A 56,861-nucleotide genomic window follows, 5' to 3' on the forward strand; every position below is an offset into this window, starting at 1 on the left:
TCCACAACAGCGGCAGGCGGGCGACGCGTTCGGCGTAGGGCGACAGGGGCTGGTCGCCCGCGTCCCACGCCAGTGCCAGGTCGAGCTGGCCGAGTTCGAGCCGCTCGCGCAGTTCGCCGCTGCGCGCCACGCAGGCCTCGATGCGCACCTTGGGATGTGCGCGCGCGAAGCGGCCAAGCACGGCGGGCAGCAGCGTCTCGCCGAAGTCTTCCTGCAGGCCCAGGCGCACCCAGCCCTGCAGGTCGGTGCCGCGCATGGCGGCGCCGGCTTCTTCATTCAGTTCGAGCATGCGGTGGGCATAGGTCAGCAGCGTCTCGCCTGCATCGGTGAGCTCCAACCCGCGGCCGGCCTTGCGGAACAGCACGGTGCCGGCCTGCGACTCCAGCTTCTTCAGCTGCGCGCTCACCGCCGAGGTCGAACGGCCCAGCCTGTCGGCCGCGCGCGCATAGCTGCCGAGCGCGATGCCGGTGGAGAAGGTGCGCAGCACGTCGAGATCGAACATCACCTGGCTCATGTCGGGTCCTTTTCTTATAGTCCTGATTTTTGGGACGATGGGCTCATTATTTTCTGATTTTCAAAACCTTTGCAGCGGCCGACACTGCCCTGCAACATGACCCCTTCACCCCACTCCTCTTCGTTTTCCCCACGCCACCGCTGGAAAGTGCTGGCTGCAGGCGTGGCCGCCAACGCGGCCTTTTCCGTGGCCTTCAGCGGCATTCCCATGACCGCCGTGCTGATGCGCACCGGCTACCAGCTCGACAACGCCACGCTCGGGCTGGTGCTGGGCCTCATGGGGCTGGGCATTGCCGTGAGCGAGCTGCCGTGGGGCCTGTTGACGGACCGCTGGGGCGACCGGCCCGTGCTGCTGACGGGCCTGGGCAGCACGGCCGTCGCGCTGGTGGCGATGGCGCTGTGGGCCGCGCCGGGCGCAGGGCACATTCCCGGCCTCGGCTGGCTCGGCGCCGGGCTGCTGCTGGTCGGCCTGCTGGGCGGCAGCGTCAACGGTGCCAGCGGCCGTGCGGTGATGACATGGTTCGACGCTGGCGAGCGCGGCCTCGCGATGAGCATCCGCCAGACGGCCGTGCCGATGGGCGGCGGCATCGGCGCGCTGGTGCTGCCCTTCGTCGCTCTGCACTTCGGCTTTGCCGCGCTCTACGGCCTGCTGGCCTTGCTGTGTGCGTTGAGCGCAGCCATGAGCTGGGCCTGGGTGCACGAGCCGCCTGTCGCGCCCCGTACCAAGGCCATGGCCGAAGCGCGTGCCGTGTCCAAGAGCGGCCCGCTGCGCGACGCTCGCGTGTGGCGCATCGTGCTGGGCATCGGCATTCTCTGCGCGCCGCAGTTCGCGGTGCTGTCCTTCGGCACTGTGTTCCTGCACGACTTCGGACATGCGGGCCTGGCGACGATCACCGCTACGATGGTCTTCACGCAGGTCGGTGCGATGGTGATGCGCGTGTGGAGCGGCCGCTGGACCGACCGCCGCCGCAACCGGCCGGCCTACCTGCGCGCCTGCGGCGCCCTCAGCGTGCTGCTGTTCGCTGCACTCGCGGTGCTGGTGATGGCCGCCGGTACACATGTCGCCGATTCATTGGCGCTGCGGATCGCGCTGGTCGTGCTGCTGGGTGTGAGCGGTGTCTGCGTGTCGGCATGGCACGGCGTGGCCTACACCGAGCTCGCCACGCTGGCCGGCGCATCCCGTGCCGGCACGGCGCTGGGCATGGCGAACACCAGCGTGTTCCTGGTGTGCTTCATCACGCCCTTCTCTATTCCCCACCTGCTGGCGCTGCAGGGCTGGCCGCTGGTGTGGCTCGCGGCCAGCGCCTGTGCGCTGGTGGCAATGCCACTGCTGGTGCCGCGGCCCGATACCGCAGCCACTGCCGATCAGAAGGTCGCGAAGACCGCGTTGAGCCGGTCGACGTAAGCGCGCTTTGCGGCCGCGTCGATGAAGCTCCCCTCGAAGCTGTTCGCCGCGAGTTGCCAGGCCTGCTGCGCGTTGAGCCCGGTGGCCGCGAAGGTCTGCGTGAAGTTCTGGTTCATGTAGCCGCCGAAGTAGGCTGGGTCGTCCGAGTTGACAGTGGCGACCAGGCCCGCATCGAGCAGCGCGCCCAGGTTGTGCTGCGACAGGTCGGGGAACACGCAGAGCTTGAGGTTCGACAGCGGGCACACGGTGAGCGGGATGCGGTCTTGTGCGAGCCGCTTCATCAGCGCCGGGTCTTTGGTGCTTTGCACGCCGTGGTCGACGCGCTCGACCTTGAGCACGTCGAGCGCACTCCACACGTACTCGGGCGGGCCTTCTTCGCCCGCGTGCGCGACGAGGTGAAAACCCAATTCGCGGCAGCGCGCGAACACGCGCGCGAACTTTTCCGGTGGGTGGCCGACTTCGCTCGAATCGAGCCCCACGCCGATGAACTTGTCCCGAAACGGCAGCGCCTGCTCCAGGGTCTCGAAAGCCTCTTCCTCGCTCAGGTGACGCAGGAAGCACAGGATGAGAGCCGCGCTCACGCCGAGCAACGGCTGCGCATCGACGCATGCGCGGTGCAGGCCGTTGACCACCGTTTCCATCGCCACGCCGCGCGCGGTGTGCGTCTGCGGGTCGAAGAACATCTCGGTGTGCACCACGTTGTCGGCCGCGGCGCGCTCCAGGTAGGCCCAGGCCATGTCGTAGAAATCTTGTTCCTTGAGCAGCACGCTGGCGCCGGCGTAGTAGATGTCCAGGAAGCTCTGCAGGTTGGTGAAGGCGTAGGCACGGCGCAGTTCCTCGACGCTGGCGTACGGAATGGACACGCCGTTGCGCTGCGCGAGCGCGAAGATGAGTTCGGGTTCGAGCGAGCCCTCGATGTGCATGTGCAGCTCGGCCTTGGGCATGGCGCGCAGCAGCGCAGGCAGGCGCTCGGCGGCGATGCGGTCGAAGCTCTTGTCGTAGGTGGGGCGGAAATCGGTCATGGTGGGTGCGAACTGCTGCTGCGTTGTGATCCCGCACAGCATAAGGGCAGCCACCTGCCGGCGCGATGTCTGAAACCGTATAGGTGTCAGTCGATGCTGCGCGCCGAGCTGGTGAGCGAGCGCGCGCACAGCAGCAGCGTGGGCGCCAGCTTGCGCACCGCCTCCTCCAGCGTCCAGCGGCTGGTGGGCGCGACGACGTGCACCGAGGCCACCGGCCTACCCTGCGCGCCCAGCACGGGCGCGGCGATGGTCATGTCGCCGAGAAAGAGCTCCTCGGCATTGGTGGCGAAGCCCTGCTGCCGCGTCTGGCGCAGCTCTTCCAGGATCTCGTCCACGCCGGTGCGGGTGTGCATGGTGTGGGCCACGCGGTCGGAGGCTTCGATGAGCGCGCGTGCCTCGTCCTCGGGCAGCGCGCTGAGGAAGGCGCGCCCCGAAGCCGTGCAGTACATCGGAATGCGGCTGCCGATGGGCATGTGCACCGGCACGAACTGCGCGCTGACGAAGCGCGCCACGTAGACCATGTCCAGCCCGTCGGGCTCGGTGAGGCAGGAGGTTTCGGTCGTCACCTTGGTGAGTTCCGACAGGAAGGGGTTGGCCACGTCGATCAGCGAGTGCGCCGCGAGGTAGTTGAAGCCGATCTCCATGACCCTGGGCGTGAGCTGGTAGCGCCGCGTCTTCGGGTGCTTGCGCACGTAGCCCAGCTTCTCGAGCGTGAAGACCATGCGCTGCGCCGAACTCTTGGTGATGTCGGTGGCCTCGGCCACGTCGGCCAGCGTCATGGTGCGGCGCCGGGCGCTGAAGGCGCGCAGCACGGCCAGGCCCTTCTCCAGCGACTGATTGAAAAGCAGGCTCTGGCCGTCTTCGGGGGCTGTGTCGGGTGTGGCGTCCATGGCGGTGGAGTATATCCACATTCCTTTGAAATATCGAATATCGATATCTTAAACTCGACTAGTGGTTTCTATTTATTGTTTATAGATTCAAAAGAATCGATTATTGGCACGCATGTTGCATCGCGCTGCCCAGCATCACCTTTCTTTCCCGCCTCTCTTCTTCTTTCTTCAACTTCCCTTGCTTCGAGGAGTGCTCCCATGAATCGCATCGTTCGCCGCCTTCATCGCCTGGCCCTGGGTCTTTGCATCGCCGGCGCCGCCTCGCTGGCGGCCGCGCAGGGCGCCGCGCCCACCTACAACGTGGGCGCCACGGCCACCGGCGTGCCCTTCACCTTCCTGGACGTGAAGACCAACAGCATCCAGGGAATGATGGTCGACACCGTCACCGCCGTGGGCAAGGCCGGCGGCTTCGGCGTCAACGTGCAGCAGACAGTGTTCTCGGCGTTGATCCCCTCGCTCACCGCACGCAAGATCGACATCGTCTCGGCCGCCATGCTGAAGACGCCGGCACGCCAGGAGGTGGTCGACTTCAGCGACCCGGTCTACTCGTACGGCGAAGGCCTGATCGTCAAGGCCGACGACGCCCGCGCATACGTCTCGCTCGACGAGCTCAAGGGCGAGGTGGTGGGCGCGCAGGTCGGCACGGTGTTCCTCGACATGCTGAACAAGAAGGGCATCTTCAAGGAAGTGCGCAGCTACGACTCGGTGGCCGACATGACGCGCGACCTCTCGCTCGGGCGCATCAAGGCGGGCCTCGGCGACCAGCCCATCATGGCCTACCAGATCCGCCAGAACACCTTCCCCGGCGTGAAGCTGGTCGACAGCTACAAGGCCGTGAACGTGGGCGATGTCTGCCTGGTCGTGCGCAAGGGCGACACCGAGACGCTGGCACGCATCAACAAGGCGATCGCCGCCATCAAGGCCGACGGCACCCTGGCGAAGATCGTCCAGAAGTGGGGGATCTGATGCACACCCCCAGGCTTCGCGCACTTCGTGTCGCTGCGCCAACCCCCTTGCAGGGGGCAACACCTGCGGCCCGGCAAAGCCGGTTCCGCGGTGTTCCCCGAATGGGCCTGACTACGTCGGCCGGTCGATTCGACGTGCCGCGCACCGCGCACCAGGACTGATGCAGATGGCTGCTCCCACCTTCCTCCAGCACGCGCAGGACTTTCTGCCGATCCTCCTGCAGGGTGCCGTGGTCACCGTGCAGGTGACGGTGCTCTCCTTCCTGCTGAGCAGCGTGCTCGGCCTCGGGCTCGCGCTGATGAAGCTCTCGCCGGTGCGCGCGCTCTCGTGGGCCGCCACGGTGATCGTCAACGTGATCCGCGGGCTGCCGATCATCGTGCAGCTCTTCTACATCTACTTCGTGCTGCCGGAGTTCGGTGTGCAGCTCACGGCCTTCCAGGCCGGCGTGATCGGGCTGGGCATCGCCTACTCGGCCTACCAGGCCGAGAACTTCCGCGCCGGCATCGAGGCGGTCGATCCGGGCCAGCGCGAGGCGGCGCAGGCCATGGGCATGCGCTCGGCGCTGATCATGCGGCGGGTGATATTGCCGCAGGCCTTCCGCATCGCGCTGCCGCCCTACGGCAACACGCTGGTGATGATGCTGAAGGACTCCTCGCTGGTCTCGACCATCACGGTGGCCGAGATGACGCGCGCGGGCCAGCTCATCGCCTCGTCGACCTTCCAGAACATGACGGTCTATACGCTGGTCGCCCTCCTCTACCTGCTGATGAGCCTGCCGCTGGTCTGGGGCCTGCGTCGGCTCGAGAAGCGCTTCGCCGCCGGGAGGAAGCAGCCATGATCCACGTCGAGGGACTCGAGAAGCGCTTCGGCGCGCACCGCGTGCTGCAGGGCGTGAGCCTGCACGTGGACAAGGGCGAAGTGGTGTGCCTGATCGGCCCGTCGGGCTCGGGCAAGTCGACCGTGCTTCGCTGCATCAATGCGCTGGAGTCGTACGAGGGCGGCGAGATCCGCGCCTTCGGCGAGCGCGTGGACCGCAACGCACCGGACATCCACCGGCTGCGCAGCCGCATGGGCATGGTGTTCCAGCGCTTCAACCTGTTTCCGCACCGCACCGTGCTGGAGAACGTGATGGAAGGCCCCGTCTACGTGCTGCGCCAGAACGCTGCGCGGGCGCGCGAGGAAGCGATGGCGCTGCTGGCCAAGGTCGGGCTGGCCGAGAAGGCGCAGGCCTGGCCGGCACAGCTCTCGGGCGGGCAGCAGCAGCGCGTGGCGATCGCCCGCGCGCTCGCGATGAAGCCCGAGGCCATGCTGTTCGACGAGCCTACGTCGGCGCTCGACCCCGAACTGGTCGGCGACGTGCTCGGCGTGATGCGTGCGCTGGCCGACGAGGGCATGACGATGATCGTGGTCACGCACGAGATGGGCTTCGCCCGCGAGGTGGCCGACCGCGTGTGCTTCCTGCACAGCGGCAGCATCGTCGAGGAAGGTCCGTCCGCGCAGGTGCTGGGCGCGCCGCGCCATGCGCGTACGCAGGACTTCCTGCGGCGCGTGCTGCATCCTTCCGGTGCGGCCGGCTCCGGGGAGGTGCGCGCATGAGCGCAGCCAGTGCCATGCCGCCATCGCTCTGGGCCGCCACCGCGCCGCCCGCCGCGCCGACGCCGCCGCTCGCCGAATCGCGCAAGGCCGACGTGCTGATCGTGGGCGGCGGCTTCACCGGCCTGTCTGCCGCGCTGCACCTGGCCGAGGCCGGCGTGCAGGTGTGCGTGCTCGAGGCACATGAGCCCGGCTGGGGTGCCTCGGGGCGCAACGGCGGGCAGGTGAACCCGACGCTCAAGCACGACCCCGACGAGCTCGTGCGGCTGTACGGCGCCGAGCGCGCCGAGCCGCTGATCGATGCGGTTTCGGGCTCGGCCGACCTGGTGTTCGACCTGATCGCGCGCCACGGCATCGACTGCCAGCCGGTGCGCAACGGCTGGCTGCAGGTTTCCTATTCGGAGAAGGACGTGGCCGGCCTGCATGCGCGCGCCGAACAATGGGCCAGGCGCGGCGTGAACACGCTGCCGCTCGACCGCGCGGCCGTCGCGGCGCGGCTGGGCACCGATACCTTCGCCGGCGGCTGGCTCGACGGCCGCGCCGGCGGCATCCAGCCGCTGGCCTACACGCGCGGGCTGGTGCGCGCCGCGCAGGGCCTGGGCGTTGCCGTGCACGGCGGCACCGAGGTCACGGCGCTGGAGCGGCGCGGCTCGCACTGGCATGCGAGCACGTCGACGGGCGCCAGCGTCACCGCGGAGCAAGTCGTCATAGCGACCAACGGCTACACGGGCGCGCTATGGCCCGGGCTGAAGCGCACGGTGCTGGCGGCCAACAGCTTCATCGTGGCCACCGAGCCGCTGAAGGGCGCGGCGGCCGACGCGATCCTGCCGCGCGGCGAAACCGCCTCGACCTCGCAGCGCCTGCTGCTCTACTTCCGCAAGGACGCGCAGGGCCGCCTGCTGATGGGCGGGCGCGGCCATTTCGCCGACCCGGGCGGTCCCGCCGATTTCGCGCACCTGGAGCGCTCGCTGGAGCTACTGTTCCCGCAGCTCGGGCCGCTGCGCTACGAGTACCGCTGGGCCGGCCGAATCGCCGTCACGCGCGACTTCATGCCGCACGTGCACACGCCGGCGCCGGGCATGACGATCGCGCTGGGCTACAACGGCCGGGGCATCGCGCTGGCCACGAGCATGGGCAAGCACTTGGCTGCGCGGCTCGTGGATGCGGGCGCGGATTTTCCGTACCCGGTGACGCCGATCCAGCCGATCCCGCTGCATGGCCTGCAGCGCTTCTACGTGGCCGGGGGCGTGGCCTGGTACAGCCTGCTCGACCGGCTGGCCTGACGAGTCGCCCAGGTGCCCGGGATGTCTTGCCATGTCGCACGCCTGTGCGTCAAATGCCGGGCATCCTACTCACCTCTTCAGGAGACACATGCCGATCGACACCCTCGCCACCTGGCACCGGCTCGTCAAGGAACGCGATGTGGCGGGGCTCGATGCCCTGCTCGACGACGAGGCCGTCTTCCATTCGCCGGTGGTGCACACGCCCCAGGTGGGCAAACGCATCACGCAGAAGTACCTGGCGGCGGCATTCCAGGTGTTCTTCAACGAGAGCTTCCGCTATGTGCGCGAGCTCAGGTCAGAGCACGATGCGGTGCTCGAATTCGCGCTCGAGCTGGACGGCATCCAGATCAATGGCGTCGACATGATGAAGTGGAACGACGCAGGCAGGATCACCGAGTTCAAGGTGATGCTGCGCCCGCTGAAGGCCGTGAACCTGATCCACCAGAAGATGGCGGCACAGCTCCAGCCCCCGCAATCCTGACAGCGCCAATGCGCCCGGCACGCCACGGCGTTCGAACCGGCGCGTCCCCTTCGCGAGACACCGCGGAACCGGCTCCGCCGGGCCGCAGGTGTCGCCCCCGGCGAGGGGGTTGGCGCAGCGACACGAAGTGCGCGTAGCCTGGGGGAGTATTTATTCAGCGACGACGTGCAGGCTGCCCTGCACGCTGTACGCCCGCACGCACATCCGGGTCAACTGCACGAGAAACCGAAACACGGCCGGCTCGCTCAGGCAATCCGGGGTGATCGCCATGATGTCCTTGCGGAACTCCATCAGCCCGTTGCCGGACATCGCCATCTCGGCGGAGGTGCCGTAGTAGTGCTTCCAGAAGTCCTGCAGCGGGCCGCGCTTCACCTCGTCGATCACCAGCGTATAGCCGCGCTCCCAGACCTCCTCGTCCATGGCCAGGCAATCGACGTTGGGGTCCTGCAGACGGGCGCCTGGGGGCACCAGGAACACGCGCCGCGTCGCTACCCGCTCAACGGCGGCTTGCTGTGGGCGCATTGCCTGACTCCGCAAGCTCGATTGAAGCGGCTGGCGAGGTGCAAGAATCGGTGAAGGTGTGTTCTGCAGCATGGCGTGTGCTTCTCATGATGGGTGTCCTCGAGGAAACCAGGAGGTGTGACAGCTGAAAATTCAAACCGCGAGCAGCCGCAGGCGGCTCGCGTTGGAATGGGCCAGGCTCTTTGGCGGGTCCCAGGTTCCATTGGCGTTCAATGTGGTGGTCAGCGCGTAGACGCCGGCCGGATACGGCAACTCGAGTGGGTTGTTGATCGCGCTGACGTCGATCACATCGCCTTCCTCGTAGTCGCCATAGGCGATGAAGTAGCGGGGGCGCGGCGAGAAGGCCAGGTTCTGGTTGGGGCGTGCCTGCGCCGCATACACCGTGCTGCCTCCCATGGTCACGCCCACGGCAGCCGCGGACCTGCCCGGGACGCTGGCCGACTCGGCGAGATAGAACCGCGACCGATCGGGTCCCGGGATCGGGTTCACGAACCGGTAGGCACGGTCGTAGTCGAGCGTGATCTTGTTGTTCAGGCCAGTCGCGTCGTAGGTTTCCGTGGCGGTGAACTGGGTGCCGGGCTGCAGTTCGCCAGTTTCAGCCCAGGAGAAGCCGGTGTCGACGCTCCACTGGAACTTGACGCGCGAACTCGGGCCCGGGTTCGAGAACTCGGCGAACCAGGCCAGCGACAGCGCATTCGGCGCCCATTGCGTCGGGTCGTTCTGGAACACCATGAAATAAGCCGAATGACTCGCATGGTTGTTGACCGTGACTGAATAGATCATCCCCATGGCAACTCTCTTCCGGAAGTGATGGATCAGGCGGTTGGTGCCGCAACGGCACCGAGCTGGACCTCACTCTAGGGATCGCGGGTGGAGAATGAAATTACAGGCGATTACACGCGCTGTGCGCCACCCTGGATCTCGAAGGGATAGTTGCCGAGGCGCACGTTCCCGCGCCGTCGCTCGACCAGCGGCGGCTCGGCCAGCCGGGGCGCCAATGCATTGAGGATCTGGTGCTTCGCCCTGAAGATCTGGATGTTCACGTACGAAGGCTCCACGCCCAGCATGCGCGAGAGTTCGTCCAGCCCGATCCAGCCCTGGCTCTGCGGCGCAACGCCTTTTTGCGCGTCCTGCTGCCGCACGCGGGCGAGCGTGACGAGGGTGTAGTGATGAATGCGTTCGCCGAGCGACACCGATTTGCCGTCCGCCACCAGGCTCAGGCTCGTGTGCTCCTCGTTCTGGCTGACATTGAAGTGCAGCGAAACCTCCGCCGAGGCCGGCGCCGAGGCTGCGATCGGGTTCTCGGAAGTGGACGCCAGGTCGTCGCCCAGCACGAACTCCCACGTGCTGCCCGAGGTGCGGACCACGGTGCCATCGCTGAGGTACTCGATGCCGCCGATGTGCTCGAGCATCCATTTGCCTTCGTGGAAATACACGTTCACTTCAGGCTGCTGCTCATCCGGCAGCAGGTTTTCGCGGAGGTTCAGCACCACGGCGGCGCCGCGCCCCTCGTTCGGAAAAAGGCAGGTGGCCGGCGGCGCGAGGTCGTCCGCGATCCAGACCGTTTCATCGCCCACGCCCATGCGGACTTCGGCGCCCGCGGGCAAGACGGTCCAGCGGCCGCCCGGCAGGCGCTCGCCGTTCAATGTGGTGCCGTTGCGGCTCTGGTCGACGATCTCCCATGCGCGGCTGTTCCATCGGACAAGCGCATGGACCTGTGACACGTCCGGCGCCTTCAGCACCGTCTGGCATGCCGAGGCGCGGCGGCCGAAGGCATGCACGGGCCGCAGCATGGTGGCGCGCCCGTCGAGCTTGTTCCTGAAAATAGCCATCGGTGCATTCTCTCTCGCGAGGTCAGACGTAGAGCGCCTGTGGATTGAGGTCGCCCTCGCTCATCGGAGTGTCGCGCCATCCCATGGCGACAGGCACCCTGTACAGGCGCGGGTTGCCCAGCTCCGGCCAGATGTGGCACAGGCCGGGCACGATCACCTTCACCGTGCACAGCGGGATGTCGGGGCGCGTGTGGTCGAGGACGATGGTCTCCAGGCCGAGGGCAGCGGCAATGCCGACGCAGCGCTTGATTTCTTCCGCGATATCCGTCTGCGCGGCCGGCGCCGGCACGGCGTCGCTCACCTTCGACGGCATGAGAAAGCCGGCGCGCTGCATTGCAAAGGTCTTGCCGGCCACGATCAGCTGGCTCATTTCCGTGAGCGCGCGTTCGCAGGCCAGCGCGCGGTCGGTGCTGCAGCCGAAGCCGATGGCCCACTCGCCCGTTTGCCCGTGCCGGCCGACGGCAACCGCCACCGGGATGCCGAAGTCATGGGTGATGTCGAGCACCCAGCGCTCCCACTCCGGGCCGCAGGTGCGCTCGATGCGCAGGCGGATTTCGGCGCACAGGCCACCGAGGTCGATGGCCGGCCTGCGGATTTCGCCGTACCACCAGATGGCTGCGGCATCGCGCTCCACCAGTTCGAGAAAGCCCTGCAGGATGGCTTCCTCGCGCGTGTTCCCGGCGGCGCATCCGTTCGATGTCCAGCTGACGTGGCACTGGCTTGGCACCGGCGCATTCGCGAAGCAGAAAGCCAGCGGGAGGTAGCAGCGGGCATCGGAAGTCAGCGACCAGGCGGGCGTCCACCATGCGGGCTGACCCAGAGCTGCGGACGAGTTCGCCACCGCGTGCGGTGGCTTCTCCGTGTCGAACCGCGCGCGTTGCCGATCGCTGAACAGCGCCAGCGCCTGCGGCTGGACGCAGCGCGCGTCGAGGTCGGCGGCGAGCGCAACGACCGAGGCCTCGTCGCCCTGGTAGAAGGCGGCGTGGCGTTCGACCGCCTCGCACAAAGCGCTGGCACGGGACTGCGCCATCGACATGCCTTTGCCGAGGCAGACCTGGGTCAGCGGGCCGGGCAGCGCGTCGCCGCCGGCCGGTGCAGTCCTGAAGATCTCGCTGCGATAGACCGTCAGCGCATCGTCGGATTCGGCGTTGAGCGGCCGCACCTGCGCGATCGCGCCGCACAGCGGACTGACGTGGCGCGCGAGCCGCTCCACCGTGGCCGAGGCAGGCACCGTGCGCCAGCCGCCATCGCGCCGGGCGATGGGCAGGCCAGGCGCCAGCGCGATGCGTTCGCGTTGCCGCTGCGCCATGAGACCCGGCGTTCCGCACTGCGGGCACTGGGGACGGCCGAAGACGAAATGCGGCTGCGGCGAATCCAGCGTGCGCACCTGCGCATCGGCGTGCGCAACGAGTTGCCTGGCGATGGGGAGCAGTCGATCGAGGCGGTCGCCGACAAGCCCGTCGCCGGCGCGCACGGGCGGGCCGATGACCATGCCGCCGTGGCGGTCGTGCCACCAGGCGCGCGCCGGCCGGTTCCCGAGCCACCGATGCGCGAAGCAATGCCAGCAGGGGCCGGCCGGCTTCCCGCGCGGGAAGCCGGCCGGCCATGGCCTGTTCGCCGGTCGGCTTGACCAGCAGCCATGGACGCCCCGAAGCGCGCTGCTGCGCATCGATCACGCCGAGCCGCGGGTCCAGGCAGTCGTCGCAGAACACGAGGGTGAGGCCAGCGCTGCCCGCCTCGGCGATCGCCAGCCCCCAGCGCCGTGCCGCGCCGTCGTTCACGGCCTGCGACAGCAGGACGAAATCGACGTGATCGGAGACGGCCGCACGCGCGGGTTCCACCGAGAAATCGGGCACGAGGTACGGCTCGCCGCCGTCCGTCGCGGCGGGTCGCACGAGCCCCTGGCGCGCCAATGCTTCGAGCGCATGCAGCATTTCCGCGAGCGGCGCGGCCGCGCCTTCGCTGCGGCAATAAGCCGCGAGGCTGACACGCTCGCGCAGCACGCGCTCGAGGGCCATGACGCCCGGCGAGCCGAGCACGAGCAGTTCGCTTTCGCTCAACAGCAGCAGGTTGTCCTTCAGCACGACCGGCGGCAGGTGCTTCTCGTGCCACCGGAAAACGTCGCCGAAGAAATCCGGTGCCGCGGCGCTACGCATCGTCTTGCGGGCCCAGCGCAAGGCGCACGACGGCATAGGGCCAGGCGCCTGTCGCGGCCTGGAACGCCGCTTCGAACAGCCGATGCTGTTCGGAGAATTGCGCATAGATGTGGTCTTCGGACAGCACCCGCATCGACGGATGCAGACGCGCGATCTGCACGGCGTCTTCGAAGCCCGACACCACCGGCAGCCGCATGCCGCCCACCGCCATGGGCTGGCGCGCGAGCACCGGGTGCACATGGTCGAGCACGACGGTGCACGGCGTCGCGCCGTGCTCGAAGCGCCCGGCCAAGCGGCACAGCAGGGCCTCCAGCGGCGCCTGCGGCAGGTAGGGGCAGACGCCCTCCAGCATCGCGAGCACGGGCCGCTCGCCGGGCAGGCTGGCGGCGTCGAGCCACGCGTCGTCGAGGATCGAGCAGGCGAGGTCGGTCTCGCCTTCGCCGCGCGCCATGTGCTGCGCCCGCAGGCCGATGGCGTCCGGCAGGTCGATGTTCAGCCAGCGGGAACCTGCCGCCACGGCCGCCCCGAGCCGGCTGCGCCGCGTGCAAAGCCCCGCGCCCAGCGTGATGCACAGGCCCCCCGGATGGATTGCGAGGAATTCGGCCGCGAAACGGTCGAACAGTGCGGCGCGCAGGACCACGCTCCTGACGAATGCCGCGTCCATCGCATAGGCCGAGAGGTCGAAGGGCAACGAGGCCGCGATGCGCTGCGCCTCGGGGTCGGAGAACGCCTGCGCATCGCCGCGCAGGCGGCTGGCCTCGGCGCGCGCGGCCAGTGTCAGCAGGAGCGTGGCCGTGGCGCCTTGCAGCGCGCCAGCGGCCAGCCCCCGATCGACCGCGGACTCAGCAGGTGAAGGGATAGGGGTCGCCCGTGTTGTTGTACGAGGTGAGCGCGATCGCCCGCATGCCCTCTTCCACCGGCGCGTTCGGGTAGTTGAGGAGGAGGCCGTTCTTGATCGGCGAGCCGTCGGCATTCTCCAGGTTCCATTCGCCGCGCGCCGTGTCCCACGTGAAGGCGGAATTGGTCGTGAACAGGATCTTGAAATTGAACGGATTGTTGTAGCCCAGCCATTGGCTCAGCACCGGCGCCTTGTCGGTGTCGGGGTCGCGCGTCAGGTCGAAAAGGAACTCCGGCGATTGCCATGCGAGCGCGATCGCGCGCAGCACCAGGCCACCGAACGCCAGCAGAGAACCTTCGCCGCCGCCGGGGATGCCAAGGCCCGTGGGCAGCGCGGCTTTCATCAGGCCGGCGGTGGACGCTTCGGGCGCCTCGAAGGCGACGGCGCCGCCCATGAAGTTCGGGAACACCTGGTAGTAGGCGGCCAGCGCCTCCGCGGCATGCGAGGAAGGCGCCTGCGGCAGCACGATGATGAAGGAATCGTCGGGGCCGACCCAGCCAGAAGTCAGCATCGGCTTCCATTCGGCGCGCATGTCCGGATCCGGATTCTGGAAGAGCCTGATGTCGACTTGCGGCCACATCGTCGGCAGGCCGAAGTCGCGGCGCAGCATGGGCTGAATGTCCTGCTGGTCGAGCAGTTCGCGGCGGTAGGCATCGTCCTGCCACGATCGGGCAACGCCTCGAAGATAGGCAAGGCGGAATTCGAGCAGCGGTTCGGCGCTTTGGCGTTGAGGGGTCATGGTCACTTCATCCTTGGTTCAAGAAACAAATGCATGCAGGGGCATGCGTGCAGACAACTCCGATCGCAGGCCGGCCAGCTCCTCCAGGCGTGCGGCCACGTCGCGGCCTTCAGGCGCCAGTGCCTGCAACGCCGCCAGGGCCTCGTACTCGGTCCTGTGCTTGGCCCCCTCGCGCGCCACTTCGGCGGCCTGCGCGAAGCAGGCGGCCACCGCCGCGCGCTCACCGCCGGCGGCCTGCAGGTAGCGGGCCTTCTGCAGATGGAGCTCGGACCTGTAGAGCCCTTCCTTGAGCTCGTCCGCCATGCGCAGGCACTCGTCGATGCGCTCGAGCGCTTCGCTCCAGCGCTGGTTGGCGGCCAGCGTGTCCGCGGCGAAGGCACGGTAGTAGGTCTGGCAATAGCGGCAGCCCATGCCCCACAGCGCCTGCACCCAGGCGTCGGCTTGCGCGATGCTGTCGACGTCGCCGGTGGCCCAGCAGCGGATGATTTCCGCATACCCCTGGAACGCCGGCAGGCCATAGCGCGCGGTGATGCCGAGCAGTTCGCCCGTGCTAACCAGCGCCCGCGCCTTGTCGTTGCGGGCCTGGTGGCCCAGGCTCTGGTACAGCAGGGCCATGCTCAGCGACGGAATGTGCGACATCTCCCGCGCCCACCGGACGGCATTCGCGGCGTCGGTGCGGGCGGCCGCGTCGTGGCCCGCGAACCAGCGCACCAGCGCGCGCCCCGTGGTGGCCCATACGCGGGTGTCGAAGCCGAAGTCGGCAGCATGGTGCGCGTGCGCTTCGGGGCTGTAGCGCTCGATGGCGTCGGTCAGCGACTGCTCGCCGAGTTCGAACTGGCCGTCGGAATAGTGCGCGAGCCCAAGATAAGTCTGTGCCGCCACGAACACGCCCTGGTCCTGCTGCTGCACGGCATGGTCGAGCAACCGCTGGCTCAGCCGCTGCACCTCGGCGCGGTTGCTCGCGACGTGGTGGAAGGTGATCAGCGTCCACAGGTGCTGCACCTGCTTCTCGCGGGGCACGCTGTCGTCGAGCAGTTCCTGCGACAGGGCGATGCGGTCCACCACCTGCGCATGCGCCCAGCCGTACTTGTTCATCATCGCCTGCGTGACGTAGCTGTTCACGTCGAGGCGCGCCTCGCGCTGCGCGGCGCCATCCAGGCGCGCCATCCAGCCGTCGATGTGCTGGGCGTAGGAAATGGTTTCGTCGTTCAGCGAGCGATGCTGGGTAATGCGCAGCTGCTGCACCGCCAGCGCCATGGCCTGCGCGTGCTCGCCGGCATCCGCCCAGTGCTGGGCCACGCTGCCCGGCTCGTCCGCCACGCGCTGCGGCTGGCTGTCCAGCAGCGTCTGCGCCACGTTGCGGTGCTGCTGCTGGCGCTGCGCGACGAGCATGCACTCGTAGGCGGTGTCGCGGATCAGCGCGTGGCGGAAGATAAAGGCGCCCGGCGGCCCGGCCGGCGCCACGAGCCCCGCGTCGAGCAGCACGGCCATGTCCTTGTCCATGGCTTCGGGGAGCTTGCCCGAACAGGCGCACAGCAGCTCGGCATCGAACTGGCGCCCGATGGTGGCGGCCAGCTGCAGCAGGCCCTTGACGGGGCCCAGCCGGTCGAAGCGACTGACCAGCGAGTCGCGCAGCGTGACCGGAATGGCCGCTGGCTGCGCGGTGTCCTTGAAGACCCAGACGCCGTCCTTCTCCACCAGGTAGGCGTCGAGCAGCATGCGCGCCATTTCCTGGATGAACAGCGGCACGCCGTCGGTGCGCGCGACCACGTTGTCGATCACCTGCGGCGCGGCGATTCTCGGCGCCAGCGCCTGCCGGGCCAGTTCGGCCGCCTGCGCGTCTTCCAGACGGCGCACCTCGATGCACGCCGCCTGCAGTTCCGGCGGCTTCTCCCATTCCGGCCGCGCGGTCAACACCAGCAGCACGCGCCGCTGCGGCAGCTGCGCGACCAGCTGCTCGAGAAACTCGATGCTCGTGGGGTCGGCCCAATGTACGTCCTCGAGCAGGAGCAGCAGCGGCGCCGCCTCGGCCATGTGCAACAGCCACTGCGCGATCGACTGCAGCAACAGCGCCTTCTGCATCGGGGGAGACATCTGGCTGGGCGCGCTGTCGCCCAGCGGCAGGGAAAGCCATGCGCAGAAGATCGGCAGCACCGCCTCGCCGTCGCAGCCGGCCGCATGCAGGGCCTCGCGCAACCGCTCCCGCCGGGCGTCCGGCGTGGCGGCGTCGGGCGCGGCGTCGAGCCGCTGGCGCAGCAGCGCCAGGAACGGCGTCAGCGCGTTGTTCTGGCTTTCGGGCTGGCACTGCGCACTGACGGTCTGCCACCCTTCCTGCGCCACCTGCTCGCGCAGCATGTCGGCGAGACACGACTTGCCGATGCCGGGCTCGCCGCGAATCCACACCGCGCCGCCTTGGCCTTGCCGGGCCTGGGCCCACGCCGCGCGCAGCTGTTGCAGTTCCGGCTCGCGGCCAATGCACGCCTCGTGCAGTGCCTGTTCCGCCGACTCGTGCAGCATGGACGCCTGCCGCTTGCTGCTGAGGCAATAGGTCTGGATGCCGCCGGACTGCCCCGGCAGGGCCACGCTGCCGGCCTTGTCGAAGCGCGCATGGCGCCCCAGCAGCCGGTAGCTGCTTTCGCTTGCCAGCAGCGTCCCGGTTTCGGCAACGCCCTCGAGCCGCACCGCGACATTGACGGCATGGCCCGACGGGATTTCTCCGGCGGCCACCACCGCCATGCCGGTGTGCATGCCCATGCGGATACCCAGATGAACGCCGTGCGCCTGCTCGATGGCGGCCGAGCGCTGGCGGCTCAACGCAATCAGCTCCAGCGCCGTCATGCCGGCCTGCCGCGCGTCGGTGTCGCTGGCATGCGGATAGCCGAACAGCACGATCATCCGGTCGCCCAGCGTGCCCGCCAGCAATCCGCCGCGCCGCGTGGCGGTCTCCGCGAACAGGGAGAGCTCGTTGCGCTGCAGCAGCTCCAGTTTTTCGATGTCCGAGGGCAAGGCATCGTCGGCGCCCTCGGCGTCGGCGTCCGGCCAGACCGAGACGCTGCAGCACAGCACCGTGAGCTGGCGCTTCTCGGAAAAGCCGCGCGTCGTCACCACGGTATGGGCCAGCGCCTCGTCCTGCGCCTGCTTGGCCGAGCGCAGCACGCCCACGAGGTCGTCCAGCCGCAGGCGCCCGAGTTCGGCCAGCAGCGTGGCCGCGGAATCGCAGCGGTCGGCGGCCTTCTTCCTCAATGCCTGCCGCAGCACGGACGCCACCGGATGGCTGGCGATTTCCGAGGGCAGCGGCACTTCCTGCGGGCTCAGTTGCTGATGAAGAATCTCCGCCGCCGATGCGCCGCGGATGGCGGGCACGCCGGTCAGGCATTCGATGAACATCAGGCCCCAGGCATACAGATCGGACTTGACGCCGGGTGGCTCGCCGCGCAGCTGCTCGGGTGCGCTGTAGGCCGGCGTGCCCAGGGACTCTTCCGTCATCGTGAGCGTCAGGAATTCGGCGCCCCTGTTCGTGGGTATGACGGTGCTGATGCCGAAGTCCAGCACCTTCGCATGCGGGACGGCGCCGGTGAACGTGACCATCACGTTGTCCGGCTTCAGGTCGCGATGCACGATGCCCGCGGCATGCGCGCAGTCCAGCGCATCCAGCACTTCCGCCATGAGGTGGGCGGTTTCGGGGGCCGTCAAAGCGCCCTTGCGCCGGATCAGGCTGGTGAGCGTTTCTCCCGGCACGTACTCGAAGACGCCATAGACGCAGGCGCCCTGCTCGCCCTTGTCGAGCAGCTGAACGATGTGCGGATGGTGCAGCGCGGCGCAGAGCTTGGTCTCGCGGTGGAAACGCGCAACGCGCTGGCTGCCGACCTGCAGCTTGACGACCTTGATGGCGACCACGGTGCCCGTGCGCTGCTGCAGCGCACGATAGACGGTGCCGTAGCCGCCTGCGCCCAGTTCCTCCAGCAGGTCGTAGCCCGGAATCTCCAGCGATTCCGGCAATTGCGGTTGCAACGCTGTGTACGTGGGGTTGGTGGCGGCATCCTGCATTTCAGCCTCGTCGTGATGGAACGTTGATGGTCCTCCGGGACTTGCCTCGGCCGCGTCCCGCGCTGCGACGGTACGCAATAGTGACACTAATTGTTACTGTAGCGGACACAAGGACTTTTCAGGTAGGCAACACTCCAAAAAAAGAAAACCCGCAACAAGTGCGGGTTGTTAGAACTTTTCGGTGTATATGCTGCCGCCCGGCGCAGCCCGGGCTCCTTCGCGAACACCGCGGAACCGGCTTTGCCGGGCCGCTGGTGTTGCCCCCGGTAGGGGGAAGGCGTAGCGACACGAAGTGCGCGCAGCCTGGGGGCGAGCTTATTTCTTCTCGCCGCCCGGCACCTTGCCTTCGACGCCCTTGACGTAGAAGTTCACGCCCGAGAGGAACTTGTCGTCGGCCACCGCGTCCTTGGCGACCAGTTCCTTGCCGTCCTGGCCGAGGATCGGGCCCTTCCAGATCACGAAGCTGCCGTCCTTCAGGCCCTTCTTCACTGCCTCGACCTTGGCCTTGGTTTCGGCCGGCACGTCATCGGCGATCGACACGAGGTCGATGGCACCTTCCTTCACGCCCCACCAGCTCTGGCCGGTGGTCCACTTGCCGTCCAGGGCTTCCTGGGTGGCCTTGATGTAGTACGGGGCCCAGTTGATGGTGGCCGAGGCCAGGTGGGCCTTGGGACCGTAGGCGGTCATGTCGGAGTCCCAGCCGAAGGCGCGCTTGCCTTTCTCTTGCGCGGTCTTGAGCACGGCCGGCGAGTCGGTGTTCTGGAACAGCACGTCGGCGCCGCCGTTGATGAGGGCGGTGGCGGCTTCGGTTTCCTTGGGCGGGCTGAACCACTCGTTGACCCACACGACCTTGGTCGTGATCTTCGGGTTGACCGACTGCGCGCCCAGCGTGAAGCTGTTGATGTTGCGCAGCACTTCGGGGATCGGCACCGAACCGACCACGCCCAGCGTGTTGCTCTTGGTCATGGCGCCGGCGATCACGCCGGCCATGTACGCGCCCTCGTACGTGCGGCTGTCGTAGGTGCGCATGTTGTCGGAGGTCTTGTAGCCGGTGGCGTGCTCGAACTTCACGTCCTTGCTGTCTGCCGCGACCTTGAGCATCGGCTCCATGTAGCCGAAGGTGGTGCCGAAGATCAGCTTGTTGCCCTGGCTCACCATGTCGCGGAACACGCGCTCGGCGTCGGCGCCCTCGGGCACGCTTTCGACGAAGGTGGTCTTGATCTTGTCGCCGAATTCCTTTTCGAGCGCCTTGCGCGCGTTGTCGTGCGCGAAGGTCCAGCCGCCGTCGCCCACGGGTCCGACATAGGCGAATGCGATGTTCAGCGGCGCTGCCGGAGCCGGTGCGGCAGCGGCGGGTGCCGGGGCCGGCGCGGGCGCTGGGGCCGGTGCTGCCGCTTCTTCTTTCTTGCCGCAGCCGATCAGGGCCGCCGAAGCGACCGCCGTGAGGGCGGCCAGCTTGAGCAGGGAGCGCTTGTTCAGATCATTCATTGTCGGAAATCCTCAAAAGGACAGGTTGGCGGAAAAACGAAACACGATTATGAGCCGGGGTAGAACGGTTTCCCGATGGAGGCCGGCATGTTGGCGCGGATGAATGCCGGGTTGCGCGAGATCAGCGCCAGCACCACGATGGGCGCGATGTACTGCAGCATGCTGAGGAACTGCGCCGGCACGTCGACGCCGCTGCTCTGCAGGTGAAAGCCCAGCATCGACACGCCGCCGAACAGGTAGGCGCCCAGCAGCACGCGCACCGGCCGCCAGGTGGCGAAGGTGGTGAGCGCCAGCGCGATCCAGCCGCGCCCTGCCACCATGCCCTCGACCCATAGCGGCGTGTACACGGTCGACAGATACGCGCCCGCCAGCCCGCACAACGCGCCGCCCGCGATCACCGCCATGAAGCGGATGCGCCGCACCGGGTAGCCCAGCGCATGCGCCGACTCGGGCGACTCGCCGACCGAGCGCAGCACCAGGCCGGCACGCGTGCGGTAGAGAAACCAGATCAGCGCGACGGTCAGCACCACCGCGAAGTACACCATCGGGTGGTGGCGGAACAGCGCCGGGCCGACGAGCGGGATGTCGCCCAGCACGGGGATGGCGTAGCTCACGCTCGCGGGCAGCTTGGCCTGCACGAAGTTGATGCCGGCAAAGGCCGAGAAGCCAACGCCGAACAGGCTGAGCGCGAGGCCGGTCGCGTACTGGTTGGTGTTGAGCCAGATCACCAGCACGCCGAAGAAGGCCGAGAGCAGCGCCCCGGCCGCCATGCCGGCGAGGAAGCCGAGCCAGGGGTTGTGCGTGGTGACCACCGTCGCGAAGCCCGCGATGGCGGCGCAGAGCATCAGGCCCTCGGCGCCGAGGTTGACGACGCCGGCCTTCTCGTTGATCAACAGGCCCAGCGCCGCGATGGCGAGGACCGTTCCGGCGCTCAGGGTGGAGCCCAGGAGGAGTGCGTAACTGTCCATTCAATTGCTCCGGCGCGGGTTGCTTGTGTTCGAGGGCTGATGTTCGGGGCGCTGTCGCTCAGGGCGCGTGCACAGGACACCGGGTACTCCCCTGCGCGAATGTCCCCCGCCGGCGTGAGCGCCCCACGACACACGCGGCACTCGAATCGAAGCGAAGGCCTTCATTCAAAGTGCTCCTTCGTTCGGTCGCGCGACAGGCGCAGTGAGCGGTGTGCTCGCCTGCAGCGAACTCGTCGTCAAGCCCGCAGCCTTGACAGCCGCCTTGCGGCGAATGCGATAGGCAATGAGCGTGTCGCAGGCCAGCAGCGTGAACAGCAGCAGGCCCTGGAACACACCGGTGAGCGACTTGGGCAAGCCGAGCCGCGACTGCGCCAGCTCGCCGCCGATGTAGAACATGCTCATGAGGAGGGCCGAGAAGATCATGCCCACCGGATGCAGCCGCCCGACGAAGGCCACGATGATCGCCGCGAAGCCATAGCCCGCCGGCACATAGGGCGTGAGCTGGCCGAGCGGCCCCGCCACTTCGAGCGCACCAGCGAGGCCAGCCGCGCCGCCCGAGGTCAGCAGCGCGATCCACACCGCGCGCCGCGCCGAGAAGCCCGCGTAGCGCGAGGCCGCCGGCGCCAGCCCGCCGACCTGCTGCGCAAAGCCCGCGCGCGTGCGGAACAGGAACACCCACAGCGCCCCCGCGCCCACCAGCGCGATGACCAGCCCGATGCTCACGCGCGAGCCCTTGAACAGGCGCGGGATCTGCGTGACCGCCTCGAAGGTCTTGGTCTGCGGGAAGTTGTAGCCGTTCGGATCTTTCCACGGCCCGTAGACCATGTAGCCCAGCAGCAGCGTCGCCACGTAGACCAGCATCAGGCTCACCAGGATCTCGTTGGCGTTGCACTTGTCGCGCAGGAACGCGACGATGCCCGCCCACACCATGCCGCCGAGGACGCCCGCGACCAGGATGGCGGCCACGATCCACTGCCCCGTGCTCTTGTCGGCCAGCAGCGCCACGCCACCGGCCGCAATGGCGCCGAACACGAACTGCCCTTCGGCGCCGATGTTCCACACGTTCGAGCGGAAGCACACGGCCAGCCCCAGCGCAATGATCAGCAGCGGCGTGGCCTTGACCATCAGCTCGCCGATGGCATAGCCGCTCTTGATGGGTTCGTAGAAGAACACCAGCAGGCCCTTGACCGGGTCCTTGCCGAGCGCCGCGAACAGCGCCACGCCGATCAGCACGGTGATCGCCAGCGCCAATATCGGCGAGGCATAGCTCCAGAAGCGCGAAAGCTCCGGACGGGGTTCGAGCTTAAACATGGGCCGCCTCCTTCTTCCACAGGCCGCTCATCCATTCGCCGATCTGCGGCAGCGTCGCGGCCGCGCGGTCGATGGAGGGCGACAGCCGGCCCTTGGCGATCACGTGCAGCCGGTCGCAGATGTTGAACAGCTCGTCGAGCTCCTCGCTGATCACCAGCACCGCACAGCCGGCATCGCGCAGCGCGAGGATCTCGGCATGGATCAGCGCGGCCGCGCCCACGTCCACGCCCCAGGTCGGCTGCGAGACGATGAAGAGCTTCGGGTTGGCGTCGATCTCGCGCCCGACGATGAATTTCTGCAGGTTGCCGCCCGACAGCGACCGCGCCGCCGCGCGAGGGCCTCCTGCCTTGACCTTGAAGCGCTCGATGATGGCTTTCGCCTGCCGCTCGAGCGCGCCGGTGCGGATCCATCCGCCCCGGCCCACCGCATCGCCGCGCGTGAGCAGCAGGTTGTGCGCGAGCCCCAGCGTGGGCACCGCCCCGCGGCCCAGCCGTTCCTCGGGCACGAAGTGCAGGCCGAGCGCGCGCCGCGCGCGCGGGCGCAGCCGGCCGGCGGGCTGGTCGAACACCCGGACCATCGGCGCCTCGGCGCGCACGTCCTCGCCCGACAGCGTGTAGAGCAGCTCCTTCTGGCCGTTGCCGGAGACACCGGCGATGCCGACCACTTCACCCGCGCGAACCTCGAACGAAATGCCCTCGAGGTCCATGCCGAACTGGTCTTCGCGCGCCAGCGTCAGCCCCTGCACGCGCAGCGCCACCGCGCCCGCATGCACCGGCCGGTGCTGCAGCGGCGGCGGCTCGCTGCCGATCATCAGCCGCGACAGCGACTGGGTGCTTTCGTTCTGCGGATTGCACACGCCCGTGACCTTGCCGCCGCGCAGCACGGTGCAGGCGCTGCACAGCTCCTGGATCTCGTGCAGCTTGTGGCTGATGTAGAGAATGCTGCAGCCCTCGGAGGCCAGCTTGTTCAGCACGTGGAAGAGCTTGACCACCGCCTGCGGCGTCAGCACCGAGGTCGGCTCGTCGAGGATCAGCAGCTTGGGGTTGGTGAGCAGCGCGCGGATGATTTCGACCCGCTGCATCTCGCCCACCGACAGCGTGTGCACCGGCCGCGCCGGGTCGATGTCGAGCCCGTATTCGCCCGCCTTGGCCGTGATGCTGCGCGCCACCTCGGCCAGTTGCAGCGACTTGTCGAGTCCCAGCCAGACGTTCTCGGCCACCGTGAGCGTATCGAACAGGCTGAAGTGCTGGAACACCATGCTGATGCCCAGCGCCCTCGCCTGTTGCGGGTTGCGCAGGTTCACGGCCTGGCCGTCGAACATGACGGTTCCTTCGTCGGGCTTGACCGAGCCGTAGATGATCTTCATCAGGGTCGATTTGCCGGCGCCGTTCTCGCCGAGCACGGCGTGGATCTCGCCGGGCTGCACGGCCAGGGAAATGTCGCTGTTGGCGACCACCGCGGGATATCGTTTGGTGATGTTCGCCAGTTGGAGTCTTGGGGTTGTCATGCCGGGTTTCGTGGATTTTTGTCTCGTCAACAGCAACAAAGCGGAAACAGCTATCAGTTTAATAACGTCCCCGCGACCATCGGCGCCCGACGGCGCTTTGCTCAGTTCAAGTCAGTGTCCGCCGATATAGGCGAACTTGAACAGGAACACGGCGGCGATGACCCAGACCATCGCATGCACTTCCCGTGCCCGGCCGGTGCAGAGCTTCAGCACGGCGTATGTGATGAAGCCGAAGGCCAGGCCGTTGGCGATGGAGTAGGTGAAGGGCATCGTGAGCGCGGTGACGGCGGCCGGGATCACCTCGGTCGTGTCTTCCCAGTCGAGCTCGACCAGGTCGCGCAGCATCAGGCAGCCCACGAAGAGCAGCGCCGGCGCGGTGGCGTAGGCCGGCACAGATCCCGCGAGCGGCGAGATCATCAGGCAGGCCAGGAACAGCAGCGCCACCACCACGGCCGTGAGGCCGGTGCGTCCGCCCGCCTGCACGCCGGCCGCGCTCTCCACATAGGCCGTGGTGCTCGAGGTGCCGAGCAGCGAGCCCGCGAAGATCGCACCGCTGTCGGCCAGCAGCGCCTTGTTCATGCGCTCCATCTTGCCCGGCACCAGCAGGCCGGCGCGCTTGGCCACGCCCATCAGCGTGCCGGTGGCGTCGAACATCTCGACCAGGAAGAACACCAGCACCACGTTCAGGATGCCGCCCTTGAGCGCACCCAGGATGTCCAGCTGCATGAAGGTGGGCGCAATGGACGGCGGCGCGTCGAACACGCCGTGGAACTTGTTGCCGCCGAAGAAGAACGAGAGCACCGTCACCGTGACGATCCCGATCAGGATCGCGCCGCGCACCTTGAGCTTGTCGAGCGCCACGATGATGAGGAAGCCCAGCGTGGCCAGGATCACCGGCGCCGAGTGCAGGTCGCCCAGCGTGACGAAGGTGGCCGGCGAAGCCGCGACGACGCCAGCGCTCTTCAATGCGATGAGCGCCAGGAACATGCCGATGCCCACCGTGATCGCCGTTCGCAGCGACTGCGGTATGCCCTGTATGAACAGCTCCCGCAACCCCGTGACCGTGACGATCAGGAACAGGCAGCCCGAGATGAACACCGCGCCCAGCGCAACCTGCCACGTGTAGCCCATGCCGAGCACCACCACGTAGGCGAAGTAGGCATTCAGCCCCATGCCCGGCGCCATGGCGATCGGGTAGTTGGCGTACAGGCCCATGATCAGCGTGCCCAGCGCCGCAATGAGGCAGGTGGCCACGAAGACCGAGCCCTTCGGCATGCCCGCGTCGCCCAGGATCGAGGGGTTCACGAAGATGATGTAGGCCATCGTCAGGAAGGTGGTGAGCCCCGCGATGACTTCGGTGCGCACCGTGGTGTTGTGCGCGCTGAGCTTGAACACGCGTTCAAGCAGGCCCGGGCCGCTTGCACCGCTCACGGCCGCACGCGCACGCGCGGACTCGACATGCCCCGGCGTGCGGGGATCGGCGCCCTGCGGCGCCTGTTCGAACGTACTCATTTCGCTTGTCTCCAGCTGTTGTAGTGGCGGTTGCTTCATCGTTGCCCCGCTCACGACGCCGGCGCGAACGGGGATCTCTCAGGGATCGAAGGTTTCGGGCGCGGCGGGCAGGCGCGTTGCGGCGCTGGATACACCGGACAGGGCGGAAACCGTTGGACGCAGCGACGCCGCCACGTCCTTGATGCATTCGCGCAGCCAGCGCGCCGAGCTCGACGAATGGGTGCGTTCGTGCCAGAGCTGGTAGTACATGAGGCGCGGCAGCGCCACGGGGCAATCGAGAATCTTCAGCGGCAGCCGCGACGCGAAGCGCTCGCAGTACTGGCGCCCGGTGGTCAACACCAGCAAGCTCGAGGCCACCATGTCCGGGATGAGGCTGAAGTGCGCGCAGCGCGCCGTGATGTTGCGCTGCCGCCCCAGCTCGTCGAGCATCTGGTCGATGATGCCGCGCCCGCCCGGATGCATGGGCGTGGGCGCGATGTGCTCGGCCGCGAGCCAGGTCTCCAGGTCCCAGCCGCGGCGCACCGCCGGATGGTCCTTGTTGACCAGGGACACCACCTCGTCGCCGAAGAGCCGCGCCATGTGCAGGTCTTCCGGCGGCTTGAGCCAGTTGCCGATGACGAGGTCGACCTGGCCGAGCGCGAGGTGGCCGTGGTAGTCCGAGTCGGGTGTGAGCGCGTGGATCTCGATCTGGCACAGCGGTGCCTCGCGCTTCACGTGCGCCACCAGCATCGGCAGGAACAGCGGGTCCATGTAGTCGCTGGCCGCGATGCGGAAAGTGGTGGCCGCCGACTGCGGCTCGAAGCCGCGCGCGTCGGAGAACAGCATCTCGGCCGCACGCAGGATGCTGGCGGCCGGCTCGATCATGCGCAGCCCCGCATCGGTCGGCACCATGCCCGAGCCCGAGCGCACCAGCAGCGGGTCGCCCGACAGCTCGCGCAGGCGCTTCAGCGCGGCCGACACGGCCGGCTGGTACATGCCCAGCCGGATGGCGGCGCGCGAGACGCTGCGGTCGGTCAGCACGGTGTGAAGCACCCGGATCAGATGGAGATCGATCTTGTCGAAAAGTGCCTGGTCACGCATGTGACGTCCCCCCAGTCTTCGCGCACTTCGTGTCGCTTCGCCAACCCCCTGCCGGGGGCAACACCAGCGGCCCGGCAAAGCCGGTTCCGCGGTGTTTCGCGAAGGGGATCAGGAGGTAGGGCATTGGGAGAACTTTGGACATGCGCCAAAGTCTACGAGTGACTATGCGGACTGGACAGCGGTAATGGCACGAAGGATCGACTCGCTCGTGGCCGGCGCCTTCAGCGGCGGATCGATGCGGTGGCCGCCCGCGGCAGACACCGCATCGCGGATCGCGAAGAACACCGAGAACGGCAGCAAGAGCGGCGGCTCGCCCACAGCCTTGCTGCGGTGGATCGAGTCCTCGAAGTTCTGGCCTTCGAACAGGCGCACGTTGAACACCGGCGGGCAGTCGTTGGCCGTCGGAATCTTGTAGGTGCTGGGCGCGTGCGTGGTGAGCATGCCGCTTTGCGGGTGCCACACCAGCTCCTCGGTGGTGAGCCAGCCCATGCCCTGGATGAAGGCGCCCTCGACCTGGCCGATGTCCACCGCCGGGTTCAGCGACTTGCCCGCGTCGTGCAGGATGTCGGCGCGCAATAACTTCCACTCGCCGGTGAGCGTGTCGACGATCACCTCGCTCACGGCGGCACCGTAGGCGTAGTAGTAGAACGGGCGGCCCTGCATCCTGTCCTTGTCCCAGCTCAGGCCGGGCGTGGCGTAGAAACCATCGGACCACAGCTGCTTGCGGTCGAGGTACGCCTCGCCCACCACGGTGCTGAAGGCCAGCGAGCGGCCATTGACCTCGACCTTGTCGTTCGCAAAGCGCACCTCGCCGGCCTTGCCGCCGTGGCGCTCGGCCGCGCATTCGGCAAGGCGCTCGCGGATCTGGCGCGCCGCGTCCTGCGCGGCCTTGCCGTTCAGGTCGGCGCCGGTCGATGCTGCCGTGGCCGAGGTGTTCGCCACCTTGGTGGTGTCGGTGGCGGTGACCCGCACGCGCTCGAAGCTCACGCCCAGCTCGTGCGCCACCACCTGCGCCACCTTGGTGTTCAGGCCCTGCCCCATCTCGGTGCCGCCGTGGTTCACGAGGATCGAGCCGTCGGTGTACACGTGCACCAGCGCGCCGGCCTGGTTGAAGTGCTTCACGTTGAACGAGATGCCGAACTTCAGCGGCGCCAGCGCGAGGCCGCGCTTGAGCACCACGCTCGCCTTGTTGAAGGCCGCGATGTCTTCGCGCCGCGCGCGGTAGCCGCTGCTGGCTTCCAGCTCGGCCACGAGTTCATGGACGATGTTGTCGGTCACGGTCTGGCGGTACGGCGTGACGTTGTTGTCGGTCTTGCCGTAGAAGTTGACGCGCCGCACGTCGAGCGGGTCGCGCTTCAGTTCGCGCGCCACCGAGTCCATGATGTTCTCGATGGCGATGGCGCCCTGCGGACCGCCGAAGCCGCGGAACGCCGTGTTGCTCTGCGTGTTGGTCTTGCCCGAGAAGCCGTGCATGGCCACGTTGGGCAGCCAATAGGCGTTGTCGAAGTGGCACAGCGCGCGCGTCATCACCGGACCCGACAGGTCGGCCGAGTGGCCGGCGCGCGAGACCATGGTGATCTCGGCGCCGAGGATGCGGCCCTCGTCGTCGTAGCCCACCTCGTACTCGTACCAGAAGCAGTGGCGCCGGCCGGTGATCATGAAGTCGTCGTCGCGATCGAGCCGCAGCTTGACCGGGCGCTGCAACTGGCGCGCCGCGATGGCCGCCACGCAAGCGAACAGCGCCGACTGAGACTCCTTGCCGCCGAAGCCGCCGCCCATGCGCCGGCATTCGACATGCACTTCGTTCGACTGCAGGTGCAGCGCATGCGCCACCAGGTGCTGCATTTCGCTCGGGTGCTGCGTCGAGCAGTGGATGTGCAGCGCGCCGCCTTCCTTCGGAATGGCGTAGCTGATCTGGCCTTCCAGGTAGAACTGCTCCTGCCCGCCCACGTCGAGCGTGGCTTTGTGGCGATGCGGCGCCTTGGCGATGGCGGCGCGCACTGCGGCTTCGTCGCCCTCGTTGGCGCTGCCTCCGCTGCGCACGATGTGCATCGGCGGCACCACGTACTGGCCGCGCGCATGGGCGTCCTGCGGTGTGATCACCGGCGGCTGCGCGTCGATGGTCAACGCGTCCTTGGCTTTCGCAGCGGCGCGGCGCGCTGCATCGCGCGTCTCGGCGATCACGGCGAATACGGGTTGTCCGAGGTAGCGGATCTCGCCGCCGTGGTTCACGGGCAGCAGGATCGGGTCGTCGTGAATGATCGAACCGCAGTCGTTGCTGCCGGGAATGTCGTCGGCCGTGAGCACCGCGACCACGCCGGGCATCGCACGGATCGCGTCGAGCGACAGCGCCGTGACGCGGCCGTTGGCGGCCGGCGACAGGCCCAGCGCGCAGTGCAGTGTGCCGGCGAGTTCGGGAATGTCGTCGATGTAGGTCGCTTCGCCGGCCACGTGCAGGTGGGCCGACTCGTGCGGCCGGCTGATGCCGACACGCGCGCCAAGATCGTGCGCGACCGCTTCGGCACCGACGTCGATGCGCGCGGCTGTGTTGGCCAGGTAATCGGCAAAGGCCTCGGCGGGCTGCAGCAGGCGGGCGTCGATGGGCTTGTTCATGGTCAGACTCCTTCGGCGGCGGCCTTGGTGGCATGGGGCATCACGCTCCATACGCTGGTTTCTTCCAGCGACAGGGCGTCTTCGGCGCGGGTCTCGAGCCAGAGCCGCTGGATCAGGTTCTGCGCCACCTGCAGCCGATAGTCGGCCGAAGCGCGCATATCCGACAGCGGCTTGAAGTCCTGTGCCAGCGCGAGCTTGGCGGTGGCAACGCTGGCCTGCGTCCATGGCTTGCCGACCAGCGCCGCCTCCGCGTTCGCGGCGCGCTTGACGATGGCGGCCATGCCGCCGAAGGCCAGGCGCGCGGCCTTGACCGTGTCGCTGCCGGCTTCGAGTTCGATGGCGAAGCCCGCGCACAGCGCCGAGATGTCGCAATCGAAGCGCTTGCTGATCTTGTAGGCGCGCACCTGGCGGCGCAGCGCAGCGTGCGGAACGGCCAGCCCCTGGACGAACTCGCCCGGCTGCAGCTGGTTCTTCATGTAGTCGAGATAGAACTCGGACAGCGGCATGCGGCGCACCGCATCGCCGCGGCGCAACTCGATCTGTGCATCAAGCGACATCAGCACCGGCGGCGAATCGCCGATGGGCGAGCCGTTGGCGACGTTGCCGCCCATGGTGCCGGCATGGCGGATCGGCGGCGAGGCGAAGCGCAGCCATACGTCGGAGAGGCTCGGCACGCGCTGGACCAGCGCGGCAAAGGCGGATTCGAGCGAGGCGCCGGCGCCGATGTAGAGCTCGTCCTTGCGGTCTTCGATGGTCTTCATTTCGGCCACGTCGCCCACGTAGATGATGTCGCCCAGGTCGCGGAACTGCTTGTTGACCCAGAGGCCGACGTCGGTCGAACCGGCCAGCAGTTGGGCGCGTGGCTTCTGCTCGCGCAGCGCGGCGAGCTGGGCCAGGGTCTTCGGCGCATGGAAGTGGTCGACGCGGGCGCCGAGCGGGGCGGCATAGTCAAGGCCGTCGTTCTGCAGCGCGGTGAGGGCCGCGACCACCGGTTTCGTGTCGAGCCGCACGGCCGGCAGGTCGAACATGCGCTGGCCGGCATCGAGGATCGGGCGGTAGCCGGTGCAGCGGCACAGGTTGCCCGAGAGTTCGTCGGCCAGCTGCTGGCGGGTGGGTTGCGTGCCTTCGGCCTGGTGGTGCTCGTAGGTGGACCACAGCGACATCACGAAGCCGGGCGTGCAGAAACCGCACTGGGAGCCGTGGCAGTCGACCAGCGCCTGCTGAACAGGGTGCAGCGTGTGCACGGCATGCTGCTTCTTTTCAGCGGCCTCCCGGGTCTTGCATTGGCTCTTCAGGTCCTCGACCGTGAACAGCGCCTTGCCATGCAGCGTGGGAAGAAACTGGATGCAGGCATTCACGGTCTGCAGGTTCAGCCCGTCGATGGTGCCTTCGGCATCGGGGTCGGTGGCGAGTTCGCCGATGACGACGGTGCAGGCGCCGCAATCGCCCTCGTTGCAACCTTCCTTGGTGCCGGTGCAGCGGGCGTCCTCGCGCAGCCAGTCGAGCACGGAGCGGGTCGGGTGGACGCCGGTGACGTCGACGATCCTTCCGCGATGGAAGAAGCGGATCGGTTGAATCTGGCTGCTGGTGCTGCTGTCGGTGCTCATGCTTTTGGGCTCGTGGGAGACCCGTCGTGGGTCAGTCATGGACGTTAGCGGCTTGTCCGGGGTCTTGCATACGGGGGCGCCCATAACGCGTATGTGGGGGTCGGTATGCCACGTACGGGGAAACCCTTGCGCGCATGCTGCAATTCCCGGGCCACGCGAAGGCCCCGTCGGCGGTCAGCTGTGCGCGATGGCCACCCACGCCGTGGCGACCAGCGTGCAACCCGCCGCCGCGAGCAGGCCGCCGACCAGCCATTTGAGCGTGCGCGGCTGCAGCCTGTTCGGCAGCCGGTGGTGCAGCCGCGTCGCGCCGTAGACGACCGGCATCGCGCAGCCGGCCAGCAGCGCCGCGCGCCACGAGAAATGCCCCGTCGGCACCACGATGACGAGCCGCACCAGCGAGTTGAACGCGAACATCAGCAGCAGCGCGCGGCGCACCAGCTCGCGGTCCAGCGGCTGGCGGTACATGTGGAAGACGATCGGCGGCCCCGAGCTCGAGAACAGCCCGCCCAGGACGCCCGACAACGCGCCGACGACGGCGAAGCTCGCGCGGCCCGACACCGCCGGCAGCGGTCTGGCCTGCAGCACCAGCAGCACCGCGCAGCCCAGGATCGACACGCCCAGCAGCCCGCGCAGCCAGTCGACCGCGTCGCCGCTGAGCCAGTTCAGCAGCACGAGCCCGACAATCACGCCGACCGTACTGCCATTGAGCGCCGGCTTCATGAGCTGCCAGGGCACCACGCCGGGCCGAGCGCGGAAGTACGTCCATGCGTTGATCAGGCTCAGCACCGTGGCGGCGTTGGCCGTGTCGCTCACGCTGGCGACGTGGAACACCGACACCAGCCCGAGCAGGATCAGGCTGAATGCGAAGCCCGTGAGGTTCTGCGCATAGGTGGCGAGCGCGACGCAGGCCATGAAGACCAGCACCGGGCCGGCCTCGGAAAGAATCGCTTGCACGGGTCCGGTCTCAGCGCACCATGTCCCAGCCCATCATCAGGGCCGCGAATCCCATCAGGGCGGTGCCGCCCCAGCCGAGCCACCGGGTCCGGCGCCCGGAGGTGAACACGCCCATCACCTTCTCCCGCGTCACGAGAACCATCATGGCCGCCATGATCGGAACCGCGACCACCCCGTTGATGACCGCGCTCCAATAAAGCGCCTTCATGGGGTCGATGGGCGTGAAGTCCAGCGCCGTGCCGACCAGCGTGGCCACGGCGATGATCCCGTAGAACTCCTTGGCCTCCCGCCAGTGCCGCTCCAGTCCTTCTTCCCAGCCGAAGGCCTCGGCCACCGCATAAGCCGCGGAAGACGCGAGCACGGGCACGGCCAGCAGGCCGGTGGCGATGATGCCGCCGGCAAACAGCCAGAAGGCGAAATCGCCGGCCAGCGGGCGCAGCGCCTCGGCCGCCTGCGCCGCGGAGGTCACGTCGTGCACCCCGGCCGTGTACAGCACCGATGCGCCCACCACCATCACGAAGAAAGCGATGAGGTTGGAGAAGGTCATGCCCACCCAGGTGTCCAGGCGCACGCGCCGCAGGTCGTGCTGCACCTGCTCGTCCGTCCCGCGCCGCCCGCCCTTGAGCCGGAGCTCCTCGACTTCCTGCGACGCCTGCCAGAAGAACAGGTAGGGCGAGATCGTGGTGCCCAGGAGCGCCACGATCATCATCCAGTAGTCGCCGCTCCATTGCAGCCTGGGCACCACGAGGTCGTGCAGCACTCGCCCCCATTCCACCTGCACCGCGAACACCGCAGCAACGTAGGCGAACAGCGTGAGCGTCAGCCACTTGAGGATATGGGCCAGCTTGCGGTAGGGCACGAATACCTGCAGCAGCACCGTCACCACGCCGAAGGCCAGCGCATGGAAATGCGCCCCGCCACCCACCACCAACTGCAGCGCCTCCCCCATCGCCGCAATGTCAGCCGCGATGTTGATGGTGTTCGCCACCACCAGCAGAAAAACCAGCGCGACCAGGAAGCTGCGCGGCATGTGTTCGCGCAGGTTGGCCGCCACACCCTTGCCGGTCACGCGCCCGATGCGCGCCGACACCAGCTGGATCGCCACCATGAACGGCAGCGACAGGAACACCGTCCACAGCAGCCCGGTGCCGAACTGCGCGCCGGCCTGGGTGTAGGTCGCGATGCCCGACGGATCGTCGTCGGCCGCGCCGGTGACGACGCCCGGGCCGACGTGGCGCAGGAAGGAGGGAATGCGTTTTTTCATGTTCGCCCGATGGTGGCATGCCGAGCCTGACCAGTACATGAACCGCGCGCAGGCCCATGGCTTCTCATGACGCCTTCTCCGAGAACAGCGCCGTAATGACCTGCCGCAGCCAGCGGTTGCCCGGGTCGGCCTCGAAGCGCTTGCTCCAGTGCAGCGACACCGTGAAGTCGCGCAGCGGAAACGGCGGCTCGACGATGGCATGGCCGCCCTCCCCGGCAAAGCCGCGCGCGATGTTGCGCGGCATCACCACCGCCAGGTCGGTCGCGCGCACGATGGCCGGCAGCACCATGAAGTGCTCGGTCGTCAGCCGCACCCGGTCCTCGAGGTTCAGCAGTTGGAGGATGCGCAGGGTGTCGGCGTGTGTGCGCACGGCCACGTAGTCGAGCTCCTGCAGCGCATCGAGCAATGCCTGGCCGCTGCGCCGGCGCTTCAGGAAGGGATGGTCCTTGCGCAACAGCACGATGTAGCGGTCCTTCAGCAGCTGCGTGCGCTGCGTGTCCTTCACGCGGGGCAAAAAACCGAAGGCGAAGTCGACCTTGCCGCTGTCCAGCGCAGTGGTGATCTCGCCCGCCGCCAGCGGCATGGTCTCGACCCGCAGGCCCGGCGCCAGCTCGCGCAGCCGCGCCATCAGCGGCGGCAGGAAGCGCCCCTCGCCGATGTCGCTCATGTGAATTCGGAACAGCTTGCGCGAGGCCGCCGGGTCGAAGCGATCGGGCTCGCTCAGCGCCTGCTGCAGGGTGGCCAGCGCCGACTGCACCGACACCGCCAGCCGCTCGGCGCGCGGCGTCGGCGCCACGCCGCCGGGGGTGCGTGTGAAGAGTGCGTCGCCCAGCAGCAGGCGCAGCCGGGTCAGGCCGTGGCTGGCGGCCGGCTGCGTCAGGCCCAGGGCCTCGGCCGCGCGGCTCACGTTGCGGGTCCGGTAGACCGCATCGAAGAGCCGCAGCAGGTTGAGGTCCACCTCATCGATATGCACTGAATTCATATTTGATAGCTGGATTATTTTATTGAAGTATGGCGCCGCACCCACCACACTGCCGCGTTCCCCCTCAAGACCAGAACACGGCGAGACACGATGGAAGTTTCATTCAGCAAGGAAGTGGAAATGCTGCGCCTCGGCGCAGGCGACACCTTCCACGGCGAGGGCATCCTCGCGATCACCAAGGGCCTGCTGCAGTCGGGCGTGGCCTACGTCGGCGGCTACCAGGGGGCGCCGGTGTCGCACCTGCTCGACGTCATGGTCCAGGGCAAGGCCTACATGGACGAGCTCGGCGTGCACGTGGAGGCCTGTTCGAACGAGGCCTCGGCCGCCGCGATGCTCGGCGCGTCCATTCACTACCCGCTGCGCGGCGCGGTCACCTGGAAGTCGATAGTCGGCACCAACGTGGCGGCCGATGCGCTCTCCAACCTCTCTTCGCCGGGCGTCACGGGCGGCGTACTTGTCGTGGTGGGCGAGGACTACGGCGAAGGCGCCAGCGTGATCCAGGAGCGCACGCATGCCTATGCGCTCAAGTCGAGCATGTGCCTGCTCGACCCGCGGCCCGACCTCGGCGTGATGGTGCGCATGGTGGAAGAAGGCTTTCGCCTGTCCGAGAGCTCGAACATGCCCTGCCTGATGGAGCTGCGCATCCGCACCTGCCACGTGCGCGGCAGCTTCGAGTGCAAGGACAACATCGCGCCTGCCGTATCGACCCGCGCGCTGATGACCGAGCCCGCGGGCTTCGACTACATGCGGCTCGCGCACCCGCCCGTCACCTTCCGCCACGAGAAGCTCAAGGGCGACGAACGCATGCCGGCGGCGCGCCGCTACATCGTCGAGCACGGCCTCAACGAGCTGATGCCCGGCGGGCGCCACGCGGACCTCGGCATCGTGGTGCAGGGCGGCCTCTACAACGCGCTGATCCGCAGCCTGCAGCAGCAGGGACTGGCCGATGCCTTCGGCGAGACGGACATTCCGATCCTCGTGCTCAACGTGACCTATCCGCTGGTGCCGGAGCAGGTCGCCGACTTCTGCGTGGGCAAGCGCGCGGTGCTGGTGGTGGAGGAAGGCCAGCCCGAGTACATCGAGCAGGACATCGCCACGCTGCTGCGCCGGCGCGACATCCAGACGCCGCTGCACGGCAAGGACATGCTGCCGTCGGCGGGCGAGTACGGCGTCGAAGTGCTGTCGGGCGGCATCGGCGCCTTTGCCGCGAAGTACGTCGCGGCGAGCGAGGCCTTGTCTTCAGCGCAGGCCTGGCTGGCCGGCAATCGCGAACGCCGCGAAGCGGTGGCGCGGCAACTGGCCACACCGCTGCCCAACCGGCCGCCAAGCTTCTGCATCGGCTGCCCGGAGCGGCCCGTGTTCTCGGCCCTCAAGCTCGCGCAGCAGGAAACAGGGCCGGTGCACATCGCGGCCGACATCGGCTGCCATGCCTTCGGCACCTTCGAGCCCTTCTCGATGGGCCACTCGATCCTCGGCTACGGCATGAGCCTCGCGAGCCGTGCGGGCGTGGCGCCGATGATGAACCGCCGCACGCTCTCGATCATGGGCGACGGCGGCTTCTGGCACAACGGCCTGCTCACCGGCGTGCAGAGCGCGCTGTTCAACGGCGACGACGCGGTGCTGCTGATCTTCAAGAACGGCTACACCTCGGCCACCGGCACGCAGGACATCATCTCCACGCCCGACGACGAGACGAAAGAGCGCGCCGTCGACAAGCAGCAGAGCCTGGTCGACAAGAACCAGACCATCGAGGACACGCTCAAGGGCCTGGGCGTGAAATGGATGCGCACCGTCACCACCTACGACGTGGAGCGCATGCGCAAGACGCTCACCGAAGCGCTCACCAGCGACTTCAACGGCCTGAAGGTGGTGATCGCCGAGGGCGAATGCCAGCTCGAGCGCCAGCGCCGCATCAAGCCGTGGCTCGCCGGCCTGCTTCAGCGCGGCGAACGCGTGGTGCGCGTGAAGTACGGCGTCGACGAGGACGTGTGCAACGGCGACCACGCCTGCATCCGCCTGTCGGGCTGCCCGACGCTCACGCTCAAGGACAACCCCGATCCGCTCAAGGTCGACCCCGTGGCCACCGTGATCGACGGCTGCGTGGGCTGCGGGCTGTGCGGCGCGAATGCGCACGCGGCCACGCTGTGCCCGAGCTTCTACCGCGCCGAGGTGGTGCAGAACCCGAAGTGGCATGAACGCCTGCTGCACGGGTTGCGCGGCGCGGTCGTTCGCGCGCTTCAACCGGCATGAGGAGCGACGTCATGGAGAACAACCGCCTCATCACCCTGCTCGTCTGCGCCCTCGGCGGCGAAGGCGGCGGCGTGCTCACCGAATGGCTGGTCGACATCGCGCGCCACGCCGGCTACGCCGCGCAGAGCACGTCGATCCCCGGCGTGGCACAGCGCACCGGCGCCACCACCTACTACATCGAGGTGTTCCCCGTGCCGCTCGCGCAGCTCGGCGGCAGGCGCCCGGTGTTCAGCCTGAGCCCGGTGCCGGGCACGCTCGATGCGATCGTGTCGTCGGAGCTGCTCGAAACCGCGCGCCAGATCGGCAACGGCATGAGCGCGCCGCTGCGCACGCTGGTCATCAGTTCGTCGGCGCGCATCCTCACGACGGCCGAACGCATGGAGCCCGGCGACGGCCGCGCCGATGCGCAGCGCCTCGTCGACGTGGTAAAGGCCTTCAGCCGCGAGCACCATGTGTTCGACATGAATGCCATCGCGCGCGACAGTGGCACGGTGGTCAGCGCGGTGATGCTCGGCGCCATCGCGGGCAGCGGGTTGTTCCCGTTCCCACGTGAAGCCTATGAACACGTGGTGCGCGGCGGCGATACCAGCGCACCCGGCAAGCTCGGCAAGATGGCGGCCGCCAGCCTGCGCGGCTTTGCGGCGGCTTTCGACGCGGTGAGTGCGCCGCGCGTGCAGGCCGCGTTCGTCAGCAGCGTGCTCGCCGGCGACACCAACGACGCGCCACCGCCGGCCAGCGCCCTGCCCGCCGACCTCGCAGGGCGCTTCCCGCCCGCCGTGCACGACATGCTCGCGCTCGGCCATGCCCGCGTGCTCGACTACCAGGACGCCGCCTACGCCGCGCTCTACGCCGACCGGCTGGCCCGCGTGCTCGACGCCGAGCGCGCCGCCGACCCGGCCGGCACGCAGGGCTTCGCCATCACCCGGGAGATGGCGCGCTGGCTCGCGCTGTGGATGGCCTTCGACGACATCGTGCGCGTGGCCGCACTCAAGGGCCGCGCGAGCCGCGCACAGCGGGTGCGGCAAGAGGTGCGGGCCGGCGACGACGACATCGTGAAGGTCTACGACCACTTCAAGCCCGGCGCCGCCGAGTTCGCGGCGCTGCTGCCTCCTTCGCTGTCACGCCGCGTGACAACCTGGGACCGGGGCCGGCAGGCGCGCGGCCTCGCGCCGTGGGCGCTGCCGCTGAAAGTGGGCAGCCATTCGGTGTTCGGCATGGCCTCGCTGCGGCTGCTGGCTTCGCTGCGCTGGCTGCGCCGCCGCGGCAGCCGCTTTGCCGAGGAGCAGGCATTGATCGAACGCTGGCTCGCCGCCGTGGAGGCGGGCACGCGCGAAGCGTGGGCCCTGGGCCACGAGCTGGCGCTGTGCGGGCGGCTCATCAAGGGTTACGGCAGCACCAACGAACGCGGCAAGGAGAACCTGCTGCACATGACGGACCACCTCGCCGCACAGTCCGGCATTGCGCCGGCCGAGCGAACGCGGGCCGTCGCCGCCGCGCGCACGGCCGCACTGGCCGACGACGCAGGCAAGGCACTCGATGCGGCGCTGGTGGAACACGGCGCGCCCGCCCGCCCCGTCAAGGCGCAGCCCATCCGCTGGATGAAGCGCAAGCCCATCGGCGGCGCCTGAGACAGAAAGAAGAAGGCACCTGCGATGGCACTGCTGCTCAATGTCGAGGACTACCGGCGCCGTGCCCGGCGCGTTCTGCCGCGCCTGGTGTTCGACTATGTCGACGGCGGCGCGGAAGACGAACGCTGCCTCCGGCGCAACCGCGATGCGCTGGAGGCATTGCCGCTGATCCCGGAGTGTCTGCGCGACACGAGCATGCTGGACATCGGCATCGAACTCTTCGGCAGCCGCTGGCGCGCCCCCTTCGCGGTCGCACCCATCGGGCTGGCCGGCATCGTGCGCCCGCATGCCGATGCGTTGCTGGCCCGCGCTGCACAGGCCGCGCGCGTGCCCTTCATCCTCTCTACGGCATCGAACACCCGCATCGAGGACGTTCGCACCGCCGCCCCCAATGCCACGCTGTGGATGCAGCTCTACGTGATGGGCGAGCGGGCCATCGCCGAGCGCATCGTGCACCGTGCGCGCGCCGCCGGCTTCGAGGCATTGGTGCTCACGGTGGACGTGCCCGTCGGCGGCCTGCGCGAACGCGACCTGCGCCACGGCTTCCGCGTGCCGATGCGGCTCACGCCCGGCACGGTGCTCGACATGGCGAGGCGCCCCGCATGGCTGCTGCGGCTCGCGCGCAGTGGCATGCCGCGGTTCGCCAACCTGCTGCCCGACGATGACGGCGCCCCCATCTCCCCGCAAGCCCAGGCCGCGCTGCTCTCGCGCACCATGGACCGCACGCTGACCTGGGAAAGCCTGGCGTGGCTGCGCCGGCTCTGGGACGGCCCGCTGCTCGTCAAGGGCCTGCTGGGCACGGAAGACGCCCGGCGTGCCGTGCGGCACGGCGCGGACGGCATCGTGGTCTCGAACCACGGCGGACGCCAGCTCGACGCGGCACCGGCCAGCATCGCAGCGCTGCCCGCCATTGCCGATGCGGTCGGCGGCCGCATTCCCGTGCTCGTGGATGGCGGCATCCGGCGCGGCAGCGACGTCGCGAAGGCGCTCGCACTGGGCGCTTGCGCGGTCCTCCTTGGCCGTGCGCCGCTCTATGGACTGGCCTGCGACGGCGGGCAGGGCGCGCTGTCGGTGCTGCAGTTGCTGGCGCAGGAGACCGAACGCACGATGACGCTGCTCGGCGCGGCGCATCCGCGCGAACTCGGGCCGCGCCACGTCGACCAGCCCGCACCGCGTTCGCCCGACGCACAGAACGGCTTCGCGCAACAGCCTTCGGAAGGCACGCGCGGGAAACCCTCCATTTACCCCGCACGCGCGCCTGCCTAGGCTCGCCCCAGCTCGACGATTCACGCCATCCATAACGAAGGAGACCATGAAAGCCAATCGCCATCCCCGCCGCCGCGGCACGCGTCCGCAACGCATCGCCCGCATCCGCCCCCTCGCCCTGCTCGCAGCCTGCGCCGCGCTCGTCGCGGGCACGCCCGCCGTGCAGGCGCAAGACAAGCCGGTGCAGCTCAAGCTGTCGAGCTGGGTGCCCGCGCAACACCCGCTCAACCCCGCGCTGCAGGCCTGGGCCGACGACATCAAGAAGGAATCGGGCGGCACCATCACCGCGATCCTGTTTCCGTCGGAACAGCTCGGCAAGGCCTTCGACCACTACGACATGGCGCGCGACGGCATCGCGGACTTCTCGTACGTGAACCCCGGCTACCAGCCCGGCCGCTTCCCGGTGATGGCGGGTGCGTCGCTGCCCTTCCTTTTCGCCAACGGCAAGGAAGGCTCTGCCGCCATCGACGCCTGGTACCGCAACTACGCGGCCAAGGAGATGAAGGACGTCAAGTACTGCTTCGCGTTCGTGCACGACCCCGGCACCTTCCACTCTCGCAAGAAGATCACCGTGCCCACCGACATCAAGGGCATGAAGGTGCGCCCGGCCACCAGCACCGTGGGCCAGCTCATCACCTCGCTGGGCGGCACCAACGTACAGGCCTCCGCGCCCGAATCGCGCGACATGCTGGAGCGCGGCGTGGCCGACGCCATCACCTTTCCGTGGGGCTCCATCGGCCTGTTCGGGATCGACAAGGTGGTGAAGTACCACATGGACGTGCCGCTGTACGTCACGCCCTTCGTGTGGGTGATGAACAAGGGCAAGTACGACGCCATGTCCACCGCGCAGAAGAAGGTGATCGACGGCCATTGCACCAGCGAATGGGCACAGAAGGTGGCCGGTCCGTGGGCGGACTTCGAGTTCGCGGGGCACGCCAAGATGGCCGCGCTGCCGGGCCACGAGATCTACAAGCTCACGCCTGAGCAGCTCGATGCATGGCGCAAGGCGGCCGCGCCGTCGGAAGCGCAATGGGCCGAGAGCGTGAAGAAGGCGGGTGAAGACCCGAAGGCCATCATGGACGCACTGAAGGCCAGCCTCGTCAAGTACAAATCGGCGCTCTGAGCGATGGCTACACGGTCCGCCAGCTACATGGACCGCGCGATCAGCACGATTGAGTGGCTTGCCGCCATCTTCGTGGGGATCGTCGCGCTCAACATCTTCGTGGCCGTGGTGCTGCGCAAGTTCTTCGACACCTCGATTCCCGATGCGTACGACTTCGGCCGCATGCTGCTGGGCATCCTGATCTTCTGGGGCATCGCAGCCACCAGCTACCGGGGCGGCCACATCACCGTCGACCTGGTGTGGACGGCGGCGAGCCCGCGCATGAAGCGCGTGATCGACGTGTTCGCCACGCTGGTACTGCTGTTCGTGGTGGCGGTGCAGACCATCATGCTGTTCGACAAGGTGCGCGGCACCTACGTCGACAACGTGCAGACCTACGACCTCAACATCCCGACCTGGCCCTTCTACGCCGTGGCCTGGACGGGCGACGTGTGCGCGGTGCTGCTGATCGCCATCCGCACCTACCGCCTGATCTTCCATCCGGAGCAGCTCGAAGAACTCCACGCTGAACAGAAAGCCGACGAATGAGCCCCGATGCAGTTGCAGTCCTGGGCTTCGTCGCCCTCTTTGTCCTGATGCTGTTGCGCGTGCCGGTCGGCATGGCGATGGGGCTGGTGGGTGTGGTCGGCTACAGCTACCTCGTCGGCCCCGGCCCCGCGCTGAAACTGGTCGGCCAGACCTCCATGCGCACCGTGACCGACTACACCTTCGGCGTGATCCCGATGTTCATGCTGATGGGCGCGCTGGTGTCGGTGTCGGGCGTGAGCCGCGAGCTCTTCAAGGCCGCGAACTCGATGATCGGCCACCTGCGCGGCGGGCTCGGCGTCGCCACCGTGGTGGCGTGCGGCGGCTTCGCGGCGATCTGCGGATCGTCGGTGGCCACGGCCGCCACGTTCTCGGCGGTGGCGTACCCGGAGATGCGGCGCTTCAACTATCCGCAGTCGTTCTCCACCGGCGTGATCGCCGCGGGCGGCACGCTGGGCGCGATCCTGCCGCCATCGACGGTGCTCGCGGTGTACGCCATCCTCACGCAGCAGGACATCGGCAAGCTCTTCATGGCGGGCATCGTGCCCGGCGTTCTCGCGATGGCGATGTACGTGATGACCATTGCCATCATCGTCAAGCTGCGGCCCGACTGGCTGCCCGGCGGCGAGGTCAAGCCGTGGCCGGAGCGCTTCAAGGACCTGAAGAACGTGTGGGCGCCGCTGGTGCTGTTCGTGTTCGTCATCGGCGGCCTGTATGGCGGCTTCTTCACGCCGACCGAGGCGGGCGGCGTGGGCGCGAGCGGCGCGTTCATCCTCGGGCTGGTGCGGCGCAAGCTCGACGGCCCGAAGATCCGCGAGGCGCTGCTCTCGGCCACGCGCACGGCGGCGGCGGTGTTCACGGTGCTGATCGGCGCGCTGCTGTTCGGCTACTTCCTCACCATCACGCAGAGCCCGCAGAAGCTCACCGAATTCCTCACCGGCCTGGGCATCGGCCGCTACGGCGTGCTCGCGCTCATCATGCTGATGTACCTGGTGCTCGGCTGCCTGATGGACGCGATGGCCATGATCATCCTGACCGTGCCCATCATCTATCCGGTGATCGTGCACCTGGGCTTCGACCCGATCTGGTTCGGCGTGATCATCGTGATGACGGTGGAGCTGGGGCTGATCCATCCGCCGGTGGGCATGAACGTGTTCGTCATCAAGAGCGTGGTGAAGGACGTGAGCTTCACCACCATCTTCAAGGGCGTGCTGCCGTTCATCGTGACCGACATCGTGCGGCTGGTGATCCTGATCGCGTTCCCCATCATTGCCCTGTGGCTGCCGACGAGAATGGGCTGATGAGCAACAGCGACAAAGAAATCGTCTACACCGTGCGCATCGAATTCGGCGACTGCGACCCGGCCGGCATCGTCTGGTTTCCCAACTTCTTCCGCTGGATCGATGCGGCCTCGCGGCATTTCTTTGCCGAATGCGGCGTGCCGCGCTGGGAAGAAGCGACGGGCACGCTCGGCGTGATCGGCACGCCGCTGGTCGACACGCACACGCGCTTCGTGAAGGCGGCGACCTACGGCGACACGCTGCGCATCGCAGTGCGCATCACCGAGTGGCGCGAGAAGAGCTTCGTGCAGACGTACCGGGCGACGCGCGGGGACGACCTGATCCTCGAATGCGAAGAGGTGCGGATCTTCGCTGCGAAGCGTGAGGGCGGCGGCATTCGCGCGGTGCAGATTCCGCCATCGATTCGCGCGCTCTGCGAATAAGTCGCGTCGCGAGAAGACCTTGCACCGCATCGTGGAACGCCGTCCCAAGGGTTGACTCGCCGCATGCCGCAGTGCAACAATCCGGAATCTTCATTTCGGAGCCCCGTGCGTGGACAGTGCCAGTTGGATCAGTGACAAGACGCGTGCCTCGGCAGGCGTGACACACCCGGCTCTCTAGCGCAGGCTCCCCCGCGCTGCGTTGCCGGTGTGCACACAGCGTGACTCTCTTGCCTTGCGGCAAGCGGCTCCCTCCTCCCGATTCCCGTCGTTCTCGTTACTGACTTTTTCAGTCAGCTTGCGTGCGTCCGTGCGCGAGGCCCTTCAACGCGAAGGAGCCTTGTCATGCGTCACTTTCATCTTTGTCGTCAGCCGCACGAACAGCGCGTTCGCTCGTCGGCGCAGGAGCCTGCGCGCACCGTCGATGCTGCCGCAGCGCCGGCCGTCGATGCGGCGCTGGACCAGGCCGCCGCGTTGTGGACCACACGCCGCATCCGCAGCTTTCTCGTGCTCCAGCCGACCTGCACGCGCCGCCGCTGAGCCGCTCCACGCGCCCGTCCTTCCTCGACCTGCCAGCAATACAGGAGCACCCCATGGACCCAGCCTCTCGTTGGCGCCGTAGCGCGCCCCCTTCGCTTCGATCGATTGCAGCAATAACAACGCGGCCCGCCGCCGCGCTTCGCAAAGGGTTGCCGCTGGCTCGTTGAGGCCGGTGGTTCTCCCCGGGGCGGGCGGCGGCCGCCCCGAAGGAGAACCCCATGAAAAACGTCCTGAAGTCTTTCTTCGAAAGCTTCCTGCGCAGCCGCCACATGCTGCATCACTTCGAGCGCTGGCAGACGCTGCTGGGCTCGAAGCCCGTCGGCACCGGCTCCGCCAGCATGCCGCCCGACATCGCCAGGGCGCTGAGCGCCGCTTCGCGCGCCGATGCGGGCGACATGCTCGCCAGGCTCGACAGCTCGCCTCGCGGCCTCAGCGAAGGCCATGCGCAAGTGCTGCGCAAGCGCCTGGGCAGCAACGAGGTGCGCCACGAGCAGCCGCTGCCCTGGTGGCAGCACCTGTGGCAGTGCTATCGCAACCCGTTCAACCTTCTGCTGACGGTGCTGGCGCTGGTCTCATACGTCACCGAGGACATGAAGGCCACGCTCGTGATCGGCAGCATGGTCGTGCTGTCGACGGTGCTGCGCTTCCTGCAGGAGTCCCGCTCCAACAAGGCGGCCGACCGGCTCAAGGCGATGGTGAGCAACACCTCGACCGTGCTGCGACCCGCGCCGGGCTACAAGGCGGGCGTGGCTGGCATCGAGGGCTTCGACGCCACGCACGCCGGCACGGTGCGCGTCGAGGTGCCGATGCGCGACCTGGTGCCGGGCGAAGTCATCGCGCTGTCGGCCGGCGACATGATCCCGGCCGACTGCCGCCTGCTCACCGCCAAGGACCTGTTCATCAGCCAGTCCGCGCTGACGGGCGAGGCCATGCCGGTCGAGAAATTCGTGGTCGACCGCGGCGACCAATCAGCGGGCGTGCTAGAGCGCGAGAACCTGCTCTTCATGGGCACCAACGTGATCAGCGGCACGGCCACCGCGCTGATCGTGCACACCGGCGACCGCACCTTCTTCGGTGCCCTCGCCCAGCGCGTGACGGCCACCGACCGCGGCACCAGCGCCTTCCAGGCAGGCATCAACCGCGTGAGCTGGGTGCTGATCCGCTTCATGCTGGTGATGGCACCGCTGGTGCTGGTGATCAACGGCGTGGCCAAGGGCGACTGGTGGGAGGCGGCGCTGTTCGCGCTGTCGATCGCGGTCGGCCTCACGCCCGAGATGCTGCCGATGATCGTGACGGCCACGCTGGCCAAGGGCGCGGTCGTGATGTCGCGCCAGAAGGTGATCGTGAAGCGGCTCGAGGCGATCCACAACTTCGGCGCGATGGACGTGCTGTGCACCGACAAGACCGGCACGCTGACGCAGGACCGCATCGTGCTCGAGCGCCATACCAACGCCTGGGGCGAGGAGTCGGACCATGTGCTGCAGCTGGCCTACCTGAACAGCTTTCACCAGACGGGGCTGAAGAACCTGCTCGACAAGGCCGTGCTGAGCCACGCCGAGATGCAGCTCGAGACGCGCCTGCAGACGGCCTGGCGCAAGATCGACGAAGTGCCCTTCGATTTCTCGCGCCGCCGCATGTCGGTGGTGGTGGCCAACGGCGGCAGCGAGCACCTGCTGATCTGCAAGGGCGCGCTGGAGGAGATCCTGTCGGTGTGCACCTCGGTCGAGCGCGGCGCCGAGGTGCTGGCGCTCGATGCCGAGGTGTTGGCGCGCATCCATCGCGTGGCGTCGGGGCTCAATGCACAGGGCCTGCGCGTGGTGGCAGTGGCCAGCCGTTCGCTGAAGGCCGAGGCACAGAAGCCGGCCTATGGCGTGGCCGACGAATCGGGGCTCACGCTGCTCGGCTACGTGGCCTTTCTCGATCCGCCGAAGGAATCGACCGCGCCGGCGCTGCGCGCATTGGCCGAGCATGGCGTGTCGGTGAAGGTGCTGACCGGCGACAACGAGCTGGTCACGCGCAAGGTCTGCGCCGACGTGGGACTGGAGGTCGGCCGCATGGTGCTCGGCCGCGAGATCGAAGAGCTGGACGACGCCCACCTGCGCACGCTGGTGGAACAGCACCAGGTGTTCGCCAAGCTCACACCCGCGCACAAGGAGCGCATCGTGCACGCGCTGCATGCCAACGGGCACGTTGTCGGCTTCATGGGCGACGGCATCAACGACGCGCCCGCGCTGCGCGCCGCGGACATCGGCATCTCGGTGGACGGCGCGGTGGACGTGGCCAAGGAGTCGGCCGACATCATCCTGCTGGAGAAGAGCCTGATGGTGCTGGAGCAAGGCGTGGTGCAGGGGCGCCGCACTTTCGCGAACATGCTCAAGTACATCAAGCTCACGGCGAGCTCGAACTTCGGCAATGTGTTCTCGGTGCTGGTGGCGAGTGCGTTCCTTCCGTTCCTGCCGATGCTGCCGCTGCATCTGCTGGTGCAGAACCTGCTGTACGACGTGTCGCAGATCGCGATTCCGTTCGACAACGTGGACGATGAATTCCTGAAGGCACCGCAGCGCTGGAATCCGGCGGACCTGGGGCGCTTCATGGTGTTCTTCGGGCCGCTGAGCTCGGTGTTCGACATCCTCACGTTCACGGTGATGTGGTTCGTGTTCGCGGCCAACACGGTGGGCCACCAGACGCTCTTTCAGTCAGGCTGGTTCGTCGAAGGGCTGCTGTCGCAGACGCTGATCGTGCACCTGATCCGCACGCGCAAGATCCCGTTCCTGCAAAGCCGCGCGGCGTGGCCGCTGCTGATCATGGGCGCGGCGATCGCGGCCGTGGGCATCTGGCTGCCGATGGGGCCGCTGGCGCACTACTTCAAGCTGCAGGCGCTGCCGCTGATGTACTTCCCTTGGCTGGTCGCGATGCTGCTCGGGTATGCGCTGCTGACGCAGGGTGTGAAGGGGTGGTACGCGCGGCGGTATGGGTGGCAGTGATCTTTCCGCTGAGTGTTCGGGGCGTGAACACCCCCCGAACAGCAGCCTCCCGAACGCCCCGTGACATGCACATGACACCCGGCCCCCACAAACTGCACACCGAAATCACAACAAGAAAGGGATCCATCCAATGCAAGCCATCCAGAACATCAACTTGCACTCGCTGCTCGACACCTTCGTCAGCGTAGCGGCGGCCTTCATCCTCGGCTCGCTGATCGGCCTGGAGCGCCAGGTTCGGCAACGCACTGCAGGCTTGCGAACGAACACACTGGTGGCGGTAGGTGCTGCGGTATTCGTCGATCTGGCGAACCGGCTCGACGGCAGCGGCGGCGCAGTGCGCGTGGTGGCCTACGTGGTGTCGGGCATCGGCTTCCTGGGCGCGGGCGCGATCATGAAGGAAGGCGCCAACGTCACGGGGCTGAACACGGCGGCAACGCTGTGGGGGTCGGCCGCGGTGGGCGCCTGCGCGGGCGCGAACCTGCTCGGGGAAGCACTGATCGCGGCGCTGTTCGTGCTGGCGAGCAACACGCTGCTGCGGCCCGTGGTGAACCGCATCAACCGGCAGCCGATCAGCGAGGAAGCGAGCGAGGCAACGTACGTGGTGCGCGTGATCTGTTCACGCGCGGCACGGCCCGAGGTGATGGACCAGCTGCTGCTGTTGCTCGAAGCCGCGAACTATCCGGTGCGCGATGTCGACCAGCATCCGTTCGGGCCGGCCGACACCGAGATCGGTGCGACGCTCTATGCGACAGCGGTCGAGCCCGCGGAGCTCGACCGTGTCATTGAAGATCTCGAATCGCTCGACGGCGTGCAGCAAGCCTTCTGGAATGCCACCGCCGAGGAGTGAGCCGACTCAAACGCCGAGGATCGAAACAGCCTTGGTATTCAGATAAGCCTCGAGCGCTTCCGGGCCGCCTTCCGAACCGTAGCCCGAATCCTTCACGCCGCCGAACGGCATTTCCGGCGAAGGCGTGGCGGGCTGGTTGATCCACAGCATGCCGAGCTCGAGCTTCTGGCTCAGCAGGTGCGCGCTCTTGATCGACTTGGTGAAGGCATAGCCGGCCAGGCCGAACGGCAGGCGGTTGGCTTCGGCGATGGCCTCCTCGAGCGTGTCGAAGCCGCGGATGGCGGCAATGGGGCCGAAGGGCTCGTTGTTGAACACGTCGGCGTCCAGCGGCACGTCGGTCAGCACGGTGGGGGCGAAGAAGTTGCCCGTGTCGCCCACGCGTTCGCCGCCGGCCGCCACGGTGGCGCCCTTCTTGCGCGCGTCTTCCAGCACATGGGCCATTGCGGTGAGGCGACGCGCGTTGGCAAGCGGGCCGATGGTCGTGCCCTCGGCGAGGCCGTCGCCGAGCTTCAGGCCTTCGGTGTACTTGACCAGCGTGCGGGCGAATTCTTCGCGCAGGCTGTTGTGCACCAGGAAGCGGGTCGGCGAGATGCAGACCTGGCCCGCATTGCGGAACTTGGCGGCGCCCGCGGCCTTGACGGCCAGCGCAACGTCGGCATCTTCGGCCACGATCACCGGGGCGTGGCCGCCCAGTTCCATCGTGACGCGCTTCATGTGCGAACCGGCCAACGCGGCCAGTTGCTTGCCGACCGGGGTGGAGCCGGTGAACGTGACCTTGCGGATGATCGGGTGCGAGATCAGGTAGTTCGAGATCTCGGCGGGGTTGCCGAACACGAGGCCGACGGTGCCGGGCGGGATGCCGGCGTCGACAAAAGCCTGCAGCAGCGCGGCGGGCGATGCGGGGGTTTCTTCAGGCGCCTTCACCAGGAACGAGCAGCCGGTGGCCAGCGCGGCGCCGAGCTTGCGCACGATCTGGTTGATCGGGAAGTTCCACGGCGTGAATGCTGCGACGGGGCCGAGCGGCTCCTTCAGCACGAGCTGCTGCGCGGCCAGGTTGCGCGAGGGAACGATGCGGCCGTACACGCGGCGGCCTTCGTCGGCGAACCACTCGATGATGTCGGCGGCGGCCAGCGTCTCGCCCTTGGCTTCGGCCAGCGGCTTGCCCTGCTCTTGCGTCAGCAGCTTGGCGATGTCGCCGGCGCGTTCGCGGATCAGGCCCGCGGCGCGGCGCATCACGGCGGCCCGCTCGTTGGCGGGGGTGTTGCGCCACTTGTCGAAGCCGCGCTGGGCGGCGGCCAGGGCGCGGTCGAGGTCGGCGATGCTGGCGTGCGCCACCTTGCCGATGGCCTTGCCGGTGGCCGGATTCACGACGTCCAGCGTCCTGCCGCCGACGGCGTCGACCCATTCGTTGTCGATCAGCAGGCGGGTGTCGGTGTAGGTGGCGGTCATGGCGAACTTTTCCTTCGGGACTGGATGATGAAAGGAGGAATGGGAAATCTGGATGTGCGACGCGGCACCCGCAAGGGTGCGCCGGCGACAACGGCAGCCACAGGCCGCCGGGGGGCATAGATTAACCCGAGTTCGCAAACCCCGCCCACCACCGGTCACGGGCCGGGCATGGGGCAGTCATGCGCGCCGAACATAATCCCCGCCAAACCAACACACAGAGGACCGAGGGAAATCCATGCACGCAGCGCTCAGCAACAACCTGTTCTTCATCAAGGAACACGTCGGCATCTTCAAGGCCGCCAACAACTACGACATCTTCGATCCGCACTCGCAGCAGAAGATTCTGGAATGCCGCGAGCCGAACCTCGGCTTTTTCAGCAAGCTGCTGCGCTTCACCGACTACAAGCGCTTCACGCCCTTCGACGTGGTCGTGTCCACGCCCGAGGGGCAGAAGGTGCTGTCGGTCAAGCGCGGCGTGTCCATCTTCCTGTCGAAGGTGCAGGTGCTCGACGGCAACGACCGGGTCGTCGGCTCGTTCAAGCAGAAGCTCTTCTCCATCGGCGGCAAGTTCGATGTGCTCGACGCACAGGAGCGGATCGCCTGCACGCTCAGGGGCAAGTGGACCAGCTGGGATTTCCGCTTCGTGCAGGACAGCACCGAGTTCGCTGCCGTGTCCAAGAAGTGGGCCGGGCTGGGCAAGGAACTGTTCACCACCGCCGACAACTACATGCTGTCGATCGATCCGGGCGTGCCGGCCAACGACGCCCGCCGCCTGCTGATCGTGGCGGCGGTGATGTGCATCGACATGGTCCTCAAGGAGTGAGGCGCTTCCTGCCTACAGCACCAGCAGGGCGCGGAAGTCGTTGACGTTGGTGTGCGTCGGGCCCGTCACGAACAGGTCGCCGATGGCGTCGAAGTAGCCGTACGCGTCGTTGCGGTCGAGGTGGTCCGACAGCTTCTTGCCAGCGGCCGTGGCGCGCGCCAGCGTGTCGGGCGTTACGAAGGCGCCGGCGTTGTCTTCCACGCCGTCGATGCCGTCGGTATCGGCGGCCAGCGCCCACACCTGCGCTTGGCCCATGAGCGCGCCAGCCAGGCCCATGCAGAACTCGCCGGCCCGGCCGCCGCGGCCCTTGGCCTGGCCGGGCTGGCGCGGGCGGATCGTGACTGTCGTCTCGCCGCCGGAAAGGATGACGCAGGGCCGCGCGAACGGCTCGCCGCGGTGTGCGACGGCGCGGGCCAGCGCGGCATGCACCTTGCCGACTTCGCGCGACTCGCCTTCCATTTCGTCGCTGAGGATGTGCGCCTCGATACCGGCCTCGCGCGCCGCCCTGGCCGCCGCTTCGAGCGACTGCTGCGGCGTTGCGATCATGTGGGTTGCGTGGCCCTGGAACACGGCATCGTCAGGCTTGGGCGTTTCGAGTTCGCCGCTTTCGAGCCGGGCGCGCACCGGCGCAGGCACCTCGATGCCGTAGCGGTCGAGGATCGCGAGCGCGTCGGCGCAGGTGCTCGCATCGGGCACGGTTGGGCCGCTCGCGATGACGGCCGCGTCATCGCCGGGCACGTCGCTGATCGTCAGTGTCACCACGCGGGCCGGCGCGCATGCGGCCGCCAGCCGGCCGCCCTTGATGCGCGACAGGTGCTTGCGCACGCAGTTCATCTCGCCGATGCCCGCGCCGCTTTCGAGCAGTTGCTTGTTGATGCGCTGCTTGTCGGCCAGCGTCAGGCCCTCGGCCGGCAGCACCAGCAGTGACGAGCCGCCGCCCGAGATCAGGCACAGCACGAGGTCGTCGGCCGTCAGGCCCTGCGTCAGCGCGAGGATGCGTTCGGCGGCCTGCTGGCCGGCCGCGTCGGGCACGGGGTGCGCGGCCTCGACGATCTCGATGCGCTGCGGCACGCCTTCGGGCCGCGGCGGAATGTGGTCGTAGCGCGTGACGACGAGCCCCGACAGCGGCGCATCGGCCGGCCACAGGGCTTCGAGCGCCTGCACCATCGAGCCGCCGGCCTTGCCGGCGCCCAGCACCAGCGTGCGGCCCTTGGGCGGGGGCGGCAGGTGGGCCCCCAAGGTGGAAAGCGGCAGTGCACGGTCCACCGCCACGCGGTAGATGTGTTCGAGGAAGGCGCGCGGGGCCTCGCGCGGATCGGGGGCGGGGCCGAAGGATGGATTCGATGCGGTCATGGCTTTGCTTGTCTCCAACCGGCGATTGTGCGGGGCACGGCGCCCCGCACTCTTGATCCCGGTCTAGTTTGTCTTGGCGCCAGCCTGGAACCAGCGGCTGACGAGGGCCCGCTCTTCGTCGGTGATGCCCGTGGCGTTGTTCATAGGCATGATCTTCGTGACCACCACCTGCTGGTAGATCGCCTGCGCATTCGCGGCCACCTGTTGGGGCGAATCGACGCGCACGTTCTTCATCTGCGTGGCCGCGCCGTGGCACATGTAGCAGCGCTGCTCGAGCACCTTCTGCACGTCCTTGAACGGCACCGCGGGCGCGGCGGCAGCCACGGCGGGCGCGGCCGCGGGTTCGGGCTTCATCCAGACGATGGTCAGGCCCAGCACCACGATGCCGATCAGCGCGTAGGGCAGCGGGTTGCCCGCGTTGCCCAGCTTGAAGCGGTGGCGCACCACGAAGAACTGCCGGATCGCCGCGCCGCCGAGCATGATCAGCAGCAGCACGATCCAGTTGTACTTGTGCGTGTAGGTGAAGCTGTAGTGGTTGCTCAGCATCGCGAACAGCACCGGCAGCGTGAAGTAGGTGTTGTGCACGCTGCGCTGCTTGCCGCGCTGGCCGTGCACCGGGTCAACCGGGCGGCCTTCGCGCAGGGCCTGCACGTTCTTGCGCTGGCCGGGGATGATCCAGAAGAACACGTTGCCGCTCATGGTCGTGGCCATCATGGCGCCCACCAGCAGGAAGGCCGCGCGGCCCGCGAACCACTGGCAGGCCAGCCAGGTCGCGAAGACGATGAAGAGCGCGATCAGCACGCCGACAATGGTGTCGCCGTTCTTGCGCCGGCCAAAGACTTGGCAGATGCCGTCGTAGACCATCCAGAACACGACGAAGAAGGCCAGCGCCACGCCGATGGCGGCGCCGGGCTGCCAGTCCATCTTCGATTTGTCGATCAGGTAGGTGCTCGCATTCCACAGGTACGACATGGTGAAGAGCGAGAAACCCGTGATCCAGGTCGAATAGCTCTCCCAGTACGACCAGTGCAGGTGGTCCGGCAGCTTCTTCGGCGCCAGCGCGTACTTCTGCATGTTATAGAAGCCGCCGCCGTGCACGGCCCATTGCTCGCCGCCCACGCCCTTGTCGAGCGATTCCTGGTCTTGCGGTTTCTCGAGGCTGTTGTCCAGCATCACGAAGTAGAAGGAGGCGCCGATCCAGGCGATGGCGGTGATGACGTGGACCCAGCGCAGCAGCAGGTTGGCCCAGTCGAGGTAGTAGCTTTCCATGTGCTCTCTCTCAGCCCTTTCGGCGCGTGGAGACGCCGCCAAAGGGTTTCAGCCTGCTCACCACCGCGGGCGCTGTAAGCAGAGAAAGTGCCGCGAACGCAGGCGCCATGAAATGGGCCTCGCTCCGCTGCGGCTTGTTGTGGACCGAAAGTGTATACAGTTTTGACACGAGGCGGGTTGGTTTTTTGAGCGTCGCCGCCGGGGAAAACCCCTGTTCAGCCCAGCGATTGCAACAACTGTGCCGCCACCGCGACGGCAATCACCTCGGGCTCCTTGCCGGTGATGCCGGGCACGCCGATGGGGCAGGTGACGCGCGCCAGTTCGTCGGCCGTGAAGCCACGCGCCTCGAGCCGGTGGCTGAAGGTGGCCCACTTGGTCTTGCTGCCGATCAGGCCGATATACGGCAGGTCGTTGCGTTCGCGCAGGCGCTTGAGGCAGGCGATGACGATGTCGAGGTCTTCGGCATGGCTGAAGCTCATGATCAGCACGCGGCTGCCCGGCGCGAGCGCGGCCACGGCGTCCTGCACGGGCTCGGAATGCTCGGTGTCGATCTGTGCCGGCAGCTCTTCGGGGAATACGCCGTCGCGGCTGTCGATCCAGCGCACCGCGAACGGCAGCGCGGCCAGCAGGCGCGCCAGCGCGGCGCCCACGTGACCGCCGCCGAACAGCGCCACGGGCTTGAGTTGCGCGACCAGTTCGCGCTGCAGCCTCGGCGCATCGGCCGCCGTGATGCGCTGGTACGACAGGAACATCACGCCACCGCAGCACTGCCCCAGGCTGGGCCCGAGCGGATAGCGCTGGATGCCGTCGAAGGGGGCGCGCATGCCGGCCAGCAGTTCGCGCGCTTCCTTCGTGGCCTGGAATTCGAGTTGCCCGCCGCCGATGGTGGCCGTGAGCGCATCGGCCCACACCGCCATCCAGGTGCCGGCCTCGCGCGGCGCCGAGCCCTGCGTCGACTCGACGCGCACCAGCACCGCGTCTTCGCGGGCAAGACGGGCCAGCAGCTGATCGACCATGCCGTTCATTTCCGACACCTTCGGTTGCGGGGTTGCACGAGACTCACGGTATAAACCTGCGATGAACCGTCAGCTTACGCCGCGCCACCTTGCCCTGGTGGCATCCGTCATTTCCGCACTCTGGCTCGCCGGCTGCGGGAGCCCCGGGACCGTTCCCGGCCAGTTGAGCGCCGCCAAGGTCGAACAGAGTGCGGCCGCCCCGGTGTCGCACGGATCGAATGCGGCCAATGCGCGCGACTACCGTCGCGACGCAGCGCGCCATATCTACGACGCCAACAAGTCGCGCATCTACAGTGGCCAGCTGCCGCCGATGCTCTATGCGGTCGGCACGCTGCAGGTCCACATCGATGCCGGCGGCAAGGTGCTGTCGATGCACTGGCTGCGCGCGCCCAAGCATGCACCCGAGGTCATCGCCGAGATCGAGCGCATGGTGCTGAAGGCCGCGCCCTTCCCTCCCGCCACCCGCCTCGGCGCGGTCACATGGACCGATACCTGGCTGTGGGACAAGAGCGGGCGCTTCCAGCTCGACACCCTGACTGAAGGCCAACAGCAAGGGGACTGAAGACACACCCGGAGGCATTTGCGCGGGGGCCGCCGCGCACGGCCGCCCGAAGCGGCCGGCCCGCCCCCGGTAGGGGGTTGGCGAAGCGACACGAAGTGCGCGAAGCCTGGGGGCGAGCATCAAGACCCGCGGTAGGTCGAGTAGCTCCACGGGCTCACCAGGAGCGGCACGTGGTAGTGCTGGTCGGTGTGCGCCACGCCGAAGTCCAGCGACACCTTGTTCAGGAAGTTCGGCTCGGGCAGCTTCACGCCGCGGGCCTTGAAGTAGCCCGCAACGTCGAACACCAGCCGGTAGGTGCCGGCCTTCAGCGAGTTGTTGTCGTACAGCGGCCCGTCGCTGCGGCCGTCCGAATTCAGCGTGAAGCGCTTCACCAGCGTGGCGGCGTCGCCGTCGGTGGTGTACAGCGCCACCTCCATGCCGGCCGCCGGGCCGCCGTGCATCGTGTCCAGTACGTGAGTGCTCAGGCCCATGGGGCGCTCCTTCGAATGTCGAATCGGGTGCGGGAAATTCCGGTGGACAAAAGTGTATACAGTTACCGGCTTTGGGTCTATCATGAAAAACATGGAGTCCTCCACCACCCGTTCGATCGTCGATGCCCTCACGAAGGCCATCGTCGAGCACCGGCTTCAGCCCGGCACCAAGCTGGCTGAGCAGAAGCTGGCCGATCATTTCGGCGTGTCGCGCACGCTGGTGCGCCAGGCGCTGTTCCAGCTGTCTCAGAACAAGCTCATCCGCCTCGAACCCGCGCGCGGCGCCTTCGTGGCCGCGCCCGCGGTCGACGAGGCCAGGCAAGTGTTCGCTGTGCGCCGCATGCTCGAGGCCGAGATGACGCGCGAGTTCGTGCGCACCGTCACGCCGGCCAAGATCAAGGCGCTGAAGGAACACGTCGCGCTCGAAAAGTCCGCCGTGTCGGGCGAGGACATCTCGGGCCGCACCGAGCTGCTCGGCGACTTCCACGTGCGCATGGCCGAGCTCATGGGCAACCAGGTGCTGGCGCAGATCCTCGGCGAACTCATCTCTCGCTGTGCCCTCATCACGCTGATGTACCAGAGCGCCAGCGCTGCCGAGCACTCCAACGACGAGCACGCCGACATCGTGAAGGCGCTGGCCGCGCGCGACGAGGAACGCGCCGTGCGCCTCATGACCGAACACCTGGAGCACGTCGAGGCCAACCTCACGTTCGACCGCAAGGTCCCCACCAACGACATCTCGCTCGCCTTGGCCTGAACATCCATGACCGTCTACGACACCACCCTGCCCTACCCGCGCGACCTCGTCGGCTACGGCCGCAACCCGCCGCACGCCCAGTGGCCGGGCGGCGCGCGCATCGCGGTGCAGTTCGTCCTCAACTACGAAGAGGGCGGCGAGAACGCCACGCTGCACGGCGACGCGGGCTCCGAGCAGTTCCTCTCCGAGATGTTCAACCCGGCGAGCTTTCCCGACCGCCACATCAGCATGGAAGGCATCTACGAATACGGCTCGCGCGCCGGCGTGTGGCGCATCCTGCGCGAGTTCGAGAAGCGCGGCCTGCCGCTGACCGTGTTCGGCGTGGGCATGGCGCTGGAGCGCTACCCCGAGCTCACGGCTGCGTTCAAGGAACTCGGCCACGAGATCGCCTGCCACGGCTGGCGCTGGATTCATTACCAGAACCTCGACGAAGCCACCGAGCGCGAGCACATGCGCCTGGGCATGGAAGCCATCGAGAAGCTCACCGGCGAGCGGGCGCTTGGCTGGTACACCGGCCGCGACAGCCCGCGCACGCGCCGCCTCGTGGCCGACTACGGCGGCTTCGAATACGACAGCGACTACTACGGCGACGATCTGCCCTTCTGGATGAAGGTGCAGAAGACCGACGGCAGCGTGGTGCCCCAGCTCATCGTGCCCTACACGCTCGACTGCAACGACATGCGCTTCGCGCTGCCGCAGGGCTACTCGCACGCCGATCCGTTCTTCCAGTACATGAAAGACAGCTTCGATGCGCTCTATGCCGAGGGCGACCCGAATGGCGACAACAGCCCGAAGATGATGAGCATCGGCATGCACTGCCGGCTGCTCGGGCGGCCCGGCCGCATCACGGCACTGCAGCGCTTTCTCGATCACATCGCCAAGCACGACAAGGTGTGGGTCTGCCGCCGCGTCGACATCGCGCGCCACTGGAAGCAGGCGCATCCTTTCGAAGCTGGAGCCGCATCATGAGCCTCACCATCGCCCAACTCAACGCCGCGGCGCCGGCCGAAGCCGTCGCACTGCTCGATGGCATCTACGAGCACTCGCCCTGGATCGCGCAGCGCGCGCTCGCCGCGCGCCCCTTCCGATCGCTCGCACACCTGAAGCATTCGATGGTGCAGGCGCTGGCCGCGTCGTCGGCCGACGAGCAGATCGGCCTGATCCGCGCCCACCCCGAGCTCGCTGGCAAGGCCATGGTCAGCAAGACGCTGACGGCCGAATCGACCAACGAGCAGAGCAAGGCCGGCCTGACCGGCTGCACGCCCGAGGAGTTCGCGAAGATCCAGCAGCTCAACGCCGACTACAACGCGAAGTTCGGCTTTCCGTTCATCCTCGCGGTGCGCGGCCCGCGCGGCACCGGGCTGGCCAAGCGCGAGATCATCGACACCTTCGAGCGCCGGCTGTACAACCACCCGGGGTTCGAACTCGGCGAGGCGCTGCGCAACATCCATCGCATCGCCGAGATCCGCCTGGACGACAAGTTCGCCGCCGACATCACGCTCGGCAACGACGTGTGGGACTGGCAGGAGCAGCTCTCGGTGCACACCGACCCGGGCTATGCCGAGAAGGGCCAGCTCACCGTCACCTACCTGACGGATGCGCACCGTGCCTGCGCCGCGCAGATCTCCACGTGGATGCGCGAGTGCGGCTTCGACTCGGTGGACATCGATGCGGTCGGCAACGTGGTGGGTCGCTATGAAGGCAGCACGCCCGACGCGAAGACGCTGCTCACCGGTTCGCACTACGACACCGTGCGCAACGGCGGCAAGTACGACGGCCGCCTCGGCATCTTCGTGCCCATGGCCTGCGTGCGCGAACTCAAGCGGCAAGGCAGGCGCCTGCCCTTCGCCTTCGAGGTGGTGGGCTTCGCGGAAGAAGAAGGCCAGCGCTACAAGGCGACCTTCCTGGGCTCGGGCGCGCTCATCGGCCATTTCGACCCGCGCTGGCTCGACCAGAAGGATGCCGACGGCATCACCATGCGCGAGGCCATGCAGCACGCGGGCCTGAAGCAGGAAGACATTCCGAAGATCCAGCGCGACCCGGCCCGCTACCTCGGCTTCGTCGAAGTGCACATCGAGCAGGGCCCGGTGCTGACCGAGCTCGACCTGCCGCTGGGCATCGTCACCTCCATCAACGGCAGCGTGCGCTACGTGGGCGAAGTGATCGGCATGGCCAGCCACGCCGGCACCACGCCGATGGACCGCCGCCGCGACGCAGCAGCGGCCGTGGCCGAGCTGATTCTCTACACCGAGCAGCGCGCCGCGAAGGATGGCGACTCGGTCGGCACCGTCGGCATGCTCGAAGTGCCCAGCGGCTCCATCAACGTGGTGCCGGGCCGCTGCAAGTTCAGCCTCGACCTGCGCGCGCCCAACAACGCGCAGCGCGACGCGCTGGCCAACGACGTGGTCAACGCACTGAAGGACATCTGCGAGCGCCGCGGCGTTCGCTACGAGCTCGAGGAGACGATGCGCGCCGCCGCCGCGCCCAGCGCACCGGCCTGGCAGCAGCGATGGGAAAAAGCGGTCGATGCCCTCGGCATTCCGCTCTTCCGCATGCCCAGCGGCGCCGGCCACGACGCGATGAAGTTGCACGAGGTGATGCCGCAGGCCATGCTCTTCGTGCGCGGCATCAACTCGGGCATCAGCC

General features: G+C 67.9%; 48 protein-coding genes (2 of these 48 running past the window's edge). 21 read left to right on the forward strand and 27 right to left on the reverse strand.

Features of this window, described 5'->3' with window-relative positions; genetic code table 11:
- Positions 1-514, reverse strand: partial view of a LysR substrate-binding domain-containing protein gene (locus tag ACEN9N_RS15775; RefSeq protein WP_007832790.1) — the 5' portion only. The gene continues 428 nt to the left of window position 1, outside the view; only the first 514 of its 942 coding nucleotides appear in the window; the start codon lies at positions 512-514; its stop codon lies beyond the left edge, outside the window.
- Positions 515-610: 96 nt separating this feature from the next.
- Between ACEN9N_RS15775 and ACEN9N_RS15780 the strand changes: the two genes are divergently transcribed.
- Entirely contained in the window at positions 611-1,918 is a 1,308-nt protein-coding gene (locus tag ACEN9N_RS15780; RefSeq protein ID WP_495653956.1) for an MFS transporter, read from the forward strand.
- Here the strand turns inward: ACEN9N_RS15780 and ACEN9N_RS15785 are convergent.
- The 3 genes from ACEN9N_RS15785 to ACEN9N_RS15795 all read right to left on the reverse strand — a co-directional run bounded on the left by ACEN9N_RS15785 (position 1,879) and on the right by ACEN9N_RS15795 (position 4,030).
- A complete protein-coding gene (locus ACEN9N_RS15785) occupies positions 1,879-2,940 on the reverse strand; it encodes an adenosine deaminase (RefSeq protein ID WP_157632187.1) in 1,062 nt (353 codons plus the stop codon). The two genes, ACEN9N_RS15780 and ACEN9N_RS15785, sit on opposite strands and share 40 nt — an antisense overlap.
- Positions 2,941-3,026: 86 nt before the next feature.
- On the reverse strand, positions 3,027-3,830 hold the full coding sequence (locus tag ACEN9N_RS15790; RefSeq protein WP_495653957.1) for an IclR family transcriptional regulator: 804 nt from the start codon (positions 3,828-3,830) through the stop codon (positions 3,027-3,029).
- A gap of 68 nt (positions 3,831-3,898) precedes the next feature.
- Positions 3,899-4,030 carry a hypothetical protein gene (locus tag ACEN9N_RS15795; RefSeq protein WP_495653958.1) on the reverse strand — a complete coding sequence of 44 codons (132 nt, stop codon included), beginning with the start codon at positions 4,028-4,030 and terminating at the stop codon, positions 3,899-3,901.
- Between ACEN9N_RS15795 and ACEN9N_RS15800 the strand changes: the two genes are divergently transcribed.
- The 5 genes from ACEN9N_RS15800 (at position 4,029) to ACEN9N_RS15820 (ending at position 8,153) form a co-directional block, all read left to right on the forward strand.
- The gene (locus ACEN9N_RS15800; RefSeq protein ID WP_007832784.1) at positions 4,029-4,796 is read left to right on the forward strand and encodes an ABC transporter substrate-binding protein; all 768 of its coding nucleotides are present in this window, start codon (positions 4,029-4,031) and stop codon (positions 4,794-4,796) included. The genes ACEN9N_RS15795 and ACEN9N_RS15800 overlap by 2 nt on opposite strands.
- A 166-nt stretch (positions 4,797-4,962) precedes the next feature.
- Positions 4,963-5,634 carry an ectoine/hydroxyectoine ABC transporter permease subunit EhuD gene (gene ehuD / locus ACEN9N_RS15805; RefSeq protein WP_495653959.1) on the forward strand — a complete coding sequence of 224 codons (672 nt, stop codon included), beginning with the start codon at positions 4,963-4,965 and terminating at the stop codon, positions 5,632-5,634.
- Positions 5,631-6,392: an amino acid ABC transporter ATP-binding protein gene (locus ACEN9N_RS15810; protein ID WP_495653960.1), complete on the forward strand. Its 762-nt coding sequence runs from the start codon at positions 5,631-5,633 to the stop codon at positions 6,390-6,392. The genes ehuD and ACEN9N_RS15810 overlap by 4 nt, the downstream gene beginning before the upstream one ends.
- Complete coding sequence (locus ACEN9N_RS15815) at positions 6,389-7,672, forward strand: NAD(P)/FAD-dependent oxidoreductase (RefSeq protein ID WP_495653961.1); 1,284 nt, start codon at positions 6,389-6,391, stop codon at positions 7,670-7,672. The genes ACEN9N_RS15810 and ACEN9N_RS15815 overlap by 4 nt, the downstream gene beginning before the upstream one ends.
- Before the next feature lie 88 nt (positions 7,673-7,760).
- On the forward strand, positions 7,761-8,153 hold the full coding sequence (locus ACEN9N_RS15820; protein ID WP_007832776.1) for a nuclear transport factor 2 family protein: 393 nt from the start codon (positions 7,761-7,763) through the stop codon (positions 8,151-8,153).
- Positions 8,154-8,303: 150 nt separating this feature from the next.
- Here the strand turns inward: ACEN9N_RS15820 and ACEN9N_RS15825 are convergent, their stop codons facing one another.
- The 18 genes from ACEN9N_RS15825 to ACEN9N_RS15910 form a co-directional block, all read right to left on the reverse strand.
- Entirely contained in the window at positions 8,304-8,675 is a 372-nt protein-coding gene (locus ACEN9N_RS15825; RefSeq protein ID WP_007832770.1) for a hypothetical protein, read from the reverse strand.
- Positions 8,676-8,807: 132 nt separating this feature from the next.
- Positions 8,808-9,464 (reverse strand): RhiA family protein, encoded by a 657-nt coding sequence (locus ACEN9N_RS15830; protein WP_007832767.1) that lies wholly within the window; start codon positions 9,462-9,464, stop codon positions 8,808-8,810.
- 104 nt (positions 9,465-9,568) lie between these two features.
- Positions 9,569-10,507 carry an FHA domain-containing protein gene (locus ACEN9N_RS15835; RefSeq protein ID WP_413314609.1) on the reverse strand — a complete coding sequence of 313 codons (939 nt, stop codon included), beginning with the start codon at positions 10,505-10,507 and terminating at the stop codon, positions 9,569-9,571.
- Positions 10,508-10,529: 22 nt separating this feature from the next.
- Entirely contained in the window at positions 10,530-12,176 is a 1,647-nt protein-coding gene (locus tag ACEN9N_RS15840; protein ID WP_495653962.1) for a TOMM precursor leader peptide-binding protein, read from the reverse strand.
- Positions 12,177-12,655: 479 nt separating this feature from the next.
- On the reverse strand, positions 12,656-13,486 hold the full coding sequence (locus ACEN9N_RS15845; protein ID WP_495656391.1) for a class I SAM-dependent methyltransferase: 831 nt from the start codon (positions 13,484-13,486) through the stop codon (positions 12,656-12,658).
- 19 nt (positions 13,487-13,505) lie between these two features.
- The gene (locus ACEN9N_RS15850; RefSeq protein ID WP_007832759.1) at positions 13,506-14,300 is read right to left on the reverse strand and encodes a BMA_0021/BMA_0022 family TOMM bacteriocin; all 795 of its coding nucleotides are present in this window, start codon (positions 14,298-14,300) and stop codon (positions 13,506-13,508) included.
- Between the two features lie 18 nt (positions 14,301-14,318).
- Positions 14,319-18,347, reverse strand: a complete 4,029-nt coding sequence (locus ACEN9N_RS15855; RefSeq protein ID WP_007832758.1) for a TOMM system kinase/cyclase fusion protein — start codon at positions 18,345-18,347, stop codon at positions 14,319-14,321.
- Positions 18,348-18,662: 315 nt separating this feature from the next.
- The gene (locus tag ACEN9N_RS15860; RefSeq protein ID WP_007839101.1) at positions 18,663-19,835 is read right to left on the reverse strand and encodes a BMP family ABC transporter substrate-binding protein; all 1,173 of its coding nucleotides are present in this window, start codon (positions 19,833-19,835) and stop codon (positions 18,663-18,665) included.
- A 47-nt stretch (positions 19,836-19,882) separates the two neighbouring features.
- Positions 19,883-20,803 carry an ABC transporter permease gene (locus tag ACEN9N_RS15865; protein ID WP_413314613.1) on the reverse strand — a complete coding sequence of 307 codons (921 nt, stop codon included), beginning with the start codon at positions 20,801-20,803 and terminating at the stop codon, positions 19,883-19,885.
- A 165-nt stretch (positions 20,804-20,968) separates the two neighbouring features.
- Positions 20,969-22,114, reverse strand: coding sequence for an ABC transporter permease (locus ACEN9N_RS15870; RefSeq protein ID WP_413314614.1), 1,146 nt, complete (start codon positions 22,112-22,114; stop codon positions 20,969-20,971).
- A complete protein-coding gene (locus tag ACEN9N_RS15875) occupies positions 22,107-23,621 on the reverse strand; it encodes an ABC transporter ATP-binding protein (RefSeq protein ID WP_007838605.1) in 1,515 nt (504 codons plus the stop codon). The genes ACEN9N_RS15870 and ACEN9N_RS15875 overlap by 8 nt, the downstream gene beginning before the upstream one ends.
- 111 nt (positions 23,622-23,732) lie before the next feature.
- Complete coding sequence (locus ACEN9N_RS15880) at positions 23,733-25,133, reverse strand: NCS2 family permease (protein WP_007838606.1); 1,401 nt, start codon at positions 25,131-25,133, stop codon at positions 23,733-23,735.
- A gap of 78 nt (positions 25,134-25,211) precedes the next feature.
- Entirely contained in the window at positions 25,212-26,213 is a 1,002-nt protein-coding gene (locus ACEN9N_RS15885) for a LysR family transcriptional regulator (RefSeq protein ID WP_495653963.1), read from the reverse strand.
- 162 nt (positions 26,214-26,375) lie between these two features.
- The gene (gene xdhB / locus ACEN9N_RS15890; RefSeq protein WP_495653964.1) at positions 26,376-28,826 is read right to left on the reverse strand and encodes a xanthine dehydrogenase molybdopterin binding subunit; all 2,451 of its coding nucleotides are present in this window, start codon (positions 28,824-28,826) and stop codon (positions 26,376-26,378) included.
- A gap of 2 nt (positions 28,827-28,828) precedes the next feature.
- Positions 28,829-30,433: a xanthine dehydrogenase small subunit gene (xdhA, locus tag ACEN9N_RS15895; protein ID WP_413314616.1), complete on the reverse strand. Its 1,605-nt coding sequence runs from the start codon at positions 30,431-30,433 to the stop codon at positions 28,829-28,831.
- Positions 30,434-30,607: 174 nt separating this feature from the next.
- Positions 30,608-31,387 (reverse strand): sulfite exporter TauE/SafE family protein, encoded by a 780-nt coding sequence (locus tag ACEN9N_RS15900; RefSeq protein ID WP_495653965.1) that lies wholly within the window; start codon positions 31,385-31,387, stop codon positions 30,608-30,610.
- 10 nt (positions 31,388-31,397) lie between these two features.
- On the reverse strand, positions 31,398-32,651 hold the full coding sequence (locus ACEN9N_RS15905) for an Nramp family divalent metal transporter (RefSeq protein WP_007830580.1): 1,254 nt from the start codon (positions 32,649-32,651) through the stop codon (positions 31,398-31,400).
- A 64-nt stretch (positions 32,652-32,715) separates the two neighbouring features.
- Positions 32,716-33,633 (reverse strand): LysR family transcriptional regulator, encoded by a 918-nt coding sequence (locus tag ACEN9N_RS15910; protein ID WP_495653966.1) that lies wholly within the window; start codon positions 33,631-33,633, stop codon positions 32,716-32,718.
- A 90-nt stretch (positions 33,634-33,723) separates the two neighbouring features.
- Between ACEN9N_RS15910 and ACEN9N_RS15915 the strand changes: the two genes are divergently transcribed.
- The 10 genes from ACEN9N_RS15915 (at position 33,724) to ACEN9N_RS15960 (ending at position 46,516) form a co-directional block, all read left to right on the forward strand.
- Positions 33,724-35,883 carry a thiamine pyrophosphate-dependent enzyme gene (locus tag ACEN9N_RS15915; RefSeq protein ID WP_413314619.1) on the forward strand — a complete coding sequence of 720 codons (2,160 nt, stop codon included), beginning with the start codon at positions 33,724-33,726 and terminating at the stop codon, positions 35,881-35,883.
- 11 nt (positions 35,884-35,894) lie between these two features.
- The gene (locus tag ACEN9N_RS15920) at positions 35,895-37,511 is read left to right on the forward strand and encodes an indolepyruvate oxidoreductase subunit beta family protein (protein WP_495653967.1); all 1,617 of its coding nucleotides are present in this window, start codon (positions 35,895-35,897) and stop codon (positions 37,509-37,511) included.
- 24 nt (positions 37,512-37,535) lie between these two features.
- Positions 37,536-38,777, forward strand: coding sequence for an alpha-hydroxy acid oxidase (locus tag ACEN9N_RS15925; protein ID WP_495653968.1), 1,242 nt, complete (start codon positions 37,536-37,538; stop codon positions 38,775-38,777).
- Between the two features lie 46 nt (positions 38,778-38,823).
- On the forward strand, positions 38,824-39,900 hold the full coding sequence (locus ACEN9N_RS15930; protein ID WP_495653969.1) for a TRAP transporter substrate-binding protein: 1,077 nt from the start codon (positions 38,824-38,826) through the stop codon (positions 39,898-39,900).
- A 3-nt stretch (positions 39,901-39,903) separates the two neighbouring features.
- Entirely contained in the window at positions 39,904-40,428 is a 525-nt protein-coding gene (locus ACEN9N_RS15935; RefSeq protein ID WP_237726055.1) for a TRAP transporter small permease, read from the forward strand.
- Positions 40,425-41,726 carry a TRAP transporter large permease gene (locus ACEN9N_RS15940; protein WP_007830589.1) on the forward strand — a complete coding sequence of 434 codons (1,302 nt, stop codon included), beginning with the start codon at positions 40,425-40,427 and terminating at the stop codon, positions 41,724-41,726. Before ACEN9N_RS15935 ends, ACEN9N_RS15940 begins: the two co-directional genes overlap by 4 nt.
- Positions 41,726-42,148, forward strand: coding sequence for an acyl-CoA thioesterase (locus ACEN9N_RS15945; protein WP_056589539.1), 423 nt, complete (start codon positions 41,726-41,728; stop codon positions 42,146-42,148). Before ACEN9N_RS15940 ends, ACEN9N_RS15945 begins: the two co-directional genes overlap by 1 nt.
- A gap of 342 nt (positions 42,149-42,490) precedes the next feature.
- The gene (locus ACEN9N_RS15950; protein ID WP_007830596.1) at positions 42,491-42,685 is read left to right on the forward strand and encodes a hypothetical protein; all 195 of its coding nucleotides are present in this window, start codon (positions 42,491-42,493) and stop codon (positions 42,683-42,685) included.
- 218 nt (positions 42,686-42,903) lie between these two features.
- The gene (gene mgtA, locus ACEN9N_RS15955) at positions 42,904-45,669 is read left to right on the forward strand and encodes a magnesium-translocating P-type ATPase (protein ID WP_413314627.1); all 2,766 of its coding nucleotides are present in this window, start codon (positions 42,904-42,906) and stop codon (positions 45,667-45,669) included.
- A gap of 130 nt (positions 45,670-45,799) precedes the next feature.
- On the forward strand, positions 45,800-46,516 hold the full coding sequence (locus tag ACEN9N_RS15960) for an MgtC/SapB family protein (RefSeq protein ID WP_007830598.1): 717 nt from the start codon (positions 45,800-45,802) through the stop codon (positions 46,514-46,516).
- Positions 46,517-46,522: 6 nt separating this feature from the next.
- On the opposite strand, the gene ACEN9N_RS15965 is transcribed toward ACEN9N_RS15960, so the two are convergent.
- The gene (locus ACEN9N_RS15965) at positions 46,523-47,965 is read right to left on the reverse strand and encodes an NAD-dependent succinate-semialdehyde dehydrogenase (protein WP_495653970.1); all 1,443 of its coding nucleotides are present in this window, start codon (positions 47,963-47,965) and stop codon (positions 46,523-46,525) included.
- A gap of 235 nt (positions 47,966-48,200) precedes the next feature.
- On the opposite strand from ACEN9N_RS15965, the gene ACEN9N_RS15970 reads away from it, so the two are divergent.
- Positions 48,201-48,788 (forward strand): LURP-one-related family protein, encoded by a 588-nt coding sequence (locus tag ACEN9N_RS15970; protein WP_007830600.1) that lies wholly within the window; start codon positions 48,201-48,203, stop codon positions 48,786-48,788.
- A 12-nt stretch (positions 48,789-48,800) separates the two neighbouring features.
- On the opposite strand, the gene ACEN9N_RS15975 is transcribed toward ACEN9N_RS15970, so the two are convergent.
- The 3 genes from ACEN9N_RS15975 to xdhC form a co-directional block, all read right to left on the reverse strand.
- On the reverse strand, positions 48,801-50,141 hold the full coding sequence (locus tag ACEN9N_RS15975; RefSeq protein ID WP_495653971.1) for a glycerate kinase type-2 family protein: 1,341 nt from the start codon (positions 50,139-50,141) through the stop codon (positions 48,801-48,803).
- Positions 50,142-50,204: 63 nt separating this feature from the next.
- Positions 50,205-51,410: a urate hydroxylase PuuD gene (locus tag ACEN9N_RS15980; RefSeq protein ID WP_495653972.1), complete on the reverse strand. Its 1,206-nt coding sequence runs from the start codon at positions 51,408-51,410 to the stop codon at positions 50,205-50,207.
- 215 nt (positions 51,411-51,625) lie between these two features.
- A complete protein-coding gene (gene xdhC / locus ACEN9N_RS15985) occupies positions 51,626-52,435 on the reverse strand; it encodes a xanthine dehydrogenase accessory protein XdhC (protein WP_495653973.1) in 810 nt (269 codons plus the stop codon).
- Positions 52,436-52,487: 52 nt separating this feature from the next.
- Here xdhC and ACEN9N_RS15990 point away from each other — a divergent pair, with 52 nt between their 5' ends.
- The gene (locus ACEN9N_RS15990; protein WP_495653974.1) at positions 52,488-52,988 is read left to right on the forward strand and encodes a hypothetical protein; all 501 of its coding nucleotides are present in this window, start codon (positions 52,488-52,490) and stop codon (positions 52,986-52,988) included.
- Positions 52,989-53,107: 119 nt separating this feature from the next.
- Here ACEN9N_RS15990 and uraH read toward each other — a convergent pair whose 3' ends face one another.
- Positions 53,108-53,458 carry a hydroxyisourate hydrolase gene (uraH, locus tag ACEN9N_RS15995; RefSeq protein ID WP_007838349.1) on the reverse strand — a complete coding sequence of 117 codons (351 nt, stop codon included), beginning with the start codon at positions 53,456-53,458 and terminating at the stop codon, positions 53,108-53,110.
- Between the two features lie 82 nt (positions 53,459-53,540).
- Between uraH and ACEN9N_RS16000 the strand changes: the two genes are divergently transcribed.
- The 3 genes in view from ACEN9N_RS16000 to uraD are tightly spaced (at most 6 nt apart) and all read left to right on the forward strand, a layout consistent with a single transcriptional unit that may run on beyond the window.
- A complete protein-coding gene (locus ACEN9N_RS16000) occupies positions 53,541-54,215 on the forward strand; it encodes a GntR family transcriptional regulator (RefSeq protein WP_007838350.1) in 675 nt (224 codons plus the stop codon).
- Positions 54,216-54,221: 6 nt separating this feature from the next.
- Positions 54,222-55,184 carry an allantoinase PuuE gene (gene puuE / locus ACEN9N_RS16005; RefSeq protein WP_413314634.1) on the forward strand — a complete coding sequence of 321 codons (963 nt, stop codon included), beginning with the start codon at positions 54,222-54,224 and terminating at the stop codon, positions 55,182-55,184.
- On the forward strand, positions 55,181-56,861 hold the 5' portion of the coding sequence (gene uraD, locus ACEN9N_RS16010) for a 2-oxo-4-hydroxy-4-carboxy-5-ureidoimidazoline decarboxylase (protein WP_495653975.1). It continues 98 nt past the right edge of the window; 1,681 of the gene's 1,779 nt are visible here — the first part of the coding sequence; its start codon is at positions 55,181-55,183; its stop codon lies beyond the right edge, outside the window. Before puuE ends, uraD begins: the two co-directional genes overlap by 4 nt.

It is taken from the genome of Variovorax sp. Varisp46 (assembly GCF_059491885.1).

Excerpts from the sequence above, each read along its gene's own strand:
- ACEN9N_RS15870 (WP_413314614.1), bottom strand. The coding sequence starts at position 22,114 with ATGTTTAAGCTCGAACCCCGTCCGGAGCTTTCGCGCTTCTGGAGCTAT.
- ACEN9N_RS15975 (WP_495653971.1), bottom strand. The coding sequence starts at position 50,141 with ATGACCGCATCGAATCCATCCTTCGGCCCCGCCCCCGATCCGCGCGAG.
- puuE (WP_413314634.1), top strand. The coding sequence starts at position 54,222 with ATGACCGTCTACGACACCACCCTGCCCTACCCGCGCGACCTCGTCGGC.
- xdhA (WP_413314616.1), bottom strand. The coding sequence starts at position 30,433 with ATGAGCACCGACAGCAGCACCAGCAGCCAGATTCAACCGATCCGCTTC.
- xdhC (WP_495653973.1), bottom strand. The coding sequence starts at position 52,435 with ATGAACGGCATGGTCGATCAGCTGCTGGCCCGTCTTGCCCGCGAAGAC.
- ACEN9N_RS15915 (WP_413314619.1), top strand. The coding sequence starts at position 33,724 with ATGGAAGTTTCATTCAGCAAGGAAGTGGAAATGCTGCGCCTCGGCGCA.
- ACEN9N_RS15835 (WP_413314609.1), bottom strand. The coding sequence starts at position 10,507 with ATGGCTATTTTCAGGAACAAGCTCGACGGGCGCGCCACCATGCTGCGG.
- ACEN9N_RS15850 (WP_007832759.1), bottom strand. The coding sequence starts at position 14,300 with ATGACCCCTCAACGCCAAAGCGCCGAACCGCTGCTCGAATTCCGCCTT.
- ACEN9N_RS15800 (WP_007832784.1), top strand. The coding sequence starts at position 4,029 with ATGAATCGCATCGTTCGCCGCCTTCATCGCCTGGCCCTGGGTCTTTGC.
- ACEN9N_RS15990 (WP_495653974.1), top strand. The coding sequence starts at position 52,488 with ATGAACCGTCAGCTTACGCCGCGCCACCTTGCCCTGGTGGCATCCGTC.
- uraH (WP_007838349.1), bottom strand. The coding sequence starts at position 53,458 with ATGGGCCTGAGCACTCACGTACTGGACACGATGCACGGCGGCCCGGCG.
- ACEN9N_RS15885 (WP_495653963.1), bottom strand. The coding sequence starts at position 26,213 with ATGCGTGACCAGGCACTTTTCGACAAGATCGATCTCCATCTGATCCGG.
- ACEN9N_RS15945 (WP_056589539.1), top strand. The coding sequence starts at position 41,726 with ATGAGCAACAGCGACAAAGAAATCGTCTACACCGTGCGCATCGAATTC.
- ACEN9N_RS15790 (WP_495653957.1), bottom strand. The coding sequence starts at position 3,830 with ATGGACGCCACACCCGACACAGCCCCCGAAGACGGCCAGAGCCTGCTT.
- ACEN9N_RS15860 (WP_007839101.1), bottom strand. The coding sequence starts at position 19,835 with ATGAATGATCTGAACAAGCGCTCCCTGCTCAAGCTGGCCGCCCTCACG.
- ACEN9N_RS15930 (WP_495653969.1), top strand. The coding sequence starts at position 38,824 with ATGAAAGCCAATCGCCATCCCCGCCGCCGCGGCACGCGTCCGCAACGC.
- ACEN9N_RS15840 (WP_495653962.1), bottom strand. The coding sequence starts at position 12,176 with ATGCGCAGCAGCGCGCTTCGGGGCGTCCATGGCTGCTGGTCAAGCCGA.
- ACEN9N_RS15820 (WP_007832776.1), top strand. The coding sequence starts at position 7,761 with ATGCCGATCGACACCCTCGCCACCTGGCACCGGCTCGTCAAGGAACGC.
- ACEN9N_RS15780 (WP_495653956.1), top strand. The coding sequence starts at position 611 with ATGACCCCTTCACCCCACTCCTCTTCGTTTTCCCCACGCCACCGCTGG.
- ACEN9N_RS15970 (WP_007830600.1), top strand. The coding sequence starts at position 48,201 with ATGCACGCAGCGCTCAGCAACAACCTGTTCTTCATCAAGGAACACGTC.
- ACEN9N_RS15950 (WP_007830596.1), top strand. The coding sequence starts at position 42,491 with ATGCGTCACTTTCATCTTTGTCGTCAGCCGCACGAACAGCGCGTTCGC.
- ACEN9N_RS15795 (WP_495653958.1), bottom strand. The coding sequence starts at position 4,030 with ATGGGAGCACTCCTCGAAGCAAGGGAAGTTGAAGAAAGAAGAAGAGAG.
- ehuD (WP_495653959.1), top strand. The coding sequence starts at position 4,963 with ATGGCTGCTCCCACCTTCCTCCAGCACGCGCAGGACTTTCTGCCGATC.
- ACEN9N_RS15925 (WP_495653968.1), top strand. The coding sequence starts at position 37,536 with ATGGCACTGCTGCTCAATGTCGAGGACTACCGGCGCCGTGCCCGGCGC.
- ACEN9N_RS15825 (WP_007832770.1), bottom strand. The coding sequence starts at position 8,675 with ATGCGCCCACAGCAAGCCGCCGTTGAGCGGGTAGCGACGCGGCGCGTG.
- mgtA (WP_413314627.1), top strand. The coding sequence starts at position 42,904 with ATGAAAAACGTCCTGAAGTCTTTCTTCGAAAGCTTCCTGCGCAGCCGC.
- ACEN9N_RS15830 (WP_007832767.1), bottom strand. The coding sequence starts at position 9,464 with ATGGGGATGATCTATTCAGTCACGGTCAACAACCATGCGAGTCATTCG.
- ACEN9N_RS15875 (WP_007838605.1), bottom strand. The coding sequence starts at position 23,621 with ATGACAACCCCAAGACTCCAACTGGCGAACATCACCAAACGATATCCC.
- ACEN9N_RS15980 (WP_495653972.1), bottom strand. The coding sequence starts at position 51,410 with ATGGAAAGCTACTACCTCGACTGGGCCAACCTGCTGCTGCGCTGGGTC.
- ACEN9N_RS15920 (WP_495653967.1), top strand. The coding sequence starts at position 35,895 with ATGGAGAACAACCGCCTCATCACCCTGCTCGTCTGCGCCCTCGGCGGC.
- ACEN9N_RS15935 (WP_237726055.1), top strand. The coding sequence starts at position 39,904 with ATGGCTACACGGTCCGCCAGCTACATGGACCGCGCGATCAGCACGATT.
- ACEN9N_RS15965 (WP_495653970.1), bottom strand. The coding sequence starts at position 47,965 with ATGACCGCCACCTACACCGACACCCGCCTGCTGATCGACAACGAATGG.
- ACEN9N_RS15880 (WP_007838606.1), bottom strand. The coding sequence starts at position 25,133 with ATGAGTACGTTCGAACAGGCGCCGCAGGGCGCCGATCCCCGCACGCCG.
- ACEN9N_RS15855 (WP_007832758.1), bottom strand. The coding sequence starts at position 18,347 with ATGCAGGATGCCGCCACCAACCCCACGTACACAGCGTTGCAACCGCAA.
- ACEN9N_RS15815 (WP_495653961.1), top strand. The coding sequence starts at position 6,389 with ATGAGCGCAGCCAGTGCCATGCCGCCATCGCTCTGGGCCGCCACCGCG.
- ACEN9N_RS15785 (WP_157632187.1), bottom strand. The coding sequence starts at position 2,940 with ATGACCGATTTCCGCCCCACCTACGACAAGAGCTTCGACCGCATCGCC.
- ACEN9N_RS15810 (WP_495653960.1), top strand. The coding sequence starts at position 5,631 with ATGATCCACGTCGAGGGACTCGAGAAGCGCTTCGGCGCGCACCGCGTG.
- xdhB (WP_495653964.1), bottom strand. The coding sequence starts at position 28,826 with ATGAACAAGCCCATCGACGCCCGCCTGCTGCAGCCCGCCGAGGCCTTT.
- ACEN9N_RS15865 (WP_413314613.1), bottom strand. The coding sequence starts at position 20,803 with ATGGACAGTTACGCACTCCTCCTGGGCTCCACCCTGAGCGCCGGAACG.
- ACEN9N_RS16000 (WP_007838350.1), top strand. The coding sequence starts at position 53,541 with ATGAAAAACATGGAGTCCTCCACCACCCGTTCGATCGTCGATGCCCTC.
- ACEN9N_RS15905 (WP_007830580.1), bottom strand. The coding sequence starts at position 32,651 with ATGAAAAAACGCATTCCCTCCTTCCTGCGCCACGTCGGCCCGGGCGTC.
- ACEN9N_RS15940 (WP_007830589.1), top strand. The coding sequence starts at position 40,425 with ATGAGCCCCGATGCAGTTGCAGTCCTGGGCTTCGTCGCCCTCTTTGTC.
- ACEN9N_RS15910 (WP_495653966.1), bottom strand. The coding sequence starts at position 33,633 with ATGAATTCAGTGCATATCGATGAGGTGGACCTCAACCTGCTGCGGCTC.
- ACEN9N_RS15960 (WP_007830598.1), top strand. The coding sequence starts at position 45,800 with ATGCAAGCCATCCAGAACATCAACTTGCACTCGCTGCTCGACACCTTC.